This is a genomic window from Maridesulfovibrio sp. (genome assembly GCF_965230075.1).
GTDB lineage: Bacteria > Desulfobacterota > Desulfovibrionia > Desulfovibrionales > Desulfovibrionaceae > Maridesulfovibrio.
Map to the genome: position 1 here is coordinate 1495981 of NZ_OZ245945.1, position 57671 is coordinate 1553651.

Sequence of the window (57671 nt, forward strand, 5' to 3'; positions counted from 1 at the left end):
GGTTATGTTTCCCTGTGGGATGAAGCCTACACCTAGCCTGCATACTCTTTCAAGTTAAAAAAATGGCCGGCCGGTGTATGAAACACCGACCGGCCCGATATGGATTCCCGTGGTTTAGCCGATTGTGTCCTTCACAATCCTGATCAGCTCTTCAGCATCGAAGGGCTTGGTCAGAGTGGCTACAGCCTTGGGAATTGCGTACTTATTAGCATTCAGACCGCTGATTACGATAACCGGAGTTCTTTTGAACTCATCGTTCTGAGAAAGCTTGCGGTAAAAACGGGGACCCCACTCACCGGGCATTTCCAGATCGAGAGTGATAAGGTCGGGTTTCTCAGCTTCCACGGCTTCCATAGCAACGGAGCCGTCTTCAGCCATGGCGGTTTCGTAACCGTTATCGGTGAACAGTTCGCTCAAGTAAGAACGGATATCCTGATCGTCATCTATAATTAAGATCTTCTTAGACATAATAACTCCTCCTGTTGAATCTTTCCCCTTCGTTATTCCCGGCAGCTTGAAGGTGTTCGGCTGCCGGGAGTATCGATTAATCAGATTCAGTTATGCTTACAGCCTAAACTTTATCGGGTTTGCTGACGCTGACCACGGGGCAGTTTGCCCTCAAGATGACCTGCTCAACAGTTGAACCGATACGTGCTCTTTCCGGATCAAGCTCATTGGTGTGGTGGGCGAGGCAGATAAGGTCCACGCTCTTTTCACGGGCAAGCTTGACGATTTCGACGTAGGGAGTTCCTTCCCATACTTCGATGTCGTAGTTTTTGAAATCGCCCATGAGCGGGACATAGGTTTCTCTGATGCGCTTGCGGGCGGTGATCAGGTTTTCCTCGATTTCGTTCTGGTCCAGAACCTTGCCGCTGATATCCAGGGCATGGAAGATAGTCAGGTCGCAGTCGAGTTCGCGGGCAGTGGACAGAGCGAATTTGAATGCGCTCTCAGCCTGCTTGGAGAAGTCGGTACCAAAAAGGATATTGGAGAACCCGCCCCAGTAGGATGCGGATTCACGGTGTATGGAAAGTACCGGGCAGCGGGCGGCTTTAGCCACTTTCTGCAGGGTAGATCCGGGATAACCCTTGTGGAAGGATGCATTTTCGCCGGAGCTAGCAGCCATAACCACGAGATCGCTGTCAGCCTTGCGGGCTTCGCGCAGGATTTCACGGGCAGGTACACCGGTTGTCAGAACGATCTTGGCGTTGTCAGCTCCTTCGAACTGTTTGGCGAAGGTGGTCTTGAGTTCTTCTTCAACCCAAGAGAGGTATTCTTCGTCAACCTCAACTTCTTCACCGGTTCGAACGTCGTTGACAACGTGGGAAAATGCCTTGGTAGGCACACCCACAACATGGAAGATCGTTACTTCAGAACCGTAGCGTTTCGCCATGTCGAAGGCTACGCGGGCGGCTCCGAAGCTCGCAGGGGAGCCGGTAGTCGCCAAAAGGATTTTCTTAAACATGTGACACCTCGTTCGTTGCGGACAATATCAGATAATCATCGGCCCCGAAGGGCCGATGGCTACTACCATTCGACACGCATGCCTTCGGGAACGTCCAGCATACCAATGATCAGGGGCTTAAGGAAAGACCAGCGGATACCGATCTCATATTCTTCCTCAAGGTCTCGGATTGCATCCCAGCAGTTGTGGCAGGGGGCAATAACCAGCTTACAGCCGGTGTCGAGGATCTGATCCATTTTCTTACGCAGGGCTACGTTACGCTGTTCGCGGTAAAGGCCGATTCCGTTGAATCCGCCACCACCACCGCAGCAGTAGTTGTGTTCCTTGTTGGGTGCCATTTCCACGAAGTATCCGGGCTCAACAATGTAGCTCAGAATTTCGCGGGTTACGTCTTTAAGACCCTGGTTACGAACGTAGTTACAAGAATCCTGAAGTGTTACAGGCTCTTTGATACGTTTTGCGGGGTCGATTTTGAGTTTGCCTTCGCGCAGTGCCTCGGCCAGCCATTCAACATAGTGAATGTAGGGCTTGGGAGGCAGACCGTCTTCACGACCGGCCCAGTAGGGGCCTTCGATTACGGTTGCGCGGTGAGCGTGACCGCACTCGGTACCGGTTACGCGTGCAGGGTTCAGACGTTCAATCGCGTCGTAGACGTGGTTGACGTTGTCCTTGCAGCATTCCCAGTCACCGGCAAACATGGACAGGGAGGTCTGTTCCCAGCCTTCTGAAGGCACGGTCCAGTTGGTTCCCGCCACGTGGAAGAGAATCGCAGCTTCAGCGAGATCTTCCGGGTAGTGCTTGGGCTCACGGGCGTTACAGGTGTACATGATGTCGGCATCCTGCTTGTCCACAGGGATGGTCAGACCGGGCCATTCTTCCTCGGTCTCTTCAGCCATCCACTCACAGGTTTCAACCCAGTCTTCAGTGGTGACGTCCATCTGTGCGCGGTAAACGCGGTGCATGCCGGAACCGATTTTCAGTTCCCAGGGAACAAAGCCCTGAGAGTAAAGAAGTCCGCGCAGGTAGGAGAACATAACACCCATGTCGATGCCGTGGGGGCAGTACATACCGCAGCGGTTGCAGCAGGTGCACTGGGACCAGGCAACTTTCATGCAGTGGCGCATGAACTCGTTGTCCACCTGTCCTTTTTTCTTGACGATGTGGCCAAGAGTGGACTGGATTTTATATGAGGGTACCTGCTCGGGTACGCTGTCGTTAACCTGATAGAGGAAACAACTGTCAGCGCACATGCCGCAGTGGGCACAGATTTCGAGCCAGGTTTTGATTCTGGACTTCATGGTTTTCTGGATAGTGGCCCACAGAGCGTTGGTATCCACATCCAGTTTTTCCATTTCAGCGTAGTATTGCTTACCGCTCTTATCTGAAAGAGTCAGCTTGAGCTGCTCATCAGTTTTGATCGGCTGTCTGTTACAAAGTTTACCTTGAGGCATTTTCTTACTCCTGTTTGGCTGTATTTTATCCTGTTACCAGGAGAAGGTGGAGCCTTTCAGGCCGCCGCGCTTGATGCCGTAGTCCATTCCGAGCTGTGCACGGGAACAGAAGAAGAGCACGCAGTGGCTGAGTTTGGTGAAAGGCAGGCACAGCAACCAGATTTGTCCGGTAATAATATGTGCCAGCAGCCAGAACTGGTAGTCACCCATCTGGTAACGGGCGATGAGGCCGGTTACGAAGGGAGCTACGGTTATGAGCAGCATCAGATAGTCGTATGCTGTGGTCAGAATTCTTACTTCCGGGAGTGCGATGCGGCGCAGGATGATTGCGACACAAGCTACGATTACGGTCCAGGAAAGCAGGTCCGCAAAGAAAGCGGGCATCTGCGGCAGGCCGAATCCCAGATTTTCCTGCAGCATGATGTTATGTGCTGCGAGGAAGATGGGGGTAGCGAGCAGTCCGATGTGGAATGCAAAGAATATAAGGGTGAAGCCGGGTTTTTTTCTCCATGCGCGAGCGCCCACGGGGTTCAGCCAGCTGAATATTGAATTAAAGGCGCCTTTCAGTCCGTAGGACAGATGGGCTTTATATGCCACGCGGTCGAGCTGCTGGCTCAGGCCCTTGAAGTAGAGCACTACGCGCACCAGCAGGCCGCCGAAGCTGATTGCGAAAACCAGCCACATCAATGGCCCTGTCAGAAGTTCATACATGATATTATCTCCTCACATCCGGCTTAGTGGTGGTCGCCGTAGTTCTTTTTGTTTTCATCACGGTAGGCTTTCCCGCCCATGAGGAACTGCCAGAACAGGGTTACGCCGACCAGTGCTCCACCCATCAGAAGGTACATGATACCTTTTGTGAATGTGTAGTATTCCTGAAGGTTATGTGCTTCCATTTTACTATCTCCTGTACAGACGGCCTAGTGGTCGCCTTTGTAGTCGGGGTGCTCAAAGAAGATGGGCATCCGGGTAGTGATGAAACGGAAGATCACAACACCGAGAGTAACGATGAATACTGAGATTCCGATTTCAGTCATGCTGGGGAAGTATCTGTCAGCAGCGGGCAGATGGTAGTTGAACGCAATCATGGAAACGTTGAACCTGTTGAAGACGATACCGAGCACGGTGATGATCGATGCCTTCTTGATCAGGCTGAGGTTTCTGTCGCGAACCCCCACAGCATAGAGGAAGCAGGGCAGGGCTACGAAGCCGAGCATTTCGGTCAGGAACAGCAGGCCGTAACCTGAAGCCAGGTAGTGCCAGTTGTTGTCGTAAGCTACGCCCATTGTTTTAATGAAGAAGTAGCCGAAGAGGACCAGAGATGCAGCTTTACCGAAGCCGAATACCACGCCGTCATGATGCTTGAGGTACTCTTCGTCCATCATGCGGTGCAGCTTCTTGTGGGACATGGAGCCCTCGAAGATGACCATGGACATACCTGCTGCAATACTTGAAACAAAGAAGTAGAGCGGCATGTAGGGTGAATACCAGAGCGGATGCAGCTTGGACGGTGCGATGGTGTACAGCGCGCCGAGAGAAGACTGGTGCAGAGTGGAGAGCACTACGCCGAAGATGGTCAGCACCAGGGTCAGTTTAACGACCACTTTGCGGATCTTCTTCCAGCCCAGCCATTCGAACATGGCCGGAGTGAACTCGATAAAGAGCACAGTCAGGTAGAGCATAACGCACAGACCAACTTCGAAGAGCAGGGAGGTGGTACCCTGAGAAACGAAGATGGGGTAAGGCAGTCTCCAAGGACGTCCGAGATCGTACTGCAGTGCGAATACAACCAGAGCGTAGCCGAGGAAAGCCGTCAGGATTGCCGGACGTACAGCGGAGTGAAAGCGCTTGAGTCCGAAGATATAGCAGGCTGCGGAAGTGGTGTATCCACCGGCTGCAAGGGCAACACCGCAGAGCAGGTCGAATCCGATCCAGATTCCCCACGGGTTGTTGTCATCAAGGTTGGTAACGGGACCGATCCCCTGAGTGAATCTGAGTACGGAGAGCACCAGACCCATTACGAGGATGGCGCCGGCCACCAGATTGAAGGTATTGAAGGCCGATTTAGGGCCGTTGTTCGCGGGAGTGGACATTTATGATTCCTCCTTCTCGCTGTTTTCAGCCTCTTCAACCTCTTCTTCAGCAGGTTTCAGGGCCTCTTCCACGGCTTTCTTGACCTCGACCTCGATCTTGCGCTTGTTGGCTACATCAGCCTTTTCAAGTGCATCAGAGAGGGTCTTTTCAGCTTCGGAGCTTGCCTTGGCAAGTGCGTTCTTTACTGCTTCTTCACGCTCTTCATCGGCGATCTTGCTGTTGCGTTTGCTTACAGCGTAGATGCCGCCAAGGAGTACGGGCCAGAGGCCTGCAACCATGGGAACTGCTGCCAGTGCGCCGGCGGTCAGTTCGGGTGCGGATTTGGTGCCGAGGTCTTCACGCATGCCGATTTCGTTGAAAGGCACGCCGGAAAGGTACATCCAGCTGGTTCCGCCCATTTCTTTTTCACCGTAGATGTGGTGAACGTAACGGTCGGGGGTGCGGCGGATGCGCTCGCGGGCGATGGTGATAAGTTCTTCCCTTTCACCGAAAACAAGTGCTTCCTTGGGGCAGTCCTCAACACAGCCGGGCAGTTTGCCTTCGGCCAGACGGGGTGCGCACATGGTGCACTTCATGACTCTGGGAGTCAGGGGCTCATCATATTCGTAAGTCGGGATTTCAAAGGGGCAGGCCACCATGCAGTAGCGGCAACCTACACAAACCGACTCATCGTAAACAACTGCGCCATTGGGCAGTTTCTTGAATGCTTTAACAAAGCATGCGGATGCGCAGGCGGGCTCAAGACAGTGGTTGCACTGGGACTTGCGGAACACGGGGTTCTTAGGTCCGGCGTACTTGTTGACCACAGTAAGGGTCTTGGCGTCGGTTCTGCGTTTGCTATCCAGCACGGACAGGTCGTCGAATTTTTTCTCGGGCTCGGGAAGCTTGTTGACCTTGTTACAGGCCGCTTCACATTTGCGGCAGCCGATGCAGCGGGTTGCGTCGAAGAGTACACCCTTGCTTCCGGGATATCCCTTGAACTCTTTGCCTGCGGCCTCGGCTCCTGCGGGGAGGCTTGCTCCCACGCAGGCTGCGCCAAGCATTCCGAGGAATGTTCTGCGTTGCATTTATCTGTTCTCCTTCAGGCTATCCGTTACTATTTCTTCGCGTGACATGCGGTGCAGTCAGTTGAAGCAGGCTTCTTGATGTTCATAGCGTCATGACAGGTCATGCACTGAACATGGTAAGCAGCCTTGAGGGCCGGACGTCCGTCCTGAACTTTACCGCCGTGACAGCTTGCGCAGCTCGGCGGAGTAGCGCTAGCAGGGCTGTTGTGGTGGCAGCTTCCGCACACACTAAGGGGGGTGCTGTGGAAAGCATTAGCCATTTTGTCACCCTTCATACCGTCGACCATAGTCATGATGATCTTACGGTGGGGCAGCTTGCTGGCCTTGTATTCATTTTCGAGGACGTTGATGGTCACGAATTCGGGAATGTCCTTTTCAGCAACCAGTACCGGGGAGGTAGGACGCTCCATAATCAGCTTGGACGCAATGGCTGCCTTGGCGGAGGCATCCATTTTGACGGGCTCGCTGGAGGTGGAAGCGGGGCCGTTATGACAAACAGCACAGGTTTCCTTGGACTGGATTACATTCTTGGGCATGAGTTCATGACAGCCTGCACATTTCGGGTCTTTCTGTTTAACGGCGTGACAGCCCACACAGGATCTGGTGCTGTCGGCCTTGTGCATGGCCTTGTCGAGAGTAACGAATCCGCCATCCTTGGAACCACGAACGGTGTGACATGAGGAGCATGACTTGTTCATGGTATCGTGGTGGCAGGAGCTACAGGAGTCAGTGTAGCCTTCGTGAGCTTTATGGTTAAAAGCAACACCAGCCATGGTAGCTTTTACTGCAACGTTGTCCTGTACCGGAGCGGTAAGCAGAACAGCGTCAGGCTGGTTTCTGGGCAGGCGAGGAAGGGTGCCGCCCATTTTTTGCAGAACTGCAGCGTTGTCTTCCTTGATGTCCGCAACCTGATTCAGGCCGTGACAACCGGCACAGTCGACAGGGCCGGTCTTTTCAGCCTTGGCAGCTTTCATTTCAAGGTGACAGGATACACACTGACCGTGAAAAGCTTCAGAAGTGTTGAGCTTAACATTGCCGGTGGGCTTGGCGGTATGACATACGCCACAATTTTCTTCCTGTCCTTTTACGTATTCAAGCTTCTTATCAAGATTGTTGTATACGTGGTGACAGGCTCCACAGTTGGTGTCCTGACCTTCATCTTTTGCGATGAGCTTGGAGTCCCAGTGGCGGTAGTGGAGGATGTTCTCCATGCCTGCGGGAGCGCGCTCAGCTTTGATTTCAGGGTCAGCAACGTGACAGCTGCGACATTCACCAACCTGAGGTCCGGTTTTCTTTCCGGCCTTGGCGTCGGCAGCGTGACAGCTGATACAACCGTTGTGGTAAATTTCTTTGAGCTGTTCAGGGGTTCCGTCCTCAAGTCTATTGAACTTGTAGGATACAGTTCCCTCGTTTTTCTGGTGGCAGGCAGTACAGTCTTTGCCTTGCTCGGCCACCGCCTTTGCGTGTGTTTCATGGAGAAACGCAACGGCAGGCAGTTCCAGTTCTTCCTGAGCGGCAATAGTGTCGATCATGATCAGATCAGGACGCTTGTTGCCGTTTTCCTGCGGGGTTCCGACCATGCTCAGTGCTTCCATATGGAAGCCGAGCACCCCGGCCAGGACGATCAGGATACCGGACAATCGCAATAGTTTCTTTCCGTTTGCCATGATATGGATCCCCTCTCAATGCAATTAGCCATGGAGCCTCTTACTCCAGACCTTTGTTGCTCCGGTCGGTTTTTTATAATTATTCCCGACTTTTATTCCTCCGTGGAAAGCCGTTTTTGCAGAATAACTTTTCTAAACGTTCCGGTGCGCCTCATTTCCCATCCATCGGGTTGGTATTAATACCTCCTCAACAGATAGGTTTTTATACCTGCCCGATAGGTATGTTATTAATCTACATTCCGTCAAGGGGTGTTTTTAAAAAGTTGAGCTAGATAATTCCGGATTTTTTAGGTCTGAAATTGGGTGAATTTTCGGGTATGTTGCGGCGTGTAAAACTACGTAAAATTGTCGTGAATTCTGCTGGCAGTTTTTTTTAAAATCCTTGACACAAATTGAATTTGACCTGAATAAGCAGCGGAGAAAAACGGCCTATATGCCGGGGAGCGATAGAAGATAAATGAAATATTATGTTGAAATATTGAAGAAATTTAATGATTTTCACGGTAATGCCAGCCGTAGGGAGTTCGTGCATTTTCTCCTTTTTCATTGTGGCATTATCGCTGTGCTGTTCTTTCTGGGCTTTGCCATCGAGCACGCTTTTTTTCACAAAGTGATTAATACTGTGAGCGGTCTTTTCGTGATCGGGACTTCGTTGTCCTGTATTGCGCTTTTCGTGCGCAGGTTGAATACGCTGGGACGCAATCCCAAGTTACTTATGGCGGCATTGATTCCGGTGGTCGGGCTGCTTTATCTGCTGTTTATCTGTCTGAAAAAGGACTGAGCGGTATTGATGTCTTCGCAAGTATAAGCTGCTGGTAAATTTGCGCAGAAAAAGGGCCTGAAGTTCTAAACTTCAGGCCCTTTTTCTTATTGATCTGATTGTCTACTGAAAAGGGTAGGGTGAAATTTTGAATTTTTACCCTCGCTATGTTTTCTGCAAATTTGCATAACATAACCAAAAGCAGAACAGAACCACATGTCATCACTCCCTTGATGAGAATGCCCCATGGAAAGGGCGGCTACCCTCCTAGCCGTCCTTTTCTCCTTTTTCCAGCATTTGAAATTCGTTGCCGTTCAAGGCTTCTTCGGCCAATTCTTTCTTGATGGAACGTTTGGGTTTAACGCCCAATTCCTTCAGCATTTCAGCCTGACGAATGAGGTTGCCGGAGCCGTTGCAGAGCTTTATCCGGGCTTTGTCATATGAATCCTGAGTTTGACGGATTCGTTCACCCACTTTTTCCAGATCATTCACGAAATTTCTGAATTTATCGTAAAGGATTGCACCCCGGTTGGCGATTTCCTGCGCATTCTGGTTTTGCCGTTCCTGCCGCCAGATGTGGGCAACGGTCCTGATTACAAAGAGCAGGGTGCTGGGACTGACAATGAGTACGTTTTTATTCCAAGCTTCCTGCCAGAGGCCAACATCATTAGAGATTGCCAGTGCAAAGGCTGGTTCAATAGGCACGAACATGATCACGAAGTCCGGTGATTTAATGCCGTACAAATCCTGATAATTTTTGGCTGACAGATCCTTGAGATGGGCCTTGATGGAGTTGATATGTCCCTTTAAGGCAAGGTCGCGCTGGGTTTCGTCTTCTGCCTCTGTGTATTTTAGGTAGCCGGTCAGTGAAACCTTGGAGTCCACCACCAGATGCTTCTCTTCCGGGAGATGGATGACCACGTCTGGCTGAACTCTGGTTCCATCCTGACGGGTATGGCTGACCTGCACCGTATATTCGTGGCCCTTGCGAAGCCCAGATGCTTCAAGGACCCGTTCAAGGATCAGTTCCCCCCAGTCTCCACGGGTCTTGGATTGGCCTTTCAAAGCCTTAGTCAGGTTGTGGGCATCATCGGAAAGCTGGCGGTTGAGGTTCATCAGTTGTTTGACCTGAGCAGCCAGTTCGGACCTGTCCTTGCCTTCCTGAAAATAGGCTTTTTCAACCTGTTCTTGAAACTCGTGGATTTTTACTCCAAGTGGGGCAAGAATCTGTTTAATATTTGTGGCGTTCTGGTCTGTGAACCTTTTAGACTTTTCTTCGAGGATTTCCCCAGCAAGATTTTTAAATCTATTGGAAAGTTCTTCCTTGGCTTCTTCAAGCAGAGCCAGTTTTTCCCGGCCCTGATTCTTCTCATTTTCAAGGTTGGATTCGGCGACTTTGTATTTGCTGTGCAGGTTTGAGTATGCAGTGGTCAGTTTATGCTTTTGCGCTCGCTCCTGCGCCAGTTCCTTTTTAAGTTCAGGTAATTGTGAGGCCTGCTCCTCAAGTCTGGCACCGAGCTGGAGTTGTTCCTGAAGATGATCCTGAAGTTCGGCACTCTTCTCCTTTTCTTCAGCAAGACGTCTTTTGCCGAAAATGGCAGCAATGCTTAAACCAAGCAGTAGCCCGCCAAGAGCACTGCCCAGCAGAACCGTTTCATTTCCAATCATTTCAAGGGGTGGCAGGGAGAACACAGGAACCTCACATTTCAGAATTAGTAGTCGAGTTTAAGTCCGTGTGCTCGATAGCATATGTCTTTTTATTAATATAGGGGCGGAGTAGGGGGATAAAAAAGGCCAGCTTTGAAAAGCTGACCCTTCTATGGAGTGAATTGGCTTTCTAGAGCCAGAATGAGTCAAAAGAAATGGTTAACCCGTTTTTGAAACCCTTTCCTTCTAGCTTTTACACCATTAACACCTCCTCATTTTCTATAGCATGTCTTCCCAGAGCGGGGATGAAAATATTCCGTCCTCTGCTGCGTCTTCATATTCTAGGAAAAGATTCCAAGGCATGGATAAAGTCAGGTATTCAGGGGGGATTGTCTTGCGTGTGTGTTTGCGGGCTGCAAGATCGGTGAGTCCGAGGACAGGACGTGGCTGGGGAGATTCCGCCTGTTGGAATACATATGCTCCCATCATCTGGCAGGCCGCTCCTTGCGGGGCCATAATATCCAGCAGACCATCGCGGATTGATCCGGCAAGAGTTATGAGGGCTGAGAGCTGGAGTGGGTTTACAACGAAAATTACCGATTCAGGTGTCTCTGCTTCAGTCACTTCGGAAAGAGGTTTTAAAATACGGTATTTTTCTTTGAAATTGTACAAAGGGAGTTCTTCGGTCATCCAGCGGCGGGCTTTTTCCGGGGTAGCGTGGAATTTTTCGCCTACTGTAAGTTTGTTGACCATGTGCTTGGGAGCATTGTCGATTATTTGCTGGTATGTTTCCGGGGTCTTTGCAGAGTAGATACCTTTGGAGAAAAATGCTTCAAACGTATCAAGACCGCCCATTGCTGATGGATATACAGACCCGAACCCCAGTCCGGCCGAAGCTCCGGGACATCCATATGTCTTGCGATCAAAAACTGCTGTTTTGCCATGCGCGGTTACTTGCGCGAACATGGTCATGATACAGACATATTTTCCTTCTTTGGGCTGCAGGGCTTCGTCTGGACGTTCATCTGACCGGAGCAGGGCAACAGGATGGAGTTCAGGTTTCAAGTGTGCCGCAATAATGCTTTTCATATTATTCTCCTGTTTGAGATTGTGGTGTGGTCATCGCTTAACACATTGATTGGCCCGATATTGCAGGATTTAACTTTCGTGTGGATTGCGTGAAAATTACACGGGTGTAATGATGCGGAAAAGTGATTCTGGGATAGGTGGCTTCTGTCTTTTATTAAAATCGATTAGGTAAGGCTTTCAAAATTAAGTTCAATCCCACCTACCTGTATGATGTCACCTGATTCTAGGATATGGGTTTTGTTGATTCTTGCGCTATTAACATATGTACCGTTTTTGGGTGAAAGTTCTTGTATCAACATATTGCCGTTTCTTTGATAGATAATACAGTGGTCTCTGGAAACATGGGGATCAGTTAATATTATGTCGTTGTCATCGTGACGCCCAATTGATGTTTTGCATTGGTAGGGTATGAAGTGCTTGCTGATTGTCTCTTTGTCAGAATCTTTGATGATAATCAGCCCTACAGCAAATTGCCTTGCGAGAAGTTTAGCTGCTTCAGGGTCTGTTACAAGCAGTTTTGAATAATTAACTGCGAATTCATTCTCCCAAAGTTTAGCTTCCTGTTTAATTTTTATTTTGGCTATTAGGTATGATGAGAGTAAAGTTATCAGTGCCCCTGCCAAGCCTCCAAGTAAACTGCATAATATTGCTACTAATGTGTTTGATGACATAGGATTTATATTATTGTTTAAGATTAGTGTTGCATCGTTTTAGCTTTATTTTTTAGGCAACCGCCCTCCGGCATTCAAGCACGCTTTTAGTGATTTAAATGGAGTGTAATGCTTTGTACGAGAGTAGTATCTAGAAGATGAAGTATGGCAAATCCCAGATTTTGACATCTTTACAATGGTTGATGAGCTTTTCGTATAATTTGGGCTGGTTTTATGGTTTGCTGCCAGAGATAAAGCTGGGGCAAAAGAGATGAAGAGGATAAGGCAAATCGTAACCAAACGTTTAATCATAGCGACCTCTTGAATTTTAATAAAAAGACTAGTGCTAGGAAAAACCGATTAAATTTTGCGTTAAATAAGTACCTTTTACTATATGTTGGAATGATAATAAAGGTTGGACTAGTTTTTTGCCGATACTTTCCTTCCTAAACAAGAAAAGGGCTGGCTCCCAAGAAGAGCCAGCCCTTTTAAATTACCAAAAGTTTTAATCAACTATACAAATTTATCCCTTATGGACATCAACTCCATACTTGGACATGCGCTTGCCGGAATCGGTGTAGTGCTTGCGGATGGTTTTTTCGAGTCTGGAAGGGCGTCCTGATTTGAGGGCTTCCAGAATAACGAGGTGGCGTTCGTAGACCTGCTTGGGAGTGTAGAGGTTGATCCAGCGCTTGTAGAGCAGAAACTTGGAGATGCCCTGACAGGAGCGGCGGCAGAGTTCTATGAGCAATTCATTGTCTATGCGGGAAAAGAGAATGTTGTGGAATGTGGTATCCAGTTGGGTCAAGGATTCGTGATCCTCCCCGGACTCGGCTACCTCGTGCATCTGCTCCACGATCTGTTCGAGATTGGAAATATCTTCATCTGTGTAGAGGGGCATGGCCTGCGTTACTGCAGCGGCTTCGAGTACTCCGCCGGTGAAGTAACTATCCACTATCTGCTTGGCAGTGAGGGCTGATACATGCTTGCCTTTTTGCGGCTCGGATTTAATGAGTCCTTCCCGGGCCAGAATCTGCAAAGCTTCGCGAATGGGTGCACGGCTGATGCCGAGTTTTTCGGCCAGCATTACTTCTTTGACCTGGTCGCCGGGGGACAACTCCCCCTCAAGGATGGATTGCTTAATATATTCAGCGACTTGTTCGCTGTAAGTTAGTTTTTTGATGCCGTCCATGGAATCTCCAGTACTGAAAGGGTCGCGTATGTCTGCTAGTATTTTTTTAAATATTTGTGTCATTGAGATATCGTGAACTTTATGGGTTGTCGAGTCTTACCAGCAGGAATGCTTGCGGAATAATATTTCCAAGCACGCGTAATTCTCTGGATAAATATTAATACAATCCCGAATGTTAGTTGTTTAAAAAGCAGAAACAGACCTCCCGGCGGGAGGCCTGCCTCTTTGGGTTGCACAATCTACTAGAATAAAAAATCGTGTTCAGCTTTGTTGAATGAAAAGCGTTCTTCCAGTTGTGTTTGTGCTTTTTCGGCATTTTCAGCCAGTGAGGGCAGGGCCCTGAAAATGACGTCCATATATTTGGCTGCGTCCTCGGTAGTGAATGCCGGAATTTTCCATTCTTTGATGTAGTCTTCGGATACCGTCATGGATAGGACTGCGCTGGTTCCGGGCATAATGCCTCCGCCGCCGACCTGATCATGCATGTGTGCGCTCATGAAAGTTACGCCGCCAGCATCCTGGCTTACGATTAGTGCCAGTTCGCTGATGAGCTTTACCTTTTCTGCTGAGGTTGCCGCATTGGTAAAACTGTTGCCGATCTCGGAGATGCGTTTGCCAAGGGCCTGCACGGCTTCCTTGAGCTCTCCTGTATGACGGGGGTAGGCTGTGTCTGCACTGAGATACGGCAGTTTTGCTGCTTCAATACCGGAAAGCAGGGCCTCGTATACGTATTGGTTGTCAGCTTCAGCGTTGATGCGCACCCACATGCGGTCATGATCAACTCCTTCACATATGGAAGGCACATAGGCTTTACTCTCAAGGATGATGGTTGGCAAGCGGTCAAGACCGAGGTCTTTCATGGTTCGGCCTTTATCACCTAGGGCGATGTTGCCTTCAAGGTCTTCGTCAGGGCCGAGGCCTCCGTCATTGGCATTTACCAGTGCCATTACGGAGACCGGAATTTCATCAATGAGCAGGCGGGTGCCGATGCAGCCGCCGATTTTATTGGGCATGTCTTCATTGCCGCGAATGAAGCTGCCGGGAAATTTCTTATCAAAGGTGTCCATCACAGCCAGACAGCAGGCGGCTTGAAACGCTACCGGACTTTCGAGTACTCCCTGACCGTAAATACGTCCGAAGGCCTGAAATGCAGCGGACTGGCTGTAGGTTGCATCCAGATTTATTGCGGATGCGACAAGTGTTGCTTCGTGCGGGGTGAAGCTTCGGCGTGCGGTTGCTTTGCCTATTCCGCCGTCTTTAGTGGTAACGGTCACTTCGCCGGAAAGAAGGTCTACTTTTGCTTCTGCAATGGTGGTGTCGGCGGGGTATGCTTTTTTTATGATTTCAATGGCTGCGGCGAATCCGGCGGAATCATCCTGAACGAAACCGCAATGGCTGTGCACGTGTCCGACGCCTGCATGGCCGGAAATCCCGAGGATGCTTTTCCCTTCTGGATTAGGAGTGATCTGCATGTGTGTTGCTCCGAAAAAAGTTGCCCGCCGTCTGGAGGGTGACGGCGGGCAGAGTATTATTACAGCCCGGGCAGCCAGAGTGCCATGGGCGGAAAGAAGACAATGGCGAGGAGTGCCAGAATCATAGTGAACAGGAAGGGCATAACTGCGGCACTGAGTTTCTCAATGCTGATGTTACCGATGCTGCAACCTACGAAGAGGTTTACACCAACCGGAGGAGTCAGGAAGCCCATGGAAGCGCAGACGATCATGACAATACCGAAGTGGATCGGGTTCATGCCCAGTACCTTAACCACAGGCAGGAGCAGCGGGGTCAGGATCAGGATGTTTGCCAATGCGTCCATGAAAGTGCCCATGATCAGCAGGAATACCAGGATGATGGGGATAAGAACGTACTTGTTGTCGGATACTCCCACGAGGAAGTTAACGAGCATATCGGGTACATTGTAGAAGAGCAGGATCTGACCAAGTGCTGTCGCAGTGGCAACCACGAGGAAAATGGATGCGGTGGTCAGGGCTGTGCCCTTGAAGATTTCAGTTACCTTTTTCCAGCTCAGGGTGCGCAGTACGAGACCTTCAGCAACAAAGGCATAGAGAACTGCGATAACACCTGCTTCGGTGGGAGTGGTCAGACCACCGTAGATCCCTCCGAGAACAATGAGCGGAACCATCAGTGCAACAATGGAATCTTTGAGTGCAGTCAGGATTTCCTTGAAAGTGGCGCGTTCACCGGAACCGGTGTAGCCGTGTTTCTTGGAAAGGATGTAGCTGCAGATCATGAGGCAGACACCAACGAAGATACCGGGAATGACACCTGCGATGAACAGGTCACCTACAGAAACACCGGCGGTGGTACCGTAGATGATCAGCGGTACACTGGGCGGAATCATAACGCCCAGACAACCCGCTGCGGTGTTGACGGCAGTAGAGAAGGAGGTGCTATAGCCTTCTTTTTTCATGGAGGGGACCATGATTCCGCCAACAGCCGCAACGGTTGCAGGTGCTGAACCGGACAATGCTCCGTAGAACATGCTGGTTAGGATGGAAATATGCGCCATACCGCCGGTGATGTGGCCGACAAGGCTTTTAGAAACGGTCAGCAGACGTTGAGCCATACTCCCTTTCTGCATGATTTCACCCGCCATAATGAAGAACGGGACAGCCATGAGCGGGAATACATCAAGAGATGTGACCATTTTCTGAATCAGGAATTCGTAGGGCAGCATGTCGCCTGCCCAGATACCCACGATTACGCTCATTCCGATGGCGACGCCGATGGGCACGCTCAGGAAGAGAAATGATGCGAGTGAAAGAAATGTAAGGACGATTGCGGTATCCATTTATATAAACCTTCTATTTTTCCACCGGGGAGGCGAATTTAATATCTCCACGGATAATGGCGAGCACGCGCTGCGCGGTGCGGATGCCCATGAGGCCCATGCCGACGGGAACACTGAGGAATACCCAGTACATCTGGATTTCAAGGGCCGGAGTCTTCTGTCCGGTACCGGCGAGGAAATCAACCATCTGGAAGCCCCATACAGCAGTGCACGCACAGAATCCGATGGTGCAGATATAGGCCGCCAGAGTCACGTATTTCGCAATGTTCGGGCCGAAGCTGCGCAGAATGGTTACTTCAAGATGGCGGTCTTTCTGGGTCGCATAGCTGCAACCTACATAGACGGACCAGATGAAGAGGTAGCGGGCCAGTTCTTCAGACCAGTCCAGCGAACTTTGCAGGACGTAGCGCATGAAGACCTGAACTGCGATGATCAGGGCCATGCCTGCGAGACAGGTGGATGATACGACCCCTTCGACTTTATCGAATAAATTTTTACTCATGGCGCTCACGCTTTTTTGAACAGCGGCCACCGGGAAAGGTTGTTCCGGTGACCGCTGTATGTTTTATTTACCAGCTGCAATAGTAGCTTTAGCTCTTTCAATCAGGTCCTTACCGATGCGCTTTTCAAACTGGGAGTATACGCCTTTGGTGGCTTCAGCCCAGCGAGCACGTTCTTCAGGAGTGAGGGTGTAAACAGTCACACCTTTGTCGGCCAGTTTAGCCATGATTTCTTTTTCGCCGTCACGGATAAGCTTGCGCTCGTACAGCTTAGCTTCTTCGAAAGCTTCGAGGATGATAACTTTGTCAGCATCGTCGAGGGAATCGAGGAAACGCTTGGACATCATTACGAGGTGGGGGGAGTACAGGGAGTTAACGATGGTCAGGTTGTTGTTAACTTCGGGGAAGTTGTTGTGCCATGCGAGGTTGAGGTCGATATCGATGCCGTCAACGGTCTTCTGCTGCAGGGCAGTGTATACTTCACCCCAGGAAATAGGAGTGGGGTTGATGCCGAGGCCTTTAAGGGTAGCGATGTGAGCTTTAGAAGGAGTAGAGCGGATTTTGAGGCCCTTGGCGTCTTCGAGGGTCTTAACGGTACGCTGGTTGTTCCAAAGGTTACGGAAGCCGATTTCAATGTAGCCGAGGCCGATGATGCCGGTTTTTTCCAGAGCTTTAGCAGCGGTCATACCGATAGGACCGTCAGTGATCAGGTCAGCAGACTCGTAAGTGGGGAACAGGAAAGGCAGGTCGAAGATCAGGAAATCATCGGAGAAAGGAGCAAGGTTCGGGGTAGAAGCGGAACCCATCTGCAACATGTTGAACTGCAGGCCCTGAACAACTGCGTCGAAGTTACCGAACTTGGAGCTGTCGTAGATGTCGACACGGAATTTACCGTCGGTGCGGGTTTCAACGAGTTCTTTGAATTTTTCAAAAGCCTGACCCATGGGGTGCTGGGGAACGTTGGGGTGGGCCAGTTTAATTACAGTGGGACCTGCGAACGCGGCGGTGGACATAACCAGAACAGCCACGATAGCGATCAGCATTGCGGAAATACGAGACATTGATTTCTCCTCATTTACGGAAGCGATTCAACAAGAGTCGTGCCGCTTCTCATTTCAGAACCTTATACCTAATAACCTTAAGCCATTATCTAAAGGCCCGCACTGAAAAAAGCGCGGGCCTTATTTATTTTTTAGTCGCGGAAGGTATCCAGATATGCATAGAGAGCGGGGGAGCCGCCGGTATGCAGGAAGAGTACGTTGGAACCTTCGGGGAAGTGTCCTTTGCGGACGAGGTCTACGAGACCGGCCATTGCTTTACCGGAGTATACGGGGTCAAGCAGGATACCTTCGGTGGAAGCGAGAAGTTTAACAGCTTCAACCATGGAATCGGTGGGCAGGGAGTAGCCGGGGCCTACGTAAGAATCGAAGCATTCAACTGCTTCAGCGGGGATGCCACCGTTAACGCCTACGCGCTCAGCAGTTTCGACTGCCAGCTTGTGAACGATACCTTCCTGAACGTCTTTAGGACGGCTAACGTTAACACCGGATACGGGGATGTTTGCGTTGCAGCCGTGCATACCAACAACGATACCAGCGTGGGTGCCAGCGGAACCGGAAGGTACAACCATGTGGTCGATGTTCAGGCCCATTTCGAAGAGCTGCTGCAGGGTTTCTTCTGCGCATGCTACGTAACCGGTAGCACCGATGGTGTTGGATGCGCCGCCGGGGATGATGTAAGGCTTTTTGCCTTCAGCTTCGAGCTTTGCTTTCAGCTTTTCCATTTCGCCCATCATGTCGGAACCACCGGGAACTACGTCGATGGATTTAACGCCCATGATCTGGAACAGGAAGTTGTTACCGGAAGCTTCGGGGCTGTAGCTGCCTTTTACGCGCTCTTCAAGAACGAGGTGGCAGTCCATGCCTTCTTTAACTGCCCAGGAAAGGGTCAGGCGGCAGTGGTTGGACTGAACAGCACCGCAGGTGATGATGGTGTCAGCACCGTTTTCGATTGCGTCAGCGATGCAGAAGTCGAGCTTACGGGTTTTGTTACCGCCGGAGCAACCGGGCAGCAGGTCGTCGCGCTTGATGAAGATGTTTACTTTTCCGCCGAGAGCTTCGGAGAAAGCCGGAACTGCTTCGATGGGGGTTGCGGATTCGACATAGCCACGACGGGGAAATTTAGCGAGGTTCATAATATTTTCCTCTATTTAATTATTTAAGGTTGATGATGCATTCAACTTCGATGTCCGCGCCGAGGGGCAGCTTTGCTACCTGAAAGGCACTGCGGGCAGGGAAAGGCTCTTTGAAATATTCGCCGTACACGCCGTTTACTGCCTGAAAGTCAGCAATATCAGCGAGGTAAACGGTAACTTTAACAGCATTGTCCAGAGAGGTGCCTGCCTCTTCTGCTACTGCGCTAAGGTTTTTGAAAACCTGAGCAGCGCGGTCTTCGATGCTGCCTTCAACCATTTTTCCGGTTGCCGGATCGATGGGCAGAGCGCCGGAAGTAAAGAGAAAGTCGCCAGCGGCCACAGCCTGGGAGTAGGGGCCGATTGCGGCGGGAGCATTAGGGGTGTCGATGATAGTTTTGCTCATCTTGAATTTTCTCCATTTGAAATTCAATTGATTTGTTTAAATGACGACTGTCTAATGTCGACATTTTGAAAACGTGAGTACTTTCTATATGTCGACATCTTTGCTGTCAATAGAAATGTGCTCAATTTCACAAATGTTTTATGGTTAGTGCTGTTAACTGTCTGTTATGTTTGAATGTCTTTATGTTAGAATATCTGTTTTTTGGGATCTCTCAGTTAGGGAAAAAAGTATCTATCTGAGAAATAAACGCAAATTCTTAGTTGAGAAAAGTTATAGATGTTTTAAGAAAAAGTGATAAAACAACAAATGATCACAAATGTATTTTAGGGATGAAGCAATTAAAAACCCCATAGAAGCTTAATGTCGACTTCTATGGGGTTTGAATTGGTAAGGGGGTAAGTCTTTAGTTTACTTATGCGTTTCGACTTCTTCAAGCTGATCAAGGCTTGTAGCGGCAACTTCACGGTCAAGTTCTCCGCCGAGCGAAGCAACTACAACACCGGCAGAGTTGTCGCCGAAAATGTTGGTGGTTGTTCTAAACATATCAAGGATTCTGTCAATGCCGGCTACGATGGCAATCCCTTCCAGCGGAAGTCCAACGGATTCAAGTACCATTGTCAGCATGATCAGTCCGCCGCCGGGAATGCTGGCAGTACCGATTGAAGCCAGTACTGCGGTAAGGACAATGGTTGCCTGCTGGGTTAGGGTCAGTTCAATGCCAAATGCATTGGCAACGAACATGGCTGCTACGGACTGGTACAATGCTGTGCCGTCCATGTTGATGGTCAGGGCCATGGGCATGGTGAAGCCGAAGACTTTTTTAGGGACACCGAGTTGCTTCTGAGCACGCATGGAAAAGGGGAATGCTGCAGCTGCGCTGCATGTGGAAAGACCAACCAGAGCGGGTTCCATGACTTTTTTGAGAAAGTCCATGGGAGAGACTCGGCCGATCAGGGCAATCAGGCCTGTGTATGTGCATAAGATATGAGCAGTACAGGCAAGGAAGGTTGCCACGATCAGTTTGGCCATTGGCATAAGGATATCAAGTCCGAATTTGCCGGTTGTCCATGCGATCAGGGCAAAAACGCCATAAGGGGCAAAGCTGATTACAATGTCCGACACTTTGAACATAACTTCTGCGATGCCTTCAAAGAATTTTTTGACAGGCTCTCCGGCCTCTCCGGTCATTGACAGGCCAGCTCCGAAGAGAAGTGCAAAAACAATGATTTGCAGCACGCGTCCTTTGGCAAGTGCTTCCATTGGGTTGATTGGGAACATGCTGACGATCATTTCCATCGGTCCTACGGTTTCAGGGCGCTGGATTGCCGCAATTTCACCAAGGGAGAGTCCTGTGCCGGGTTGTACAAAGTTGGCAACAATGAGCCCGATAACAACTGCTACTGTTGTTGTTCCCATAAAGTAAGCGACAGTTCTGAATCCCAGTTTTCCTAAATTTCGAACATCTCCGGTGCTAACAACCCCTGTTATCAATGTGGAAAGGATCAGGGGGACAACGATAACTCTCAGGCAGCGAATGAATATATCTCCTATCGGTTTTAAGTATGCAGCTTTATCACCCAGGACCAAACCAGCAATAATTCCGAGTATCAGTCCTAATAGGATTTTGTGGTAAAGTTTCATTGTAATCTCCTGAAAAAGTTAGAGTGTCTACATTCCTGTGACCGTCAGTTTTGATTTTGGCGGTAAAGTAGTAATGTGCTGTTTTAATTGCCGGATAAATGAATTTGGCGACCCGGAATAAAACCGCTGCCTATATTTAAAGCTCGCACTTAGTGGTGCGTTCTTTGCGTTAGCGTTGAGCGGCAGAAGGATTGTCCTTTTTGAATAATTTTTTTTCTTGTCTAAATGGCGACTGTATAATGTCGACATTTTTAGAAAAGATGAGCCTTTTTTAATATTTGGATTTGTGTTTTGTCAATCCAAATGTGCCATATTTCACAAGAGGGGGCGTTGTGTAGTCTTTAAGGTTTTGAAATTATAGTCTTTATGTCAGTACAGAAAATGAGGATTGCCATGCGAATTTGAGAATATTGTGTCTTGAGTGTTAGTTTTTGATGTTTTGGGAAGGCAGGATCAGAATTTTAATAGTGTCGATGTTGTTAATTTGGATTGTTTTTTTAGCTAATGTAATTAAGTCGACAGCATGTAAATTTAGCGCCTTGGAAGGATGGTGAACAAGTTAAGATGTGAGAGCGGGCGTATTTATAGTTTGCGTGATCTTTCCTGGTAGTTGCGGTCCGGTTGTATGGGGATTGTTTTTTAAGGGCATTCCTTGGTCGGAAGCCCTTTTTTGTTGCCTTGGATTGCTCCAGTGTACAAATATGTAAAATTCATTTGAAATCGTTTCTGTTTTTGAGGGTAAAAAACGTATAAAATTTAAAAAATGAGTAAATTTTTAGAATTAAATTTAACAAATAACGTTTTTGTTGAACGTAAGCTCTGGTAAAACTCCTTCCTAGACAATTTTATGCATTTGCGGGTGTCTGATGCCTGCGTTTTTTAGAGGGATTTGGTTTTGTGATTTATAAATTGTCATCATTCTGAGGTGTTATCTGGTTTTAAGCAGGATGTGGCATGCAATTTGATTAATAGCAGAGCCAAATAAAAAACATAAGATAAAGGGGTAGTAACCATGTTTGAAGCACCATATTTACTTTTTCTCGGAGATGCTCCCGATGCTCTGGCTGCAAAAATGGCTCAGGGTATTTATGACTGGAGACCTGAAGCTGTTGCCGGACAGTTTCGTATGGAAGAGTGTGGCGCAGACCTCGGAATTAAGGATCTTTCTATTAAGGAAGCTGCTGAAGCCGGAGTAAAAACTCTTGTAATCGGTGTTGTTAACCGTGGCGGTATCATCTCTGAAGGCTGGAAATCCATTCTTGTGGAAGCCCTTGAAGCCGGAATGGATATCGCTTCCGGGCTGCATACCCTGCTGCGTGATCAGCCGGAGCTTGTTGAAGCTGCTGAGAAGAACGGATGTTCTCTGCACGATGTACGTATTCCCACTGTTAAGTATCCTATTGCAAATGGTAAGAAACGCAGTGGTAAGCGTTGCCTTGCTGTTGGTACTGACTGTTCTGTTGGTAAAATGTACACCACACTTGCTATGGATCGCGAAATGAAAAAGCAGGGCCGTAAATCCACTTTCCGTCCCACCGGACAGACCGGTATCCTCATTGAAGGTAACGGTGTGCCTCTTGATGCGGTAATTGCCGACTTTATGGCTGGCTCCGTGGAATACATCACTCCTGAAAACGATGCAGACCACTGGGATTTCATTGAAGGTCAGGGCAGCCTTTTTCATGCTTCATATTCCGGAGTAACTATGGCCCTGATTCATGGCGGTCAGCCTGATGTCTTGATTCTCTGCCACGAGCCCACCCGTGAAACCATGCGCGGCCTGCCTGATTACACCCTGCCTTCTCTTGAAGAGCTTCGTGAAATGGTTCTGCCTATTGCCAAGGTTGTTAACCCTGACTGTAAGGCTGTTGCCTGCTCTATTAATACCCAGCATATGTCTGAAGATGAAGCTCTTACTTATCTTGCTGAAGTTGAAAAACAGATGGGAATTCCCGCTGTTGATCCTTTCCGTCAGGGTGCTGAGCGTCTTGTTGAGGCTCTGGGCTAATGAAAATCTCGGTAAGAAAAGACGTTTTCCCGCTGGCGCAGGTATTTACCATTGCGCGTGGTTCTCGTACTGAAGCTGTTGTGCTGCGGATCGAGATTGAAGAAGACGGTTTTACCGGGCGTGGGGAATGCGTTCCCTACGCCCGCTACAACGAGACCGTTGATTCAGTAACCGCAGAGATTGAGGGGCTGAAGACTCCCTTGACCCGTGAAGAATTGCAATCCGCACTGCCTGCCGGGGCGGCTCGTAATGCCGTGGATTGCGCCCTTTGGGATCTGGAAGCCAAGAAGGCCGGGGTTTCGGCATGGAAACTGGCTGGAATCAGCGAGCCTACCCCGGAAGTGACAGCTTATACTCTTTCCCTTGATGCGCCTGAGAAGATGGAAAAGCAGGCAGCGGAAAATGCAAACCGTCCGTTGCTTAAAACCAAGCTTGGCGGCGGGATTGAAGATATTGCCCGTATTGAGGCTGTGCGCCGCGGAGCTCCTGAAGCCCGTATAATCGTGGATGCCAACGAAGGCTGGACTGCTGAAATTTATCGTGAAATGGCTCCCGTGCTGGTTCGGCTTGGTGTGGAAATGGTGGAACAGCCTCTTCCTGCCTCAGATGATGATGCCCTGCTGGATATTGAAAGGGTTCTGCCTGTCTGCGCTGATGAATCCTGCCATGATCGTGAATCCCTTCCTGCTCTTAAGGGAAAGTATGATATGATCAATATCAAGCTGGACAAGACCGGAGGTTTGACCGAGGCTATTAAGTTGCGTGAAGCTGCTTTAGCTGAAGGGTATAAGGTGATGGTCGGCTGTATGGTCGGCTCTTCTCTGGCAATGGCTCCTGCTGTGCTGGTGGCGAGCGGTGCCGCTGTAGTAGACCTTGACGGACCTTTACTTTTGGCAGAAGACAGGGAGTCACCTTTAAAATACGATGACAAATTTGTCTTTCCCCCGCAGAGTGCTTTGTGGGGCTAATAGTTAATCTCTCATATTGGAATAAGTGAATAAAATGAGTCGTATTGTATACGTAAATGGTGCTTACGTGCCTGAAGAAGAGGCAATGGTTTCTGTTTTTGACCGCGGTTTTCTGTTTGCAGACGGTATCTACGAAGTGACCGCTGTTGTGGATGGAAAAATCTGTGAATGGGAAGGTCATATTGGCCGTCTTGAGCGTTCTCTCGGTGAAATCGGTATGGTGATGCCCATGAGCGCAGACGAGCTTCTTGAAGTTCATCGCGAAATGGTCAAGCGCAACAATCTTGAAGAGGGTGCAATTTACCTGCAGGTTACACGCGGGGCTACTGACCGTGATTTTTTTATGCCCGAAGGTCTTGAGCAGACTGTGGTTCTCTTTACTCAGGCCAAGAAGCTTACCGGTGAAAAATCCGGTCTGCGTGTAATTTCCGTTCCTGATATCCGTTGGGGCCGTCGTGACATCAAGACCGTACAGCTTCTGGCTGCTTCTCTGGTTAAGACTGAAGCCAAGAAGAAAGGTAAGGATGATGCATGGATGGTAGAAGATGGTTTTGTTACCGAAGGTTCTTCCAACAATACTTACATTGTTACCAAGGAAGGAAAGATTATCACCCGTAACCTTTCCAATTCCATTCTGCCCGGTATTACCCGTAAGTCCGTACTCCGTCTTGTTGAGGAACTGGATGTTGAAATTGAAGAACGTCCATTCACCATTGAAGAAGCCCAGAATGCAGCTGAAGCTTTTATGACCGCTGCTACTTCTTTTGTTACTCCGGTTATTGAAGTTGACGGAGTGGAACTTAACGGTGGTACACCCGGCCCTGTAACTAAGCGTCTCAGCGAAGTTTATATTGAGGAAAGCCGTAAAGCTTCCATCTAATATATTTGCGTAACTTGGGGAAGTTAACGCTCCTGAACAGACAGCAGTCTGTGTTTACTGACTGAAAGGCGGTCCGTTTTAAAAGAAACGGACCGCCTGTTTTTTAAGGTGTGATTGGAATAGTTGTAATAGCTGCACCTGTAAGAGCGGTGGGTTGTAATGATGGTTAAAGCTATGTTACATCTGCCGTGATGTCTGTGCGAAATATATATAATATGTTTTTGGAGATTAAGTCGGGGCTTAAGTTTTTAGTCTTTGCTCTTTTGTTGTTATTTCTTGCTCTTCCGTATGATTCAGCAATTGCCGGCAATAAGGCCGTTGTCGTGGTCAACAGTTATAATCGTGATTTTAAATGGGTGGAAGAACACAATGGTATTTTAAAGAGAGGCCTTTCAGGCAAGGCAGACGTTTTTTTTCATTATCTCGATTTCAAAAGACTTAGCAAAGAACAGGCTGAGCGGAATGTTGAGGCGGTCAAAATTATTCTGGCTGAACAAAAGCCTGAAGTTGTGGTGCTCACAGATGATTACGCATTGAAATCTTTAGGACAATTTCTTGTAGATCGTGATATCCCGGTGGTCTTTTTGGGTATTAACGGTAATGCCCGGGGATATGTGGATAATGTTCGAAAGATTACCGGGGTATTGGAGCGGCCATTAGTTAAGCGGTCGATTTTGTATCTTAAGGAAATTATTGGGCCGGAAATGGATAAGTGTCTGGTTCTCATGGATGACAGCCTTAGCTCGCGGGTCTTTGTGGAAGAGAATATGCGAGGTAAACTGTCATTTGATGTTTCTGGGGTGCATACAGATATTAAATTAATTAAATCTTTTGAAGACTGGAAAGATGCAGTAAAGGCTGTTCCGTCAGAGGGGTACCCCTGTATTGTTCTCGGCCTTTATCATATTTTCAGAGATGAGCACGGGCGTCATATCCCCAGTGATGAAGTCCTTGCTTGGACGTCAAAATTTTCATCTGTTCCAGTCTTTGGACTCTGGTCTTTTTCTGTCGGAAAAGGCAAGGCCGTTGGCGGTTATGTCCTTTCCGGTGTTGATCAGGGTCGTGAAGCTTTAAAAATTGTTAAAACGATTCTTGCCGGGGAAAAGACTGAGAACATTCCTCCAGTAATTGGAAGAAATGGACGATTGCTTTTCAGTGCTCCGGAAATGAAACGCTGGAAAATAAAATTACCCGACACAATTACTTCCAAGGGATATTTGGTCAGGGTGATTCGTTGATTTAGTAATACTTTTTAGCCAAGCAGCCGTGCGGCAGCCTGTGCGCACTTTTCTCCATCCATTGCAGCGGAAATGATTCCCCCTGCGTACCCTGCTCCTTCACCGCAGGGAAAAAGTCCCTTAATCTGCACATGCTCCAATGTTTCACGGTCACGCGGGATGCGCACTGGAGAACTTGTGCGAGATTCGACCGCTAGTACTTTGGCTTCATTTGAATCGAATCCTTTGAATTTTTTGCCCAACGCTTTAAGTCCGTTACGCAATGCCTCTGACTGGATGAAGGGCAGTAGTTCGTGTACCGGGGCGGAATATACTCCGGGAATATATGATGTTTTGGGGATTGATTCAGATACGCGTCCGGCAATGAAGTCATTGACCCGCTGCGCTGGTGCTTGCTGGGTTCTGCCATCCCCGGCAGAGAACATTCTTTTTTCTGCAGCGGCCTGATATTCCAGTGCACAGAAGGGATTTCCGGGATTTTCAAGATCTTCGATTCTAACTTCGGCTACCAGTCCGGCGTTGGCAAAAGGAGCATTGCGCGCGGCAAGGCTCATACCGTTTAATACCAGTTCTCCCGGAGCAGTAGAGGCCGGGACAATGTAGCCGCCCGGACACATGCAGAAGGAGAAAACTCCACGCCCCATGGCCTGTGTTGATATGCGGTAGCTGGCAGCTGGCAGGTTCTCATGGCGCGGGGACTGATGGTAGAAAATTTTATCAATCAGTGGCTGGGGGTGTTCAATGCGAACGCCCAGTGCAAAAGGCTTTGCTTCGATTCTAATGTCCTGATCCGCAAGTGCATGGAAGATATCCCGCGCTGAATGCCCGGTAGCGAGGATTACAGCGTCAGCCTTGATTTCATTACCTCCGGCAATGACTCCGGCCATACGGTCACCTTCAAGAATGAAAGAGTCCACACGGGTGTTGAAGTGAATTTCACCGCCGCATGAAATAATGTCTTCACGCATTTTACTTACAATGCGCGGCAGGACGTTTGAGCCGAGGTGCGGGTGAGCGTCGATGCGAATGTCTCCGGGGGCTCCGTTTGCAATGAGCAGATCAAGGATGCGGCCCACATTACCACGCTTGGTTGCCCGGGTGTAGAGCTTGCCGTCGGAATAGGTTCCGGCCCCGCCTTCGCCGAAGCAGTAGTTGGAGTCCGGATTGACCAGTCCTTCGGTGTAAATCTTTTTCAGGTCCTTGCGGCGGTCATTTACGGTGCGTCCGCGTTCAATAATGATGGGCTTGATACCGTGCTCCAGCAGGGTCAGGGCTGCAAAGTATCCAGCTGGCCCGGCCCCGGCAATAACGACCTGTTTGTCGTTCAGGGGCAGGGGAGTAAATACAGATTCATGCGGTTCCACTGTTTCAGGGTCGCCGATGGCAACTTGAAGTACAAAGTGCGGTTTTCGGGAGCGCGCATCAATTGATCGGCGCAGCACGCGAGTAGAAATATTTTTATCATCCGGCAGTCCGGCAGCTTTTAATGCTTCCTTGCGAATGGCATCGGGAAGATTGATCTGGCCGGGATTAATTTTGATCTGTACTTTTACCTGTTTCATGGCAGCAGCCCTCTTTAATTATTGAAGTCAGCAAAGCTCTACTGACTGGACTGATAAAGTCAACGTAAAATTGCTTCGGAAAATTGTGTGATGTCATTTCATACTTTTGGTTGATTCCAGCTTCAAGTGGTTAAGTTAGGACTATTTTCACAGGTTCGGTAGAAAAGTAACTTTTAATTTGTATATACACATATAAGAGCAAAACTTAGGAGAGATGCAATGAAAGTGACGGTAATCAATGGAAGTGCCAGGAAGAAAGGGAACTCCCACGCCATAGTTAATGCATTGTGTGATGGATTCGCAGAAGGGGCAGAAGTCAAAACTTACGAATTGGCTAAAATGAAAAACAGCGGTTGTATCGGCTGTATGTCATGTAAGGGTATAACAGAGCGCTGCGTCATTAAAGATGACCTCGCCCCGGTTTATGAAGAGATACACGATAGTGATGTGCTTGTTTTGGCTAGTCCAGTCTATTTTGGAGATGTGAGTGGTCAGGCTAAAATTTTTATTGACCGTCTCTATCATTTATTTGCGCCTGACTTTCACGAGGGCTTTGATCCTGAAGGCGGAGTAATTGAAGAGAAGATGAGGAATTATAGTCGTCTTAAGAGAGGGGTAAAGTTTGTCTTTATTACTTCGCAGGGAGCTGTGATGGAAGATATGTATGCGGATATTCAGGACCGCTATCCATTGTTTTTTAAGTATCTTGGATTTTCGGAAGTTTATTCAATTCGCGGGCTCGGTGATCCTATTGCTTTCCCTGAAGCAAATCGTATGGAAGAGGCTCTTGAGCAGGCCCGTGAACTCGGTAAACGCTTGAACAGCTAGAGGTCGGCTATGAATATTAGAATATTTTTAGCGTCTATATTTGTTTTCGCTCTGTGTTGTGCAGCTGTCTTTTATCCGTTTCCCGCTCAAAGTGGGGATGCTATTCATAAAGCTGCATATAAGGGAAAGATTGAAAGGGTACAAATTTTGCTCAAAAATGGAGTAGATTTTGATGAGCGTGATTCCTTCGGTGGAACAGCCCTGCATGCAGCCATGTTCCAGGATGATATCGAAGTCATCAGGCTGTTGATCGAAGCTGGTTATGATGTTGATGCCCAAGGAACTTCAAATGGCTTTACCCCTCTGCATGACGCTGTCTGGGCTAATAACTATGAGGGTGCCAAGCTGTTGCTCGAAAGTGGGGCTCGTCTGGGTATTAGGAGCAATCGAGGATTTACGCCTTATGAGAAGGCTGTGAATGAAGGCCGGACTAGAATTGCTTCTTTGTTAAAAAAAGAACAATAGCAGGTTGTTTTTATTGAAATATGAAGCCGTCACCTATTAGGTGGCGGCTTTTTGTGTTTAAAGATTACGGAATTATTATTTCAAAATGTAAAATAAATAGAGATTGTGAAAATAGGCGTAAATGAAATTTAAATGTGAAAAAAAGAATTAATAAAAAAGTGTTGACGAGGGTACTTTTAGGCGTATGGTTCTCTCAACGTCTTTTGAAAAGGAGCTAAGAAATGGCACTTGAATTGTATTTCGCACTAACTTTATTGTTTTTCGTCTCTGTGAACGCAATAGCTGAAGCAGAACAGTATGTTGAGGATAATGTTTTAGTTAAATCAAAAAGATTTAATGGTGTTTTTAAGTTTTTAAAGGATAAGATAGCGAAATTCTATCGTAATGATGATGAGTTTTACTGTTTTTTTAAAAAAGATGCATTTGATTTGAACTAGTCTAATCAAGAATTAATTCAAACCAAATTCAAAAACCCCGTTCTGGCAACAGAGCGGGGTTTTTGTGTTTATGGCGTACTCCGGCAGAAAACACGTGTTTAATCGTGATGATTAAGGTAGGATAACAGTAGGGATTTATATTCTTTGATCACGATTTAAGCCGGAAGGTCACATATGCGTATCGTTTTGATTTCTTTTTTGATCTTAGGCGTTATGTCAGGAAATGTTTTGGCTAAAGATCTATGCCTTGGGGCTAGGACATTGGCTGATGTTGCTGTGAAAACTTTTCAGAAGGATATGAAAAAAGGACTTTCCAGCATGATCAGGGCTTCCAAGATGTGCCCGGATGATAAGGCCATTAGCTATAACTTGGGAGTCATGTATTACAAGTACAAACGTCCGGACAAAGCCTATGAAATCCTTGCTCCGTTGGCAGAAAAGTCCGGAACTGCAAAGGATGCAGCCACAGTTGGCTGGCTGGCCTTCAAACTTGGGCGTTATGATCTTGCTGAAAAATGGGCCCTTAAGGCGGGGGGCAAGGATAAAAGTTCAGCCCGTCTCAGATTGGAATGTTATTATCGCAAAGGGAAATATCGCGAAGCCATGAAGTATGTCTCCGCACGCCAGAGCTTGTTGTCCGGTGAGAAGAAGAAAGCAGCCGGGTATATGGTTGAGCAGCAGTGGCAATTGTTCCGTCGTGGTGACAAGGAATTGGCTTTGCAGGGGATGGCTGAACTTTCTCATGAATTTTCTGGAGTACCGTTGTTCAGCGAAGAGGTTTCCAAAATGGCCGTTGCCCTTGGTGATGATTCGCTGATTCCGTTGCCGGAACCGCTTCCCGATCAGGTTGCCAGTGCGCAAGGGGCCGGAGTTTCTGCCGTAGCCGGTACTTATTCAGAGGCTTTGAAGATTCGGGGAACAAAGCAGACTGCAAAAACAACAGACAAAGCCTATGCCGTGATCGTAGGAATCCGTAAATACCGGAATATAAAGGGGCCTCGTTACGCAGATAATGATGCGAAGCAGATGTATAATCTGCTGACCCGTAAGGCCGGGTTCAAGAATGACAGTGCGCACGTGAAATTGCTTTTAAATGGTGAAGCTACCTACGGCAATATTATAAATGCTGTGGATTGGCTGGATAAAAAGGCAAGGCTAAATCCCGGTGCAAAGATCGTTTTTTATTTTTCAGGACACGGTTCACCTGTACTGACTGCGGACAGGAAAGGTTTTGCAGATGGGCTGTTAGTACCCAGTGAAGCTATTCTCTCGGGTATTAGTTCCCGTACCGCCATATCTATGAAGGAGCTGGATCAACAGTTCGGCCGCATCAAGAACCGGAATGTGGTCATGATTATCGATGCCTGTTTCTCGGGGCCTAAGTCGGCAACAGGCATGAAGTTAATTGTACCAAAGGTAAAGAAGTCTTTTCTCTCTTCAAAGAAGCAGGTCATTACGGCATCCGCAGCGGACCGTCCTGCTGAAGAGTATCCGTCCGGCAGACAGGGGGCATTCAGCTATTTTTTCATGAAGGCAATGCTTGGCGAGGGGGATAGTGACGGTAGCGGCTGGGTGGATACGCTGGAAGCTTTTAATTACGCCAAGGCTAAGTTGCAAGCCCTTGATCTGGACCAGAATCCGCAGGTCAGCACAAAGACCAAGGTCAAGCTTTGTAAGGTGAAGTGATATGCTGCGTACCCTGTTTTTGCTTGTATTGATGCTTTTCATGGCTGTTCCGGGTCATGCGGTTGAGCCGGATGTGTTTATTGATCTTAAGTTCCGATTGGACGGTCAAGGGCGGGAGAAGGAGAAATTGTCGACATCCGGTCAAGCTAAACCATCGACGATATCTTTACCGAAAGGTTTTCGGCTCGCATCCCAGCGAAATGAACCTAAGCCCGGAACCAGTTGGAGTGATCCGGTAACGGGTATGACGTTTGTCTGGATACCGTCCGGCTGTTTCATGATGGGCGATAAGAAAGAGGCAGGCTGGGAAACATCTAGGCATCAGGTCTGCTTGGACGGTTTCTGGATGGGTAAATATGAAGTTACTCAGGCTGAATGGAAGAAAGTCATGGGGAATAATCCGGCATATTTTAAAGGGGATAGGAATCCTGTGGAGCAGGTTTCATGGAATGACGCCAAAAAATTTATTCAAAAATTTAATGTAATGGGGCGGGGTGGATTTAGCCTACCCAGTGAAGCCCAGTGGGAATATGCGGCTCGTGCCGGGATGACCGGGAAATGGTATTGGGGGGATTCCAATGAGTCTATCTGTATTTACGCCAATGTAATTGACGAATCTTCATTACGCAGCAATTTGGGTGTTTGTAATGATTTATATAAATTTGTGGCCCCTGTTGGACAATTCAAACCCAACGGTTATGGCCTGTACGACATGATAGGTAATGTTTGGGAATGGTGCGAAGATACATACGATCGCAAAGCTTATTCAGGACATTCGCGGATTAATCCGCTGCATTCAGGTAAGGGCAAGCAACGCGTTGTGCGTGGCGGCAGTTGGAGCGATGTATATGATAATTCAAAATGTTCAACGCGTTATGCCAGTGACCGCGATGATGCACGTAATTATCACTTTGGCTTTCGATTGGTGAGGGCGAAGTAAAATGCTGCGTAATTTTTTTCTTCTTATCATTTTATTTTCTCTGGCAACTCCTGTCCTCGCGGCTAATCCCGACGAATACATTAATCTTGAGTTTCGGAAGCAAACGCAGAAGAAAAAGCATGCCGAGTCTCCGGCTAAGCCATCTAAATACGGCATGATTCCCAAAGCAGGGCAGGTCTGGACCGAACCGACAACGGGTATGCAGTTTGTCTGGGTGCCGGATGGGTGTTTTATGATGGGAAGAGAAAGGGCAGGAAGTAAGCCTGTTCACAAGGTTTGTTTAGACGGATTTTGGATGGGTAAATATGAAGTCACCAATGCTCAGTTCAGGAAATATCGTTCGGGTCATTTCAGTGCTGCTTTTAAAGGGCAAAACTTAAATGGAGCCAAGCAGCCGGTTAATGTCTCATGGAACAGTGCTGCTGCTTTTGCAAAATGGCTGTCAGGTAAAGGGAAGGGGAAGTTCCGCCTGCCTACCGAGGCTGAGTGGGAGTATGCGGCCCGGAGTGGACATAATTACTGGTATGCTGGGGGAAATAAGCCGGATTTGGTGTCATGGCACCACCTTAATAGCAGAGGGCGTAGCCATGATGTGGGAAGCTTATCGCCAAACGGGTTTGGACTTTATGATATGAGCGGCAATGTCTGGGAGTGGTGTGCGGATTGGTATGATAAGGATGCCTATTCTAAGCATGCAAAAAAGAATCCTTTGGCTGCAAACAGTGCCAGCAGGAAACGCGTGCTCCGTGGAGGGAGTTGGGATGACGGTCCAAAGAGCGGTTTCGTTTTTACTCGCTATTACGGACATCCCAATTATTCTCATGAGTATTTTTACGGCTTTCGTTTGGTCAGGACGGAGTAATTGATTTTGCATTAATAGATCGCAATAGTTTTGGTTTCAAACACAAATCCCCGCCCTGTATTCTGGGTGGGGATTTGTGTTGTCAGCTGAGAATTTGTTTGCGGAGCAATGATAAGAGGTGTAATTAATGTGCGTATTTGATGATAGCACCTCTGCCGGGAAGGAAACTCTGATGAAAACTCTTCTTAAGATACAACTTGCGGTTTTTGCTCTCGTTTCAGCGTCTTTTACCAATATCTATCTTCCGCAACCTGTGTTGCCGATTCTGCAGTCAGAATTTCAAATAAGTCCTGTGCAAGCTTCTTTTGCTGTTTCTTTTGTCATTCTGGGAATTGTGCTTTCCAACCTGTTTTTCGGTTATCTTTCGGATAGATATCCGGTCAAGCCTATAATTGTTGTTGGCGGTATTTTTGTTGCTGCTGGCGGTTTCATCTGTTCATTGACTCATAACTATACTGTGTTGGTAGGCTCAAGGCTGGTGCAGGGACTTTTCATTCCTGCCTTGACTACCAGTATCGCCGCATGGCTGGCTCGAACTCTTCCGGCCAAGCGATTAAGCGTGGTTATGGGATCATATGTATCGGCCACCATTCTGGGGGGATTGGGAGGCAGGCTTCTTGGAGGTTGGATTCATCCTCCTCTGCATTGGAGATATGCGTTTACCACAGCTTCTGTGCTAATTTTGGTCACGACTGTAATGGCTGTGCTTATCCTGCCAGCGAGCGGAGAGAAAGAGATTGCCGATGTGCGCTCCAGCAATGGCAAGGAAACGTATTTTTCACTGTTTAAGCGTAAAGAATTGTTGTTGATCTATGCATGCGGGGCCGGAAGTCTGCTCATCTTTTCGCCTGTTTTTAACTATCTGCCATACAGGCTTTCACAATCTCCGTTCGACCTTTCCACTGAGACAATTACTCTTGTTTATCTAGTCTATGTCCTCGGTATCTTTTTGGGCCCCCTTGCCGGCAGACTCAGCAGCCGTTTTGGGGGAGGAGTGATGCTGCTTTCCAGCTCAGTACTTCTGGGAGCTTCGCTTATGTTGCTTTTGTTACCGTCAATTACAGCTGTTGTTGTCGGTCTGCTGGGAGTTTGTGCGGGATTTTTTACTATCCATACCGTGGCGGTTGTGCTTTTGAACCGCAAGCTGACCTGCAGTCACGGCAAAGCTAATGCCTTGTATGTTTTGTTTTACTACACCGGAGGCTGGCTGGGTATTACCGGAGCTGGCTTTGCATATGAATATGCGGGCTGGAAAGGGGTGATCATCTTTCTGGCAGGTTTTCTGATCATTCCATTGAGTGCTGGATTGCTTGAGCGTCGAATAGAGAATAGGGCAATTTGATGTTTTTTGTATAATGAATATAATTCACTAGGCTTGGGGGAATGACGCACATCTTATTTTGTTGATAGGTCTTTTTTATACGTGATTGAATTAGTATTCAGTTTTGTTTTGCTTTTAATTTTAATGTCTTGCAGTTGTTTAATGAATGTGAATATAAAATGTGAAAAAAAGAATTAATTGAATCTCATTGACGAGGTGTTTTTTCTGCGTACACTGAAAGTAAGTTCTTAAAAAGAAATCTAAAAAATGATTTTTGACTGTACTTTTAGTTGTAGGAGCGTTTTTATGTTTATGTGCTGGTTGTGTGGAATTGCAAGATTTGTTGAAGATGTCTTTTTTGCTAATGCTGAAAAGGCTTGTGTTGTTGTGGAAAAAACCAGCCGTGAAAATAAACTATCCAATCGTTACAACGATAAGTATTAACATATTTCGATAGTCATTCCTCCTGAGAGATGCAGGCCGTGGTTCGTTGTTGAGCCACGGCCTGTCTTTTTTAGTGCTATTTAATCGCAGCCGTGCGCTAACCGGATTACTTCAGCACGCATACGTGCCTTGGAATATAAGGCTATTGCCGCTACAGCGCGGTCGCAGACCGGAAAGACCGGAATACCGTTTTCAAGCAGCTTGTCTCTTAATGGATCGTAAAGTCTACCTCCATCCACCACAGCAAGTACCGGCTTGTCGCTTTTTTTGACAATTTGGATGAGCAGGTTGCCGAGGGAATTTTCATCCTCCATTGAAAAAGCGGGAATTGTCGGCTCGGCCAAGGTGTGCATGGACGGGGAGAGCGGGTCCAGCCCGATAACAATGGAATCCACAGCCGAATCTTTGGCGAGTATTTCGGCCATACTTGCATGGATCATGTCGTTTGACCCCGGGGTCAGGTCCAGCGGATTTTGGATGGTAACCAGTGATTTTAACTTCTTAGCTTCCAGAATTTCGTTGATAGTTTTGACCGATTCTTCGCTGAACCGGGCCAATTCAATATCATAGTCATCCGACTGGATGGAATCGGCCATGCCCACAGCTTCGAATCCGGCTCCACTGACTGCTGCAAGCCTGTCGCCGCAAATGGTTTTACCGCTCAGTTTTTCTGCCAGCATGAACAGGTCCTGAAATTCCTGAAAAGTACGAGCCACGATTGCTCCGGCCTGACGTACGCAGCTTTCGCAGACCATGTAGTCTCCGGCCAGTGATGCGGTATGTCCGCTGGTGGCAGTTTTGCCTTCCGGGGTCCTTCCCGCCTTGTAAAAGACTACTTCCTTGCCGTTCATTACTGCCTGACGTACGGCCGTGCAGAATTCCAAACCGTCAAGGTCATTGAAGCCTTCAGCGTATACCGCAATGACATCCACTTCTTCTGAATCCTTAAAGTAATGAACCATGTCTCCAAGGGTCAGGTCAGTCTGGTTACCCATGGAAACCATATATGCAGGATTCAGTTCCGGGCATTGGCTGGACCGGAAGACCATGAAGGCCCCGCTCTGACTGATCAGGGCTGCGCGCTGGTATGGAGCGTTGCGGTCTTTGGGCAGTTTCTCGTCAGGAATGAACCATGTATCGTAACCGCCGGGGCGGGAAACCACTCCCATGCAGTTCGCTCCGATGAATACCGGTCCTCCGTCTTCTTCAGCATGTTTTTCATTGATGCTGGTTATTACTTGTTCCGCACGTTCTTTGCTGTCCTCAGTTTCACCCATGCCTCCGGGGATGAGCATGACGCTCTTGGCGCAGTCCAGTTCAATTACCTTATCCACGAGGTCTGGGACATACTGGGCAGCAATGGCAACCACGAACAGGTCAAGTTGGTAGTCCAGTGCGTCAAGGCTTGGAACACAGAGCACGCCGTCTACCTCCTCGCATCCTTCACGAATTACGACCACATCTTCTTTGGCATATCCTTCTGCCAGAACATTATCGAGGATGATTCGCCCGAAGTTCCGGCGGGTAGAGGAAACTCCGATGATGCCGATTTTCTTCGGGTGGAGCAGGTTATGGATTTTCTTGACCGGACGGGCCAATGGCATCTTGTCCGGTCTTGAAAAGCGGCACAATCCATCCAGTGGAACCATGAGGTATTCAGTGAAGGCAAAGGGGTTGATTTCCAGTTCATCAATGACGAATTCTGCCTTGGGATTGGAAGGTGAAAAATATTTACCCATCTCAATGAAGGAATCAAAGCATTCAATGAGCTGTTCATCCGTAACTATCCGGCGTTGTCCGCGAGTTAGTCCGGCCAGTTTTTTATATGAGATGGTATTTTTAAAGAGCTGAAAAAAGGATTGCCCATCGACCATTTGTACGGATGCGGCAACAATAGCCTGTCCTTTACGAAACCGTTCGGCATAAAGTTCGGTGTCTGTTCCGCCAAGCCCAGCACTGATGATGGTGCCGAATTCACGGGTCCGGCGGAGTCCTACAATCAGTTCATTCCCGAAGGAATCGGAATCCGGTGGCATGAATTGTACTTGCAGCACTCCCTTGAGGTCCCGGCTGATGGCTTTGATCAGGGATTCACCGTGTAATCCTTTGTATTCTTCCGGGGCGTGGTCTGGATCTCTTTCAATATATGCGGCGAAGTTTTCGGGTACTTCGTACATCATGCCGCGAACGGCGGAGCGGATCTTGGACGGTTCTTTTTTTACAATGCGTACTCCTCCAACTTCCGTTTTGTGGACGATAGTCGGGGAAACTATTTTCAGTACTGCTTTTTCTCCCGGAATAGAGGTCAGTTCCTCATCTGAAAACCGTGCACCACGCGGGAGCAGATTAGCGGCCGGGGGTGTCTCCGCACCGGAGTTGGCCAGCAGGTTGTATACTTCATATTCAAAAAGATAATCGCGGCCTTCATTGTCGGCATTGCCGAAGAGGTTGCTGATAGCTTCAAAGCTAATTTCATTTTCAATAAACATGTGTGCTCACTTTGCATGTAATTAATGTCGTAATAGACATATGCCACATCTTTATTGGAAGGTACAAGACGGAGTTCTGCGTAAACAACCGCAGCTATCGCATATGGAGTTAGACTTAAATTTTCATGGTTTCGTTACGGGTCTGTGTATAGCAGCAGTTGCGGCCCATATGCTTGGCCTTATACAGGGCTGCATCAGATCGGAGCATAATCTCTTTCGGCTGGTTGTCTCCATTCTCATAACAGCTGACGCCGATGCTAACCGTGACGTTGAGCTGTAAGCCATCAGCGTTAATCTGTAATTGCTCAATGGAGTTTCGGATTTTTTCCGCTGTGCTGGCAGCTCCTTTGTAATCAGTCTCGCTCAGCAGCATTGCAAATTCTTCACCGCCCAGCCGGCAGCAGATATCTGTTTGGCGGCAGAGCTGCTGCATTGTTTCGGCTACGTTGACCAGTACGATGTCACCGCGGTCATGACCATGTTTGTCGTTGATCAGTTTAAAATGATCGATGTCTACGATCAGCAGGGCCAGTGGACGTGAGTGCCTGCGGGCAAGGCTGAATTCACGCTCCAAGATGGGAGTAAATTTACGCCGATTAGGTAGTTTGGTGAGCGGGTCCAGCATAGCCTGTTCCTGCAGTAGATCCTGATAGAGAATTGACTGTTTTTGGTGCTTAGCGAAAAGGGTAAAGGCTACATTTGAGAAGATTATCAGAATAGCCAGACCGGCTAACATGATCCAGAAATAGAGCCACCATTCTGCAAGGATTATTTCTTCGCTGGTAGAGGCAAAAGCAATAAATGGGTAGTCCCCTACACGTGTGAAAACTATTTCCCGTTGTTTTTTATCGAAGGGAGATTTTATTGAGTTGGTTCCATTGTCCTTGCAGCTGGCCCAGAGTTCTTTAAGAGGTTCGTAGTTCTTCAGAGCAATGCCGGTATCCGGCAGGCGCATTAGAATATTGCCGTCGCAGGTCCCCAGTGCGATGGTGGTCCCTTCTGGTATTCCGAGCTGGGCAAAGTCTTTTTTAAAGTGATTGTAATCAATGAGTGCTGTGTAGATCAGTCCAAGTTTTCCCTGTTTGTTTTTAAATCCAACGCTTACTTCAAAGTAAGGGCTCTCTTCTTGTCTATTCTTGTGGAAAATTCCGCTGACATAGAAGTTGTTCTCCTGCAGGTCAGGTATATGGGTTTTGATCTTTATCTCTTCGATGATTTCGGATGGAGTGGGTTTACCTGCCCTGTGCAGTATGTTTCCATTAATGTCCGAAATAATCAGGTTTAATACGAAAGGATTGAATTTACGGCTTCTTTGGAGCAGATCTTCAACAATATAGTCGTGAGAGTGATGGTCGTCGATATCTCCAGCGTGGTCATCAAGGGCAATGTTTATAGCGTTGTGAATAGTGTGCAGCATCTGATTGATGCCTTCCAGAGTATCAATGGTGTGGTAGGCGACAAGCTTGGCAATGAACATATTCTGCTGGCGCACTTTTTCAAATTCAGCTCGGTATTGCTTGATCATGAAAAAGGAAGATATACAGACGATTGTAATCAGTAGGACTCCGCCAGTGATCAGACCGATTTTTAAGGATTTGTGGGGGTGTTTAGTTGGACTCACTGTTTCTCCGGATGGATTGTTTGGAAGTCATTATTTATTATTTTACGGGAAATTAAATTATAAAACCATATTAATAGAGAAAATCCTACCAATATGGTTGGTTGTTTTGAGGGGGGGGAAATTTTGGAAAATACACAGGGCGGACCTGAGTCATCTGACTCAGGTCCGCCCTGATGCATATTATGTATTTCGAAGGGGCGGATGAGGTTGTTTCACGAACCGCATCACCTTAGAAATATAGTCTATTTTGAATAAGGAGGCAGGATTTAATGACAACGGACTCCGGTTTTCTGGAGGATGAGCAGCGCGCGGCTGAAAAGGTCTGTGATGAGCAGCGCAGGATCAACGAACAGTTTCTCTCCGATGTGCGGAGCACATTCAACACTCCGCACGGCAAGAGGGTCTTCACCTTTTTGCTGGAACAGGGGGGAGTGAATGCTATCTTGTTCGCCAGTGAGAAAGATATCTACCGTAATGTGGCTGTTCATGATTTTGTGATTGAAAATGTTCTTGGTCCGGTGATCACTGCTGATGAGGAAATCTACCTTTCCATCATTCGTGAGCGGGCTGAGCAAATGAGAAATGAAGAGGAGGAAATAAAATGATGGATTTTCCGGTTGGTGATGATCCGCAGCCGGATCATTATTCTCCAAAGGCAAAGATGAAAGATGAGGTGGCAGAACCTGTTCTCGGCGGAGATTTTTTACAGGATGATGAGACCCTTGAAGAACAGGAGGGGGCTGTCATTGAAGAAGCCGAGCAGCTGATTGAAAGTCCGGTCCCCGGTGCGCCTGAAGCGTATGAGTTGGATTACGGAATGCCGGATGGGATTGATCCGTATGTGGATCATCAGTTCCGGCAGTTTGCCCACGAGAACGGGGTCAGCGGTGAGATGGCCCAGAAACTGGTGGATTTTCATAATTCCCTTGAAGCAGCCCGGTCTCATGATTACCAGACCCAGACGGGTGAATGGGAGCGCCAGACCCGCGCACTACCCGGCTGGCACGGCAACAATTACCGCAAGAATATGGGGGTAGCCAATAAAGCCCTGCAGGCTTTTGCTTCCCCGGCCCTTGCGAAGATGATCAGGGAATCCGGATTTTCCTGTCACCCTGAAGTGGTTAAGGCATTTTACAATGTCGGCAGGCGGCTCACCGAAGACTCCTATGTGGACAGCAACAGGAACACTCCCCGCAAGAAAACTATCGGGGAAATCCTGTATCCCAACCAACCCATTTAACCAAAACGCTTAGCGTATTATATTTCTGAACGCTCAAAGCGTCCATTACATCAAGAGCTCCCAAGAGGGCCGAATCTCGTAAGGAGAATTAATTATGGCAACTCTTGGTATGAACGCACTTACCCTTTCCGACTGGGGCGGACGTCTTGATCCTAACGGCAAGGTCTCCGAGATCACCGAAGTTCTGGCCCATACTAATGAAATTCTTGATGATGCAGCATGGGTCGAGGGCAACCTGCCTACCGGTCACCGTACTACTGTGCGTACCGACCTTCCTACCGTAAGCTGGCGTAAGCTTAACTACGGCATCAAGCCCAGTAAGTCGCGCACCAAACAGATCGATGACACCTGCGGCATGCTTGAATCCTATGCGGAAATGGACAAGGCTCTTTCCGATCTTAATGGTCATTCCTCCAATTTTCGAACTTCCGAAGAGCGTGCTTTCCTTGAAGCAATGAACAAGGAATTTGCCGATACCTTTGTGTATGGTGATACCGCGCTGGAGCCTGAAAAATTTCTTGGTCTTGCGCCCCGTTTCAATTCCCTTGAGGACAAGAATGTCATCAACTTTGGCGGCACAGGTAACAACTGCACATCCATTTGGATTGTGTGCTGGTCGGATCAGACTGTGCATTTTACTTTCCCTAAAGGCAGCTCCAATGGCTTGAGCCACAAGGATCTCGGTGAAGTTACCCTCGAAGATGCCAACGGAGGCAAGTATCAGGGGCTGCGTACCCATTACAAGTGGACACCCGGCCTTGTAGTCCGTGACTGGCGTTATGTGGTGCGTATTGCCTCCATTGACCCCAAGAACCTTGGTTCCAATTCCCTGCGCCATGCGTTGATCGAAGGTCTGAACATGATCCCCAATACCAACATGGGCCGGACTGCCATCTACTGCAACCAGACTGTGAAAACCCAGCTCGATATTGAAGCGTCCGACAAAAACAACGTCATGCTTAAGACCGAGAACTGGGAAGGCAAGCCCGTAACCACTTTCTGGGGCTGCCCTGTGCGCCGCGTGGATTCCATTCTCAACACTGAAGCAGCTATTAGTGCATAACCAAAAGGAGTAAATAATATGTACCTTGATAAAGAACTTTGTTTTTGTGAGGAGCAGGCCGTTTCTGCAAGCGCGGTGTCCCAGAATGTAATCAATGTAGGTGAGGATTGCGGCTCCGGCGGTAATGTCAGGCTCAAGGTTATGGTTGACGGTGAGGATTTTGCTAGCCTGACCAGTCTGCGCGTGGGTGTGCAGGCTTCCGGTGCTGAGGATTTTTCCCTTTTTGATACCCTGTTTGAATCCGGCTCCATTCCTGTGGCAGAGCTTAAGCAGGGCTATAGTTTTCCTCTGCCTTCCCTCCCTGTATCGCACAAGGGATTTCTGAGACTTTCCTTTACTGTGAGCGGAAGCAACGCCACTGCCGGAAAGGTTAGCGGCTACCTGATTATGGATGATCAGACCAACATTTAAGGCTGGTGGGTAATTGAAGTACGTTTGTAAGAAAGATTGTTATGTGAAGAATCCGCAGGGTAAATTGCAGCATTTCAAGGTCGGGATGTGTGTTGATTATGCTGATGGAGCAGAAGTTGCGGAGCATTTTGAACCGATGGGCGGTGTAAAATCCAAGCCTGTTGTGAAAAGGACTGTTTGTGGCAAGAAGATGAATGACAAGTAGTTCTTGATTTCGACAATAAAACCCCCGGTTCTTACGAATCGGGGGGTGATTTTTGTTGGGGTAGAATCATTTTACAGGAGAGACGAAACCGGCCGGTTTGATGGCCAGCAATGATTCCGTGAGAGAAATGGCTACCTTTTCCGCGGTATTGCCGATGAGTAGTCCGGCTATGCCGGAGCGGGCCACGCTACCCATGACAACTATATCCATTTTCTTTTCCAGTGCGTATTCAGGAATCAGTGTTCCGGGGTCACCGTGCATGATTACTTTACGTGGTTTTTCCTGAAAATTAGCAGCGTCAAAGATATTTTTGAAAGCTTCTTCGCTGCTGTTTTTTTCATAGTCCAGATATTTTTCCACTTCTGATTCAGAAAAATACGGGTTGGCCGTGACACTTTCGAGATAGCCTTTCCAGCAGTGCATGACATGAAGTTTACCGCCGAGAACACGATTCAGTTCTGCTGCATGTGCGAGGATGTTGCGGTTTAGGGCCTCGTTGCCCGGTGAATTGTCAAATGGTCCGACTGCGGCGAGAATTCTCACCGCTCCACGCCAGAGGTGACCATGGTGGACCCAGACCGGGCAGGGGCATTTTCGCAATAAGTGCATAACCGTGCTGTCCGGGGCCTTGTCCTGCTTAGCCGGGGGGCAGATGACCAGATCGTATTTTTCTTCGTTGACCGCTTTGATACATTCAATAAACCCTTTGCCCCAACGGGTTGAGAATCCTATCCGGTTTTGTTCGATATTTTCTTTTTCCAGAGCAGCCCTTAGATTGGCATTGTGTCCGTCGAGGATATAATTTTTTAGGTCTTTTCCCTGAGTGTTGAAGTAGTCCAGCACTGATGTTTTGGGATTTTCAAAAACATGAAGAACGGTAAGTTCTGCTCCACTTTTGTCTGCAAAATCAAGGGTGTGTTTAATAAGGGGAGTGTCTATATCCGTACCAAGATGAAGTAGTATCTTTTTTATCATGCTATCCTCTTTTATTTTAAAAAAACTGTGCAGACCTCAGCCAGAATGGAGGAGGACATTTTATTGCACTTTAGCAGGTAACATATATAAAAAACAGGGGGGTGAATTATAATTTTGCAGAAAGTAACGCTACACTGGATTGGTCGCTATCATTATGCCTTGCGTAGATTTAGCCTCTGAACTGTGCTAGGTAATATATATGGCAAAAGTGTTATGCAAATATGTATGCGCTGGTTTTATGCGGCTATGCGGACTTGTATGTATTTTTCTTTTTTTTTCTTTACCTGTCCGTGCTGACGAGGTGCGTCATGTGCTGGTGCTGCATTCTTATCATTCAGGTATGTCGTGGATCGCTAATATTGAACAAGGAATTCGCGATACCCTTTTAGTCCCTCCCTACAAAGACCTTGTTCTCCATATCGAATATATGGATACCAAACGGTACCATTCCTCTGAGCACTACGCACGAATTAAAGATATGTTCAGGGCGAAGTTTGCAAATATAAATTTATCGCTGATCATGTCTTCGGATAACAATGCCTATGATTTTTTGCGTGAGAACCGGGACGAACTTTTTCCAGCAACACCGGTGGTTTTTTGTGGAGTGAATAATTTTGCGGACGAGCAAATCAAGGGGCTGAAAAAGTTTACCGGAGTAGCGGAAATAATGTCTTCGCGGGAAACCGTTGAGGTCATACTCAAACAGCTGCCGGAGACAAAATCCATTTATGTAATCAATGATTACCTCAAAACAGGGCGGGCTTGGGAGGCTACCCTTAAACGGAACCTTACATCCTTTAAAGGTAGTGTCCGTATTGAATACAATGAGAATCTTACCATTGGCGGTTTGAGGGATAAGATTCAATCCATGAAGGCGGGCAGTGTTGTCCTGCTGGGGGTTTATTATTCAGATCGGGACGGTAAATATGTAACATACGAGAAGCTGGGTAGTATGCTTACAAAAGACAGCCCGGTTCCGGTATATTGCCTGCTGCGCTTTAATCTTCGTGATGATGTCATAGGTGGTAAAGTCATCAGTGGATATCATCAGGGCGTTATGATGAGTGAAGTGGCCCGTAAGGTGCTTGCGGGTGAAAATGCCGATGATATCCCAGTTATGAAGATCGGTGCCAATGCATTTATTTTTGATTGGCAGTCACTTGATAAATACGGGATTCCTATTGAGTTACTCCCGGAAGAAAGTGTTATCCTCAATGAGCCTTTTTCGTTCTATGAAGAATATTTTTATCTTGTCTGGAGCACTGTTTTTGTCTTTTGCGCAATGACTCTTCTAGTGATTGTCCTGATCAAAAATGTTTTGGCCTTGCGAAAAGCCCGTAGAGATCTTGGACATTCAGAGCTTAAGTACCGCTCCATATTTGATAATGCTCAGGAGGGGATTTTTCAGACCAGTGTTAAAGGTAGAGTGTTAGCGGCAAATGCGGCTTTTGCTGAAATCTTTGGATATGATTCTCCGGAAGAAGCTCTCCATGTATTGGATAGTGTCGGGAAGAAATTATATTTTGAAGAAGCAGATCGTAATATTCTGCTTACAGCAATGCGGGAGAAAGGAACACTTACAGGCTTTGAAGTGAAAATGAAGCGCAGGGACGGTGAGATAGTCTGGATTACTATGAATGCCCGCAAGACTACTGATCAGGATGGGAAGGTCATTTTTGAAGGCTCTGTGGTGGACACGACTGAAAGGAAGCTGAATGAGCAACGTATAATTCAGTCCGAGAAAATGATGTCTGTCGGTGGCCTTGCAGCCGGAATGGCACATGAAATTAATAATCCTTTGGCCGCCATAGTAGGTTCTGTCCAGAACCTGCAAAGGCGGTTGGGCCGGGAGAGCAAAAAGAATTCTAAGATTGCAGAAGAATGCGGAATATCGTTTTCAGCAATAACAGAATATCTTGAACGAAGAGATTGTTTGAAATTTCTGGATGGCATTTACGAATCAGGAATCAGGGCAGCGACGATTGTCCGTGGAATGCTCAGCTTTAGCCGTAAAAGCGGCAGTGAATTTGCGCCCCATAATTTAAGTTCAATCGTGGATAATACTCTGAGCTTGGTTATGAAGGGGTTTGATTACAGTAAAAATTATGATTTTAGGAAAATAAAAATAATTAAGAAGTTTAGCTCACAGAACATGCTGGTAAAATGTGATGAAACCGAAATTCAGCAGGTCGTATTAAATTTGTTGAAGAATGGCGCTGAGGCCATGGGTGAGAAGTCCTATGAAGAAGGTGGGCCAAGTTTTGTTCTGCGTATCTATAAGGATGAATCCTCAGCTGTGTTGGAGATAGAGGATAATGGTCCCGGTATGGACGAAGAGGTACGCAAGCGGATACTCGAACCGTTTTATACTACCAAGTCGGTTGGCAAGGGCACCGGGCTGGGGCTTTCTATTTCGTATTTTATCGTAACAAGACGTCATAGTGGTGCCATGGAGGTTTTCTCCGAACCGTATGAGGGAACTCGTTTTGTTATCCGTCTTCCTATTCATGATGGATGATCAGACGTAAAGAAATCACAACTAAATCGCTATCGGGGCGGACTTGAGTCGGGTTACTCAGGTCCGCCCTCAATTTTATCCTGACTATGCAAAGGAGATCGAAATAAATCGTATTTCCTAAACATATCAGGAGAAAATATGGCTGTTTCAGAGGTTAAAATCTGCAATCTTGCCTTACGAAAACTTGGGGCGAGGCTTATCGAATCATTGAGCGACAGTTCGCAGGAAGCTGTTACCTGTTATCTTTTTTATGATCAGGTCCGTGATGCGGTGCTTCGAGAGCATCCATGGAATTTTGCGGCCTCGCGTACACGGCTGGCTAGGCTTGCAGATAATCCGGCTTTCGGCTTTGCCCATCAGTATCAGCTTCCTTCAGACTGCCTGCACCTCAGGCAACTTAATTCCCCGGATGATGATTTTGTGGTTGAAGGAGACAAAATTCTTACCGACCGTGACGGGGCTTCGGCTGTTTACACCATGAAAGTGACCAATCCGGTCCTTTTTGATCCCTCGTTTGTGATGGCTTTTGCGGCTCGTCTTGCTGCGGAAATGGCTGACGACATTACGGGTTCCACAACCAAGGCCCGGGAAATGTGGACCCTATATCTTAATGCCATGCAGTCTGCGCGCTTGGCCGATTCAGCTGAAGGAAGGGAGGATAACATCCCCAATGATCCGTGGTTGGAAGCAAGGGGAATTCACGGCATGGATTCCCCGGTCTGGAGGGCGTAACCATGTCAGTTTCCCTTATCATGACTAATTTTAGTGCCGGGGAACTTTCACCCCGGCTGGGCGGCAGGGTAGATCTTGCCAAGTATGCCAACGGGCTTGCCGAGCTTGAGAATATGTTCACCCATCCTCACGGCGGAGCCTCCCGGAGGACCGGATTTCGCTTTATCCGTGAGGTCATGGGCCGTAACCTGCTTCCCTCTACAACTCTTAATTCCGCGACAGGCTGGATCGTGGGTAGTGGGTGGACTGTGGCTTCCGCCAAAGCTACTTGTGACGGAACCCAGACTGCTAAATCAATACTCAGCAGGGACTTGAAGCTTGTTGCGGACCGCATTTATGAGATCAGTTTTAAGGTTAGCGTATACCAGTCCGGTTCAATCAGTATCAGTGCTGGGAGCGGGAGTTTGAGTGAATTTGTGTCTGCAGGCGGAAATTATGCCTTTCGGTCCAAGGCAGATGCAGACGGATTACTTTCCATTATCGCTGATGCGGATTTTTCGGGTGTTCTTGAGGCTGTGCAGGTCCGGGAAATCAACCCTAAGACTCGGTTGATCCCTTTTGAATTTTCTACTGAGCAGGCTTATGTACTAGAATTTACCGACCACAATATTCGTATTTTCAAGAATGGTGGAATCGTCGTGGACGAGCAGGGCGATCCTGTAGAGGTAGGAAGCCCATACACTGAAAGCGATTTGCCGGGAATCCGTTTCACCCAGTCTGCCGATGTGATGTATCTGGTCCATCCCGAAGTGCAGCCTTACAAGCTTTCACGCACATCCCATGTTGATTGGAAGATGGAGCTTGTCGCATTCAGTTCCCCGCCGGGAGATTGGAACAGCGATAAGGGGTTTCCGTCTTGCGTGACATTTTTTGAAGAACGCCTTTGTTTTGCCGCCAGTCCGTCCAGTCCCCAGACCATCTGGATGAGTAAAGCCGGATCGTATGAGGATTTCGGGGTTTCTGCTCCTGTGGTGGATGATGATGCCTGTACCTACACCCTTTCAGCAGATCAGGTGAATGCTATCCGCTGGATGGTCAGTTCCAAGAAGCTGATTATGGGTACTTCCGGCGGGGAATGGTGGCTTTCCGGGGGGAGCAGTGCGGACGCGGTTACGCCTAACTCGGTTATGGTCCGTCGCGAAACGACCCACGGGTCGGCGTCAATTCCCCCGGTAGTTGTGGGCGGAGTGATGATTTTCTTGCAGCGCGAAGGACGTACTATTCGGGAACTTTCCTATTCCTTTGAGGCTGACGGCTACACAGCCCCGGATCTGACTATTCTTGCTGAACACCTGACCCGCTCTAATTCTATAACTGAATGGGCTTACCAGCAGTCGCCTGATTCAGTAATCTGGATGATTCGTGATGACGGTACCATGGTTGGCCTGACTTATCAGCGCGAACATGAAGTAGTCGGCTTTCACCGTCATTCCACAGATGGAAAATTCCGTTCCGTATGCACCATCCCCGGCCCAACGCAGGAGGAAGTCTGGACTGTTGTTGAACGGGAGGTCGGCGGTATTGCCCGTAAATATGTTGAGCGCATGGAGAACCAGTTTATCGGTGAAGGTTCGGTTGATGCCTTCTTTGTTGATTCTGGGCTGACTTATGATCAAGGAGTAGCAGATACGGTTTTCAGCGGCCTTGAACATCTAGAGGGGAAAACCGTTTCCGTACTGGCTGACGGTGCCGTGCGTCCGGATGTTGTGGTTAAAGACGGTTCTATTACCCTTACTGCTCCTGCCAAGGTGGTCCATGCCGGGCTTCCCTATGTTTCAAATATGAAGACTCTGCGTCTTGAGGGTGGAGCAATGTCCGGCGGTACAGCTCAGGGGCGTAAGAAACGCATCTCCCATGTCATTGTGCGCTTGTTTCAATCCTTGGGTCTGCAGGTCGGGTATGACGGAGAGCATCTGGAGCGTGCCCCGTTCCGTACCTCGGCGGATAAGGTAGGCGGTGCTCCGGCTTTGTATACCGGAGACTATGAGGTCAAGTTCAACCGCGGCTATGACCGTGACGGGCAAATCTATATCCGGCAGGATCAGCCCTTGCCGCTCTCTGTTCTGGCCTTGATACCGGAAGTTTCAGTGTACTCATGAGTTCTTTGGATAATGGATCATCTTTAAAGCTGGGTATTCCCACTCTGGAAGATGTCGATTTTGTGGCTGCTAATATTCGTAAAAGCGATCGCCGGGATATGGCAGGTTTGCACCCCGGAAAATCAGTGCGCGAAATCATCATGGGTGATGTGGAGTATTCGAAGTTTGTTTACGGGCTGTTCCGTGATGGGGACATTCAGGCAATTTTCGGGGTCATACCCATGTCGTTCGGAGTCGGCACCCCGTGGGTTGTTGGTAGTACTGCTGTGGATAAGAGTCCGTTGCCGTTTGCAAGGGCATCCCGGAGGTTGTTGGATATGCTCCAGCGTTCATTCCCTCAGCTGGATACATGGTTTTGTGCACAAAACACAAAAAGTGTGCTCTGGCACAATTGGTGTGGTTTTGAATTTGAAAAGGAAAAAGTTCGGCTGGGCAGGGATGAGTATTTCCATGCCTTTCGTCGGGTAGCAAGACGCAAGATGGAGGTGAATTAAGATGGCAATGGGCGTTATTTATAATTATGGCTCGCAAATGCTTGCAGGTGCCGCAAGCAATATGGCCATGGGAGCAGCCACAAGAGGAATTTCAGGTCAGGGAACTTCTTGGAGTAATGTCGGTTCGGATGCTTTGAGTGGTGTTTTTGGTAACGGTGGAATGTCCGGTGGGAGTCTTAGCGGTTTAACGGGGCATGGGCTTTCCAATATGATTGGTACGGGGAGTACCTCCGGCGCCGGAGGTGCAACCTCTGGATCATCTGCCGGGGCAGGTGGAAGCCTGCTTGGCGGTGGGGGCGGATCAAGCTACTTGGGTATGATGACCCAGTTTGGACAATCTGTTCTTAGTGGAAGTCAGGTGCGTAACGAGGTGCAATACAATTCCCAGATGTCTGAGGTGAATAATTACCATCTGATGCAGCAGGGTATATATAATCGCAGTGTCAGTTACAAAGAAGCTCAGCTCATCAAGCAGGATGCTGAAATCAAGCTGGCGACTCTGCGACGCGAGCTTTACCGCCGCAACCATTCTATTGCCGGGCATAAGGGCGTGCGCCTGGATTCCGGTTCTGTTGTGGATGTGCGCGAAGATACTATTCGTCAGGCCGCTTATGATACTGAAATTGTGAAATATCAGGCGGAAATAAATTCCAACAGGATGATTGAGCGTGGCGACCTGTCGGTTTGGTCCGCACACAGCAGGTCGGTTTTAAACTCCAATGCTACACAGGATATTACAAATAAAAATGATTCATCAGTAAACAGTTCGCTTTTGAATCAGGGGATGAGCATGGCCGGGAGCATGTTGAGTTCATAGATAGGCGGATAATTTTTCCAGCATAGTTTTAGGGCGGACCTGAGTCAGGTTACTCAGGTCCGCCTTTCTTTTTAAATTATAACTAGAAGGCAGGTTTTTGAGTAAGTTAGTAATGTTAACAGGAGTAATTTATGACTGTGGTTTCAAGCAGGAACACTATCACTTTTGCAGGAGACGGTGTTCAGAGTTTTTTTGACTTTAACTTTCGTATTTTCAGGGCTGAGGACCTTTGCGCTGTATTGCGTAATGGCGAAGGCAGGGAAGAGCGGCTGATGTTGGGCAGTGATTTCAAGATTGTTTCTGGTGTGGGGAGTTATTCGGGAGGTCGGGCGCAGTACCCGATTAGCGGAGAACCACTTCCCGTAGGGCAAAGTATCACTTTTTACCGGGAAATTGCCTACACGCAGGAATTGGAACTGGTGGATAATGATCCCTTTTCCGCACAGCTTTTAAATGAAGCTTTTGACCGGGGGGTGATGCGTGACCAGCAGTTGCAGGAGCAGGTTGACCGGGCCTTGAAATATGACATTTCAACCCCCGTAGAAGAGCGCTTTACCCCGCAGGAAATGGTACAGACCATTACCAATGCAAGGGATGAAGCTGTAGTCGCTCGTAGCGGTGCCCAAGAGGCTGAAGGTAATGCCTGGGGGATGCTTGTTGATGCGCAAGTGGCGCAAAACGGATCAGAAGCAGCCCGTGACACAGCTTTGCTGGCTCAGTCGGCAGCAGAAGATGCAAGGGATTCTGCCATCCAGATTGCCGTGGGTGATTTAAGCCCTTTACGGAGTTCCCCCCCTGTGCTGTCCGCTCCGGCTGAGGCCCCGGAAGGCACGACTGTTTTAATTGTAATTACCGACCATACCGACGATGGGATCACTTCGTATGAAATTAATACCTTCGGATTCGGTTCTATTTCAATTTCAGGGAACACCATTAGCTGGGTTCTTGAATCCATAGCTGCTGATGTTACTAAAAGCATTGAAGTCATCAGGAGACGACGGGGAGAACTCTATTCCGATACAGCTACGCATAAGATGTTGGTTAAGGATATTCCTGTGCAGGACGGTGCGACCATGGTTTTTACCGATTCAACTGCTGGCTATCCCGGTGCAACTGTTGATTCTGCCAGTATCCATGCCCCGGCCCATTCTGCCGTTGGTGACAACCCGCACCAGATTGTTTCCGCCAAACCGGAAATCCTCCAAACCAGCGGCAAGCTGGTTATACTGGACGGCACAACCGAATCCGTTCTCAGGTTGGCAACACTAGTTGCCTCTGGTGATGTAATTATCACCGACAAAGGCGAGGCTGTCGTAGCTAGTGTTGAAGCCTCCGGCGATCCCTCAACTTTATTGCTTGATACATTTGAGGGTGCGAGAGACGACGGATTACGTCTTCATGGCTCATACAGCCCCGGCGGGACCCAGTTTACCCCTACGAAAAATTACACGGTGGATACAGTTACGTTAAAAGCTGGGGCCTCTGTTAATACTGATGCCCAGTGCTCAGTAGCTATTTTTTCAGACAATAACGGTGTTCCCGGTGTGAATCTGTCCGGGTATGGTCCAGTAGTGCTCCCTGTAGCCAATCAATTATGTGAAATGTCTGTACCTGCTGTGGAGTTGACTGCCGGAACAAAATACTGGGCAATGGTGCAGAATACTGGAACGAATTACACCGCATTCTGGAGCAACCCCGATGCAACCTCACCGCCTAGTTATCGGGCCACTGGAATGTCCGGCGTGTGGGCCATGAAAGTGATGTCTTCACCAACGGTTGAATACGCCGCCACACTAGTTCAGCCCTTGACCGGGGTCCCGACAAAGGCAGTGAAGAAGCAGCCTATGCAGATCAGGGTAGGTGCAGGCGCAGTAGGTGAGTATCTGGGACCGAAGAAAGCCTTGTCGCTAAAAAGTGGAGCAAGCTCAGATGCGAAGATTGTTGTTGAAAGTCACGAATCCATCAAAGATAAATATTTTGGAGGTCTTCATAAGCACCTTTTGATTGGCGGTCAGTTGGTCGAAGTTGAGTTCGTGGAGGAAGCCCAGACTCCCATAACTGAATCCACCGCAGCGCGGGGATGGGGCGGTGTAGCCTTTGGCCCGTTAACTGACGCTGACGGCGTAGAGTGCGCCATTGTAGTCGCGTTGGGCGATGCGCGTGTGCAGCGTGCATGGGGGGCTACTGGTACCGATGTGTCGCAATTGGATAATGTTGTTGCCTCTGGCGGTGTTGATTCCCATACGGGCGTATATAATACCGGAATCCAAGCGGGGCTTGAGTGCGCAGCTGCATCATATTGTGAAGCCTTCACCCTTGAAGGAAAAGCCGACTGGTTCCTACCTAATAGGCAGGAGCTTGCAGATATTGTGTCCAACCATGCTTTGATAGATGCGGAGGACGATTCCACCAGCAATAAGTTTTCCAGTCTGGTCGGGGAATATATTTGGTCCTCCTCCGAGCAGGGCGCAGATACTGCCTACAGATACAGGCCGGATGGCTACAATGATGGACAGACCAAAACCGTTAGTCATTGGGTCATCCCCTGTCGGAGAATTCCGATAGCTGAGTTTACTAAAACTGTTGTCACCATCACCCTGAAAACCGCATTGGCGCAGGCTCCGACTGATGCCACAGAGATTGCTATTCCCAACCGCTGCACCCTGACCCCGGACAGCTATACTCATGCCTTTGACGGCGACGACCTCAAAATTACCGGAACAGAAATTGCGCTGGAGGATAATCCTAATATCAAGCGGCTGGCAATGGCTGTGAGCGGGGACGGGGTCACTTTCAAGGGTGGTAAAATTTATATCAAGGAGAAATTGTAATGAGCGAAATGATTCATAAAGTAGAAGAACAGTCCGGAGTCTCTATTCATCGCGAAATTCCGGCAAAGAGAAGTCATGAAGATTTTGATATCGGGCAGATGAGTTTGCAAACCCGGGCTGCATTCAGCCGGGTTTGCAGGGATGGTTCAGCTTCACCGGATGATTACAGACATGTGTTTGAATCCGTGCTGGGCCGGAGCGTAGTCAGTGAAATTTTGCAATAATAAATAAGCTAGGGGTTGGTGATAATGGTCACCAACCCCTAGCTTATTTGTGTCTTTTTAAATAGGCTTCGCAACGTTGCTTCACGTTTTTTTGCACATTGTAGAAAAAGAAATCGTAATCGTATCGATGGTAGACCTCTTTTCCCAGTGACATGTTTAATTGTTTTGCCACTTCTCCTTTGGGAGTTGGTATTTCAAGCGCCCCTGCTTCATTTATGCGCGCAGCGGTGAAATTTTTGATGAGTAATTTCTTGCCGGGACTGAGGAATATTTTAGCTTTTATATTCATGGATGCCGGGAATTCATCTGTGGCAGTATTCCACGAAAGCGGATTCACGCAGCGCGCTCCATTTTTTATTGTGGGAGAGATTCCATCGGGGCCGATTGTATTCCAAGTGATTAAGCATCCGGTCTGTTCCGGTTTTTCACTCAGCTTAAGACCGAGGTCGTGGAGGTCTTGATTTGTGAAGGTCCATCCCGGCATGTAGGCAGCAACAAGTTTGTTCTTATCCAATAGCTTCGGTTTATTGCGCAGCAGTGTTTGCAGAACAAAAGAGCCTTGGCTGTGGCTGGCCAGAATGAACGGGCGCCCGTTATTTAAATTGTTGAGATAGTATTTGAAAGCGGCTTCAATATCTGCAACCGGGGTCTTCAAGTATTCCTGCAGATGCTGATCGTCCATTTGAAGCACTTCAATATTCATCTGGCGGTAGCGGGGGGCGAAAACATTGCAGGAGCCGGCATAGGCGGCTGTTATCCATTGAACCGTATCACGGTCAGTTACGTGATTGAGCTTCTGATCGTTTAAGTCAGCGATCAGGCGACCGTTTGCAGGCGGACCGTATGTTGTGGGGTGTACAAAGAAAACATCAACCTTATGCTTAATGTTCTCGTCTTTTATGGACCAGAATTTATCTTTAGAGTAGTCGGGCTCGGCCGGTAATTGTGCTGTGTTTTTGATGTTGCAGGCACAGAGGGCAACGGCCATGGTTAGCAGAATAAAATAGGTAGCAAGCCTTTTGATCGACATGTCTTTTCTCCTTCTAAGATGATGTATAACAGTTATAGTTTTAGTCCTCATGCTGTCAACGATGCGGGCCGGGTTGAAGGTTTTGCTGCGTTGGAATATATGGTTTGCACATTTGAGATCTTAAAATTTTTATTCACTTGAAAAACATGGTTGCTATTCTGGGCCATGAGTCTTATTTTTCCTGTTCAGCATTTAAAACTTCCTTTTATTTTTTACTGCCGGATTTAGTTTTTATGACTCCAAAGAGTTTTTATCGCCGTATTGAGGGCGAGTTGGCTGATCTTGAGAACAGCTCTCTGCTCAGAACAATTCCCGAAGTGGATTGCGGTGCAGATAAGGAACTTGTTTTCCAGGGCAGAAAACTGCTTAACCTTGCCTCCAATGATTATCTCGGACTTGCCAATGACGACCAGCTTACCAGCGCTGCAGTTAAGGCTGTGGAACAATACGGCTGCGGTTCTGCCGCCTCCCGGTTGGTGACCGGTAATTTCCGTATTTATGATGATTTGGAGCGTGAACTTGCTTCTTTCAAAGAGCAGGAAGATTCCATGCTTTTCACATCCGGCTATGCTGCCAATCTTGCTATCATGGATAGTTTTGCCGGGCGGCGCAGTGTTGTTTTTTCAGACAAGCTCAACCATGCCAGCATACTGGATGGCATCAGGATGTCCGGTGCGCGTCAGGTTCGCTATCGCCATAATGATATTGCTCATTTGAAGAAGCGGATGGAAGCCGCAAAAGACGCGGAAGACAGAATCCTTATTACGGATACGATTTTCAGCATGGACGGTGATCTGGCCTATCTTGAAGAGATTGCCGACCTTTGCGATTTTTATGACACCATGCTGGTTATTGATGAAGCCCATGCTGAAGGAATTTTCGGTTCGGGTAAAGGCATAGCCTATGAACGGGGGATTGCCCAACGCGTGGATTTACATATGGGGGCTTTTTCCAAGGGCTTCGGCTCTCTTGGCGGGGCTGTTTCCGGGCGTAAGGATCTGATTTCTTACCTGCGCAACAAAGGGCGTTCCTTTGTCTTCAGCACTGCTTTGCCGCCTGCTGTTATCGGCGCAAACCTTGCCGCTTTGCGCCTTGTCGTCGAGGACCCGTCTCGTGGGGATAAACTTTTGCGCATGAGCCGGGAGTTGAAAGGTCACCTTGAAGCCTGCGGTTTTGATTGTGGTCAGTCCGAAAGCCAGATAATCCCGGTGATCATTGGCGATAATGAAACTGTACTCATTGCCCGTGACAGGCTTATTGAAAAGGGAATTTACGCTGCTGCCATTCGTCCTCCAACCGTTCCCGAAGGGACTGCACGACTGCGTCTTTCCCTGCGCGCAGATTTAACTGAAGCAGATTTGCAGAAGATCAAGGATGCTTTTGCCGGGTTGAAGGTGGAGTTGGAAGAATGTGTATAGTTTTTGTCGGCGGGTGGGCTACTTCTAGGCAGCAATATCCTTTGTTGTCCGAGTCTGCCCGTTTTTTGGTGCCGTTCACGGGCTTTGAGCCGAATGAGTTGCCGGAATTGATTGGTCGCGGGGGCGATGTGCTGGTGGGATGGTCTACCGGAGCACATATGCTTTTGAAGGATTGCCGCCATTTATTCGGATTATATGGAAAGGTCCTCTTGATTGCTCCCTTTTTATCGTTTACCGACTCTTTTCCCACACGATTGATTAAAGGTATGATAGCCGGAATGGAGAGTGATCCTGCGGCGGTGGTCAGTTCGTTTCATGAAAATTGTGGTGAGACTAAGCCGCCAGCATATGATCCGGCAGACCATGACTTCCTGATTGCCGGACTTGAATATCTTATTACTTCAAAGATTGAACCGGACGAAGTTATGAATTTATCTCATTGCACTATTGCTCACGGTTCAAAGGACCGCATTGTCCGTCGTAAGGCTTTTGAAAAGCTTACGGCAGTAATTGAGGAGGCGGAAATCCTTAATTTTGAAGGCGGCCATAAAATTTCTGAAACACAATTAATGAGTATCATCAAGGGATAGAACTTACGTGAAACAAAGGATTCGCCAGTGTTTCGGCAAAGCTGCTTCCAGCTATAGCAAGGCCGCTTCCGTGCAGCGCATAGTTGCTCGAAATTGTGCTGCTCTTTGTCCGGAAAATGAATTTCGCACTGTATTGGATATAGGTTCTGGAGTCGGTTTTCTTCACGATGAACTAAAGGAGCGCATTTCCTACGGGAACTATATTTCACTTGATCTGGTCCGGCCTATGCTCATGGAGCAAAAGAATTCCGGAGCATCTCTTGTTGCTGCTGATGGTGAAGAGCTGCCTTTTGCCGGTGAGAGTTTTGATCTGCTGGTAAGTTCTTCTGCCATGCAATGGTATGCTGCCCCGGAAAAATCCATTCCGCGTAGCTTTGAGGTCTTGAAGTCCGGTGGAAGTTTCGCCATAGCCATCTTCACACACGGAACACTTGCGGAACTGGCCGATGTTAGTGCAAGGACCGGATTTGGTTCAGTTAAGGAACTTAAACCATACTCTTTTTATAAGGAACTTTTTGACAATATGTCAGGGCTGAAGGTGGATTACGCAAGTGAGGAGCATGAGGTGTTCTTCCCTTCCGTAAAACATTTCCTGAAGCAGCATAAAATGACCGGAGCTGTTGCTTCCAGTGAGAATATCTCATGGGGGCGTGAAAAGTATCGCCGGTTTGTTGAAGAGTACGAGAATTTATACAGGGGAGAATCAGGTATAAAAGCCAGTTACAGGGTCTTTCTTGCTTACGGGCGGAAATTGTAGCTGCCTCTGTGGAGGCAGGCAGTTAACCTTTGACTTTTTTGCTGATCAATACGAACTTCTTCGTAAGATTAATGATGAGATTCAGGAGTTAAAAATATGCTAGTAGGGGACTGGATGACAGAAGAGGTGCTGACCCTTATGCCGGGTGCACCAATAATCGACGCCATGGAAATGATGCGTGATGCCGGAATCAGGCAGATTCCGGTGACAGAGGCTTCAGGTCTTGTCGTAGGTATTGTTTCCGATAGGGACGTGCGTGACGCAATGCCTTCTAAGTTTTTGCCCGGAGACAATACCGCAGGAAAGGGTGACGGGTTGATGGGGCTCAAGATCAAAGACATTATGACTCATGATCCCTACATCGTTTCTCCGGACACCTGCATGGAGGTTGCTGCTGAGATTCTTTTGGAAAAGAAAATCGGAGGCCTGCCTGTTGTTGACGAATTCGGTCTGGTCGGGATTGTCACTGAAGTAGATATCTACCGCTTTTTAACTACTGTAACCGGTGTAAGCAAAGGTAGTTCTCAGTTTGCTTTTGTGCTTGAGGATACAGCGAGCGCTCTCGAAGATCTGCTGAGCGACATGTGGGCAAGGGGCGTAAGGCTTTCTACTGTTTTTACTTCCTATGAGGGGGTGAAGCAGGGATCTCGTCGTGTGTTTGTCTGGGTTCAGAAGCTTGATGATGATATTGTTGAGTCTTTGGTCAGACATCTGAAAAAAACGTATGACTTGAAGTATCATGTCCACCGGGGCGAGACTTATAAGAATGAATTTTAAATACTTGTGATGATGCAAAAGAAAAACCGCACTGGATTTCCAGTGCGGTTTTTTTTATATCAATTTTAATTTTTTTGCTTCTTCATAAATATCAACGGAGACCATATTCAAAGTCAAAAGGGCTCCTATTACATCAATATTTTTTTCAGTGGCATAAATTTCTGCAGATAGAAACTGTGCTTCGCTCAGTATGCCCCGATGTACAAGCCAGCCTCTTAAGTCTGTGGGTTCTTCCTTGGGCTTTGAAGCGGCTTCTGTCTTAATTCCGGCTTTTTGAAATGTTTTTAATTCTTCCAATCTGCGTGAAAGTTCTTTGCGCCTTCCTTGCAACTCTTGCTGAGCTTCAACAAGATTTTTCTCTTTTCTTGCCAAAGCATCATTCTTAAGCTCAAAATTGCCGCCAATGGTTTTGCAGGCAACTATTGTGGCTATGGTGCCGAATAAGACAAATATAATAGAAAATGTCATTGCTTTTGAAATCTTACAGTGCCGTGTGAGCAGTTAAGAGTCTTTTGAATTAACATCATCTTCGACTGAGTCGATATCCAACTCATCAATTTTTTCTTGAGTATCTGCTACTTCTTTTTCAATCAAGTTGATTTCAGAACGAATCTTTTCCATGGTTTTTTCCATGTGCTGTTCTTTCAACTCGAATGCCTTCTTCCTCTGGGCATATTTTGCATTTTGTGCAGAGTATGAGGAGTAAATAATGAAGGCAAAAATGATGAGTGCAATTGATGCGACAAGTAATTCCGTCATTCCAATTCGTCCCTGTGTGTATATATTATCGGAACCTTAGTTTATATGGACTTCATGTTCAAGTGAAAATAGCTATCTGTTTAAAATAATGTATAATGTACGTTACAGATTAAAGAAATAGCTGACTAAGTTCATAATACAGTTTGATTTTTTTTTTATCTGGGATAATCTATTGGTAAGATTGTTCAATTACTTTGGTTATTCCACGAGGACTTGCATGAATAGTGATGATCTGTTCGCAGATGATGAATTGCTCTTTTCCGGAGAGGAAACTGAAGAGTCTACGGAGCATGATCTTGAACCATGGATGGTGCTTATAGTTGACGATGAGCCGGATGTTCATTCCATGA

General features: G+C 47.9%; 56 protein-coding genes (1 of these 56 running past the window's edge). 30 read left to right on the forward strand and 26 right to left on the reverse strand.

Annotation, left to right across the window (positions count from 1 at the left end):
• Window positions 1-114: 114 nt before the first annotated feature.
• The 8 genes from divK to hmcA form a co-directional block, all read right to left on the reverse strand.
• Window positions 115-468, reverse strand: a complete 354-nt coding sequence (gene divK, locus ACO05Z_RS06745; RefSeq protein WP_421901392.1) for a DVU0259 family response regulator domain-containing protein — start codon at window positions 466-468, stop codon at window positions 115-117.
• A 103-nt stretch (window positions 469-571) separates the two neighbouring features.
• Entirely contained in the window at window positions 572-1465 is an 894-nt protein-coding gene (locus ACO05Z_RS06750; RefSeq protein WP_421901393.1) for a universal stress protein, read from the reverse strand.
• 62 nt (window positions 1466-1527) lie between these two features.
• Window positions 1528-2916 carry a sulfate respiration complex iron-sulfur protein HmcF gene (hmcF, locus tag ACO05Z_RS06755; protein ID WP_421901394.1) on the reverse strand — a complete coding sequence of 463 codons (1389 nt, stop codon included), beginning with the start codon at window positions 2914-2916 and terminating at the stop codon, window positions 1528-1530.
• A 33-nt stretch (window positions 2917-2949) separates the two neighbouring features.
• Entirely contained in the window at window positions 2950-3627 is a 678-nt protein-coding gene (gene hmcE, locus ACO05Z_RS06760; RefSeq protein WP_421901395.1) for a sulfate respiration complex protein HmcE, read from the reverse strand.
• A gap of 23 nt (window positions 3628-3650) precedes the next feature.
• Window positions 3651-3812 carry a sulfate respiration complex protein HmcD gene (hmcD, locus tag ACO05Z_RS06765; protein ID WP_136673849.1) on the reverse strand — a complete coding sequence of 54 codons (162 nt, stop codon included), beginning with the start codon at window positions 3810-3812 and terminating at the stop codon, window positions 3651-3653.
• A 24-nt stretch (window positions 3813-3836) separates the two neighbouring features.
• Window positions 3837-5009 carry a sulfate respiration complex protein HmcC gene (gene hmcC, locus ACO05Z_RS06770; protein ID WP_421901396.1) on the reverse strand — a complete coding sequence of 391 codons (1173 nt, stop codon included), beginning with the start codon at window positions 5007-5009 and terminating at the stop codon, window positions 3837-3839.
• A complete protein-coding gene (hmcB, locus tag ACO05Z_RS06775) occupies window positions 5010-6077 on the reverse strand; it encodes a sulfate respiration complex iron-sulfur protein HmcB (RefSeq protein WP_421901397.1) in 1068 nt (355 codons plus the stop codon).
• Between the two features lie 29 nt (window positions 6078-6106).
• Window positions 6107-7744, reverse strand: coding sequence for a sulfate respiration complex hexadecaheme cytochrome HmcA (gene hmcA / locus ACO05Z_RS06780; protein ID WP_421901398.1), 1638 nt, complete (start codon window positions 7742-7744; stop codon window positions 6107-6109).
• A gap of 457 nt (window positions 7745-8201) precedes the next feature.
• On the opposite strand from hmcA, the gene ACO05Z_RS06785 reads away from it, so the two are divergent.
• Window positions 8202-8525 carry a DUF805 domain-containing protein gene (locus ACO05Z_RS06785; protein WP_421901399.1) on the forward strand — a complete coding sequence of 108 codons (324 nt, stop codon included), beginning with the start codon at window positions 8202-8204 and terminating at the stop codon, window positions 8523-8525.
• A gap of 246 nt (window positions 8526-8771) precedes the next feature.
• On the opposite strand, the gene rmuC is transcribed toward ACO05Z_RS06785, so the two are convergent.
• The 11 genes from rmuC to ACO05Z_RS06840 all read right to left on the reverse strand — a co-directional run bounded on the left by rmuC (window position 8772) and on the right by ACO05Z_RS06840 (window position 20632).
• Window positions 8772-10196, reverse strand: coding sequence for a DNA recombination protein RmuC (gene rmuC, locus ACO05Z_RS06790; RefSeq protein WP_421901400.1), 1425 nt, complete (start codon window positions 10194-10196; stop codon window positions 8772-8774).
• A 234-nt stretch (window positions 10197-10430) separates the two neighbouring features.
• Complete coding sequence (locus ACO05Z_RS06795; protein WP_421901401.1) at window positions 10431-11240, reverse strand: DUF169 domain-containing protein; 810 nt, start codon at window positions 11238-11240, stop codon at window positions 10431-10433.
• Window positions 11241-11404: 164 nt separating this feature from the next.
• Complete coding sequence (locus ACO05Z_RS06800) at window positions 11405-11911, reverse strand: FHA domain-containing protein (RefSeq protein ID WP_421901402.1); 507 nt, start codon at window positions 11909-11911, stop codon at window positions 11405-11407.
• Between the two features lie 502 nt (window positions 11912-12413).
• Window positions 12414-13082: a GntR family transcriptional regulator gene (locus ACO05Z_RS06805; RefSeq protein ID WP_421901403.1), complete on the reverse strand. Its 669-nt coding sequence runs from the start codon at window positions 13080-13082 to the stop codon at window positions 12414-12416.
• Window positions 13083-13324: 242 nt separating this feature from the next.
• The gene (locus ACO05Z_RS06810) at window positions 13325-14554 is read right to left on the reverse strand and encodes a hypothetical protein (RefSeq protein WP_421901404.1); all 1230 of its coding nucleotides are present in this window, start codon (window positions 14552-14554) and stop codon (window positions 13325-13327) included.
• A gap of 59 nt (window positions 14555-14613) precedes the next feature.
• On the reverse strand, window positions 14614-15894 hold the full coding sequence (locus ACO05Z_RS06815) for a TRAP transporter large permease (RefSeq protein WP_421901405.1): 1281 nt from the start codon (window positions 15892-15894) through the stop codon (window positions 14614-14616).
• Between the two features lie 13 nt (window positions 15895-15907).
• A complete protein-coding gene (locus tag ACO05Z_RS06820; protein WP_421901406.1) occupies window positions 15908-16396 on the reverse strand; it encodes a TRAP transporter small permease in 489 nt (162 codons plus the stop codon).
• A gap of 63 nt (window positions 16397-16459) precedes the next feature.
• Window positions 16460-17455 (reverse strand): TRAP transporter substrate-binding protein, encoded by a 996-nt coding sequence (locus ACO05Z_RS06825; RefSeq protein ID WP_421901407.1) that lies wholly within the window; start codon window positions 17453-17455, stop codon window positions 16460-16462.
• Window positions 17456-17586: 131 nt separating this feature from the next.
• The gene (locus ACO05Z_RS06830) at window positions 17587-18588 is read right to left on the reverse strand and encodes a D-cysteine desulfhydrase (RefSeq protein ID WP_421901408.1); all 1002 of its coding nucleotides are present in this window, start codon (window positions 18586-18588) and stop codon (window positions 17587-17589) included.
• Window positions 18589-18607: 19 nt separating this feature from the next.
• Window positions 18608-18991, reverse strand: a complete 384-nt coding sequence (locus tag ACO05Z_RS06835; RefSeq protein ID WP_421901409.1) for a RidA family protein — start codon at window positions 18989-18991, stop codon at window positions 18608-18610.
• A gap of 408 nt (window positions 18992-19399) precedes the next feature.
• Window positions 19400-20632, reverse strand: a complete 1233-nt coding sequence (locus ACO05Z_RS06840; protein WP_421901410.1) for a dicarboxylate/amino acid:cation symporter — start codon at window positions 20630-20632, stop codon at window positions 19400-19402.
• Window positions 20633-21644: 1012 nt separating this feature from the next.
• On the opposite strand from ACO05Z_RS06840, the gene dgcN reads away from it, so the two are divergent.
• The 4 genes from dgcN to ACO05Z_RS06860 all read left to right on the forward strand — a co-directional run bounded on the left by dgcN (window position 21645) and on the right by ACO05Z_RS06860 (window position 25726).
• Window positions 21645-22640: an N-acetyltransferase DgcN gene (gene dgcN, locus ACO05Z_RS06845; protein ID WP_421901411.1), complete on the forward strand. Its 996-nt coding sequence runs from the start codon at window positions 21645-21647 to the stop codon at window positions 22638-22640.
• A complete protein-coding gene (gene dgcA, locus ACO05Z_RS06850; protein WP_421901412.1) occupies window positions 22640-23608 on the forward strand; it encodes an N-acetyl-D-Glu racemase DgcA in 969 nt (322 codons plus the stop codon). The genes dgcN and dgcA overlap by 1 nt, the downstream gene beginning before the upstream one ends.
• A 34-nt stretch (window positions 23609-23642) precedes the next feature.
• Complete coding sequence (locus ACO05Z_RS06855) at window positions 23643-24488, forward strand: D-amino-acid transaminase (protein ID WP_421901413.1); 846 nt, start codon at window positions 23643-23645, stop codon at window positions 24486-24488.
• A gap of 323 nt (window positions 24489-24811) precedes the next feature.
• Window positions 24812-25726, forward strand: a complete 915-nt coding sequence (locus ACO05Z_RS06860) for an ABC transporter substrate-binding protein (RefSeq protein ID WP_421901414.1) — start codon at window positions 24812-24814, stop codon at window positions 25724-25726.
• A 14-nt stretch (window positions 25727-25740) separates the two neighbouring features.
• Here the strand turns inward: ACO05Z_RS06860 and ACO05Z_RS06865 are convergent, their stop codons facing one another.
• Window positions 25741-27288, reverse strand: coding sequence for an NAD(P)/FAD-dependent oxidoreductase (locus tag ACO05Z_RS06865; RefSeq protein WP_421901415.1), 1548 nt, complete (start codon window positions 27286-27288; stop codon window positions 25741-25743).
• A 219-nt stretch (window positions 27289-27507) separates the two neighbouring features.
• Here ACO05Z_RS06865 and ACO05Z_RS06870 point away from each other — a divergent pair, with 219 nt between their 5' ends.
• The 8 genes from ACO05Z_RS06870 (at window position 27508) to ACO05Z_RS06905 (ending at window position 34271) form a co-directional block, all read left to right on the forward strand.
• On the forward strand, window positions 27508-28116 hold the full coding sequence (locus ACO05Z_RS06870) for a flavodoxin family protein (protein WP_421901416.1): 609 nt from the start codon (window positions 27508-27510) through the stop codon (window positions 28114-28116).
• Between the two features lie 9 nt (window positions 28117-28125).
• On the forward strand, window positions 28126-28581 hold the full coding sequence (locus tag ACO05Z_RS06875) for an ankyrin repeat domain-containing protein (RefSeq protein WP_421901417.1): 456 nt from the start codon (window positions 28126-28128) through the stop codon (window positions 28579-28581).
• A 221-nt stretch (window positions 28582-28802) separates the two neighbouring features.
• On the forward strand, window positions 28803-29018 hold the full coding sequence (locus ACO05Z_RS06880; protein WP_421901418.1) for a hypothetical protein: 216 nt from the start codon (window positions 28803-28805) through the stop codon (window positions 29016-29018).
• Window positions 29019-29246: 228 nt separating this feature from the next.
• Window positions 29247-30704, forward strand: coding sequence for a caspase family protein (locus ACO05Z_RS06885; RefSeq protein WP_421901419.1), 1458 nt, complete (start codon window positions 29247-29249; stop codon window positions 30702-30704).
• Window position 30705: 1 nt separating this feature from the next.
• On the forward strand, window positions 30706-31644 hold the full coding sequence (locus tag ACO05Z_RS06890) for a formylglycine-generating enzyme family protein (RefSeq protein WP_421901420.1): 939 nt from the start codon (window positions 30706-30708) through the stop codon (window positions 31642-31644).
• Window position 31645: 1 nt separating this feature from the next.
• Window positions 31646-32506 carry a formylglycine-generating enzyme family protein gene (locus tag ACO05Z_RS06895; protein ID WP_421901421.1) on the forward strand — a complete coding sequence of 287 codons (861 nt, stop codon included), beginning with the start codon at window positions 31646-31648 and terminating at the stop codon, window positions 32504-32506.
• A 172-nt stretch (window positions 32507-32678) separates the two neighbouring features.
• Complete coding sequence (locus ACO05Z_RS06900) at window positions 32679-33848, forward strand: MFS transporter (protein WP_421901422.1); 1170 nt, start codon at window positions 32679-32681, stop codon at window positions 33846-33848.
• A gap of 285 nt (window positions 33849-34133) precedes the next feature.
• Window positions 34134-34271: a hypothetical protein gene (locus tag ACO05Z_RS06905; RefSeq protein ID WP_421901423.1), complete on the forward strand. Its 138-nt coding sequence runs from the start codon at window positions 34134-34136 to the stop codon at window positions 34269-34271.
• Window positions 34272-34351: 80 nt separating this feature from the next.
• Here ACO05Z_RS06905 and ACO05Z_RS06910 read toward each other — a convergent pair whose 3' ends face one another.
• Together ACO05Z_RS06910 and ACO05Z_RS06915 are read right to left on the reverse strand one after the other, a co-directional pair.
• Complete coding sequence (locus tag ACO05Z_RS06910) at window positions 34352-36760, reverse strand: acetate--CoA ligase family protein (RefSeq protein ID WP_421901424.1); 2409 nt, start codon at window positions 36758-36760, stop codon at window positions 34352-34354.
• Between the two features lie 115 nt (window positions 36761-36875).
• Window positions 36876-38381 carry a sensor domain-containing diguanylate cyclase gene (locus ACO05Z_RS06915; protein ID WP_421901425.1) on the reverse strand — a complete coding sequence of 502 codons (1506 nt, stop codon included), beginning with the start codon at window positions 38379-38381 and terminating at the stop codon, window positions 36876-36878.
• Window positions 38382-38650: 269 nt separating this feature from the next.
• Between ACO05Z_RS06915 and ACO05Z_RS06920 the strand changes: the two genes are divergently transcribed.
• The 5 genes from ACO05Z_RS06920 (at window position 38651) to ACO05Z_RS06940 (ending at window position 41300) form a co-directional block, all read left to right on the forward strand.
• A complete protein-coding gene (locus tag ACO05Z_RS06920; protein ID WP_421901426.1) occupies window positions 38651-38986 on the forward strand; it encodes a hypothetical protein in 336 nt (111 codons plus the stop codon).
• Window positions 38983-39621: an endoprotease gene (locus ACO05Z_RS06925; protein WP_421901427.1), complete on the forward strand. Its 639-nt coding sequence runs from the start codon at window positions 38983-38985 to the stop codon at window positions 39619-39621. The genes ACO05Z_RS06920 and ACO05Z_RS06925 overlap by 4 nt, the downstream gene beginning before the upstream one ends.
• A gap of 94 nt (window positions 39622-39715) precedes the next feature.
• Window positions 39716-40684, forward strand: a complete 969-nt coding sequence (locus tag ACO05Z_RS06930) for a major capsid protein (RefSeq protein ID WP_421901428.1) — start codon at window positions 39716-39718, stop codon at window positions 40682-40684.
• An 18-nt stretch (window positions 40685-40702) separates the two neighbouring features.
• The gene (locus ACO05Z_RS06935) at window positions 40703-41095 is read left to right on the forward strand and encodes a Bbp16 family capsid cement protein (protein WP_421901429.1); all 393 of its coding nucleotides are present in this window, start codon (window positions 40703-40705) and stop codon (window positions 41093-41095) included.
• Window positions 41096-41108: 13 nt separating this feature from the next.
• Complete coding sequence (locus ACO05Z_RS06940) at window positions 41109-41300, forward strand: hypothetical protein (RefSeq protein ID WP_421901430.1); 192 nt, start codon at window positions 41109-41111, stop codon at window positions 41298-41300.
• A gap of 66 nt (window positions 41301-41366) precedes the next feature.
• Here ACO05Z_RS06940 and ACO05Z_RS06945 read toward each other — a convergent pair whose 3' ends face one another.
• A complete protein-coding gene (locus ACO05Z_RS06945; RefSeq protein WP_421901432.1) occupies window positions 41367-42275 on the reverse strand; it encodes a universal stress protein in 909 nt (302 codons plus the stop codon).
• 199 nt (window positions 42276-42474) lie between these two features.
• On the opposite strand from ACO05Z_RS06945, the gene ACO05Z_RS06950 reads away from it, so the two are divergent.
• The 7 genes from ACO05Z_RS06950 to ACO05Z_RS06980 all read left to right on the forward strand — a co-directional run bounded on the left by ACO05Z_RS06950 (window position 42475) and on the right by ACO05Z_RS06980 (window position 51990).
• Window positions 42475-44793, forward strand: a complete 2319-nt coding sequence (locus ACO05Z_RS06950; RefSeq protein ID WP_421901433.1) for an ATP-binding protein — start codon at window positions 42475-42477, stop codon at window positions 44791-44793.
• A gap of 138 nt (window positions 44794-44931) precedes the next feature.
• Window positions 44932-45525, forward strand: coding sequence for a hypothetical protein (locus ACO05Z_RS06955; RefSeq protein WP_421901434.1), 594 nt, complete (start codon window positions 44932-44934; stop codon window positions 45523-45525).
• A gap of 2 nt (window positions 45526-45527) precedes the next feature.
• Window positions 45528-47624 (forward strand): hypothetical protein, encoded by a 2097-nt coding sequence (locus tag ACO05Z_RS06960; protein ID WP_421901435.1) that lies wholly within the window; start codon window positions 45528-45530, stop codon window positions 47622-47624.
• On the forward strand, window positions 47621-48118 hold the full coding sequence (locus ACO05Z_RS06965) for a hypothetical protein (RefSeq protein WP_421901436.1): 498 nt from the start codon (window positions 47621-47623) through the stop codon (window positions 48116-48118). The genes ACO05Z_RS06960 and ACO05Z_RS06965 overlap by 4 nt, the downstream gene beginning before the upstream one ends.
• A gap of 1 nt (window position 48119) precedes the next feature.
• Entirely contained in the window at window positions 48120-48935 is an 816-nt protein-coding gene (locus ACO05Z_RS06970) for a hypothetical protein (RefSeq protein ID WP_421901437.1), read from the forward strand.
• Window positions 48936-49066: 131 nt separating this feature from the next.
• Window positions 49067-51766 (forward strand): choice-of-anchor R domain-containing protein, encoded by a 2700-nt coding sequence (locus tag ACO05Z_RS06975; RefSeq protein WP_421901438.1) that lies wholly within the window; start codon window positions 49067-49069, stop codon window positions 51764-51766.
• Window positions 51766-51990, forward strand: a complete 225-nt coding sequence (locus ACO05Z_RS06980; RefSeq protein ID WP_421901439.1) for a hypothetical protein — start codon at window positions 51766-51768, stop codon at window positions 51988-51990. Before ACO05Z_RS06975 ends, ACO05Z_RS06980 begins: the two co-directional genes overlap by 1 nt.
• Window positions 51991-52033: 43 nt before the next feature.
• Here the strand turns inward: ACO05Z_RS06980 and ACO05Z_RS06985 are convergent, their stop codons facing one another.
• Complete coding sequence (locus ACO05Z_RS06985) at window positions 52034-53020, reverse strand: DUF3089 domain-containing protein (protein WP_421901440.1); 987 nt, start codon at window positions 53018-53020, stop codon at window positions 52034-52036.
• Between the two features lie 233 nt (window positions 53021-53253).
• On the opposite strand from ACO05Z_RS06985, the gene ACO05Z_RS06990 reads away from it, so the two are divergent.
• The 4 genes from ACO05Z_RS06990 to ACO05Z_RS07005 all read left to right on the forward strand — a co-directional run bounded on the left by ACO05Z_RS06990 (window position 53254) and on the right by ACO05Z_RS07005 (window position 56562).
• Window positions 53254-54438 (forward strand): aminotransferase class I/II-fold pyridoxal phosphate-dependent enzyme, encoded by a 1185-nt coding sequence (locus tag ACO05Z_RS06990; RefSeq protein WP_421901441.1) that lies wholly within the window; start codon window positions 53254-53256, stop codon window positions 54436-54438.
• Complete coding sequence (locus tag ACO05Z_RS06995) at window positions 54429-55028, forward strand: alpha/beta hydrolase (protein WP_421901442.1); 600 nt, start codon at window positions 54429-54431, stop codon at window positions 55026-55028. Before ACO05Z_RS06990 ends, ACO05Z_RS06995 begins: the two co-directional genes overlap by 10 nt.
• A gap of 7 nt (window positions 55029-55035) precedes the next feature.
• Complete coding sequence (locus ACO05Z_RS07000; protein ID WP_421901443.1) at window positions 55036-55785, forward strand: methyltransferase domain-containing protein; 750 nt, start codon at window positions 55036-55038, stop codon at window positions 55783-55785.
• Between the two features lie 96 nt (window positions 55786-55881).
• Entirely contained in the window at window positions 55882-56562 is a 681-nt protein-coding gene (locus tag ACO05Z_RS07005) for a CBS and ACT domain-containing protein (RefSeq protein WP_421901444.1), read from the forward strand.
• Window positions 56563-56616: 54 nt separating this feature from the next.
• Here ACO05Z_RS07005 and ACO05Z_RS07010 read toward each other — a convergent pair whose 3' ends face one another.
• Window positions 56617-57030, reverse strand: coding sequence for a hypothetical protein (locus ACO05Z_RS07010; RefSeq protein ID WP_421901445.1), 414 nt, complete (start codon window positions 57028-57030; stop codon window positions 56617-56619).
• A gap of 33 nt (window positions 57031-57063) precedes the next feature.
• A complete protein-coding gene (locus ACO05Z_RS07015) occupies window positions 57064-57321 on the reverse strand; it encodes a hypothetical protein (protein ID WP_421901446.1) in 258 nt (85 codons plus the stop codon).
• Window positions 57322-57538: 217 nt separating this feature from the next.
• Here ACO05Z_RS07015 and ACO05Z_RS07020 point away from each other — a divergent pair, with 217 nt between their 5' ends.
• A protein-coding gene (locus tag ACO05Z_RS07020; protein WP_421901448.1) for a hybrid sensor histidine kinase/response regulator crosses the window boundary here: on the forward strand, window positions 57539-57671 show its 5' end (the start). Its footprint extends 1022 nt past the window's final position; the window shows 133 of its 1155 coding nt (coding positions 1-133); it begins with the start codon at window positions 57539-57541; its stop codon lies beyond the right edge, outside the window.

Coding starts and splice junctions, on each gene's coding strand:
- divK (WP_421901392.1), bottom strand. CDS start 468: ATGTCTAAGAAGATCTTAATTATAGATGACGATCAGGATATCCGTTCT.
- ACO05Z_RS06750 (WP_421901393.1), bottom strand. CDS start 1,465: ATGTTTAAGAAAATCCTTTTGGCGACTACCGGCTCCCCTGCGAGCTTC.
- hmcF (WP_421901394.1), bottom strand. CDS start 2,916: ATGCCTCAAGGTAAACTTTGTAACAGACAGCCGATCAAAACTGATGAG.
- hmcE (WP_421901395.1), bottom strand. CDS start 3,627: ATGTATGAACTTCTGACAGGGCCATTGATGTGGCTGGTTTTCGCAATC.
- hmcD (WP_136673849.1), bottom strand. CDS start 3,812: ATGGAAGCACATAACCTTCAGGAATACTACACATTCACAAAAGGTATC.
- hmcC (WP_421901396.1), bottom strand. CDS start 5,009: ATGTCCACTCCCGCGAACAACGGCCCTAAATCGGCCTTCAATACCTTC.
- hmcB (WP_421901397.1), bottom strand. CDS start 6,077: ATGCAACGCAGAACATTCCTCGGAATGCTTGGCGCAGCCTGCGTGGGA.
- hmcA (WP_421901398.1), bottom strand. CDS start 7,744: ATGGCAAACGGAAAGAAACTATTGCGATTGTCCGGTATCCTGATCGTC.
- ACO05Z_RS06785 (WP_421901399.1), top strand. CDS start 8,202: ATGAAATATTATGTTGAAATATTGAAGAAATTTAATGATTTTCACGGT.
- ACO05Z_RS06795 (WP_421901401.1), bottom strand. CDS start 11,240: ATGAAAAGCATTATTGCGGCACACTTGAAACCTGAACTCCATCCTGTT.
- ACO05Z_RS06800 (WP_421901402.1), bottom strand. CDS start 11,911: ATGTCATCAAACACATTAGTAGCAATATTATGCAGTTTACTTGGAGGC.
- ACO05Z_RS06805 (WP_421901403.1), bottom strand. CDS start 13,082: ATGGACGGCATCAAAAAACTAACTTACAGCGAACAAGTCGCTGAATAT.
- ACO05Z_RS06810 (WP_421901404.1), bottom strand. CDS start 14,554: ATGCAGATCACTCCTAATCCAGAAGGGAAAAGCATCCTCGGGATTTCC.
- ACO05Z_RS06815 (WP_421901405.1), bottom strand. CDS start 15,894: ATGGATACCGCAATCGTCCTTACATTTCTTTCACTCGCATCATTTCTC.
- ACO05Z_RS06820 (WP_421901406.1), bottom strand. CDS start 16,396: ATGAGTAAAAATTTATTCGATAAAGTCGAAGGGGTCGTATCATCCACC.
- ACO05Z_RS06825 (WP_421901407.1), bottom strand. CDS start 17,455: ATGTCTCGTATTTCCGCAATGCTGATCGCTATCGTGGCTGTTCTGGTT.
- ACO05Z_RS06830 (WP_421901408.1), bottom strand. CDS start 18,588: ATGAACCTCGCTAAATTTCCCCGTCGTGGCTATGTCGAATCCGCAACC.
- ACO05Z_RS06835 (WP_421901409.1), bottom strand. CDS start 18,991: ATGAGCAAAACTATCATCGACACCCCTAATGCTCCCGCCGCAATCGGC.
- ACO05Z_RS06840 (WP_421901410.1), bottom strand. CDS start 20,632: ATGAAACTTTACCACAAAATCCTATTAGGACTGATACTCGGAATTATT.
- dgcN (WP_421901411.1), top strand. CDS start 21,645: ATGTTTGAAGCACCATATTTACTTTTTCTCGGAGATGCTCCCGATGCT.
- dgcA (WP_421901412.1), top strand. CDS start 22,640: ATGAAAATCTCGGTAAGAAAAGACGTTTTCCCGCTGGCGCAGGTATTT.
- ACO05Z_RS06855 (WP_421901413.1), top strand. CDS start 23,643: ATGAGTCGTATTGTATACGTAAATGGTGCTTACGTGCCTGAAGAAGAG.
- ACO05Z_RS06865 (WP_421901415.1), bottom strand. CDS start 27,288: ATGAAACAGGTAAAAGTACAGATCAAAATTAATCCCGGCCAGATCAAT.
- ACO05Z_RS06870 (WP_421901416.1), top strand. CDS start 27,508: ATGAAAGTGACGGTAATCAATGGAAGTGCCAGGAAGAAAGGGAACTCC.
- ACO05Z_RS06875 (WP_421901417.1), top strand. CDS start 28,126: ATGAATATTAGAATATTTTTAGCGTCTATATTTGTTTTCGCTCTGTGT.
- ACO05Z_RS06880 (WP_421901418.1), top strand. CDS start 28,803: ATGGCACTTGAATTGTATTTCGCACTAACTTTATTGTTTTTCGTCTCT.
- ACO05Z_RS06890 (WP_421901420.1), top strand. CDS start 30,706: ATGCTGCGTACCCTGTTTTTGCTTGTATTGATGCTTTTCATGGCTGTT.
- ACO05Z_RS06895 (WP_421901421.1), top strand. CDS start 31,646: ATGCTGCGTAATTTTTTTCTTCTTATCATTTTATTTTCTCTGGCAACT.
- ACO05Z_RS06900 (WP_421901422.1), top strand. CDS start 32,679: ATGAAAACTCTTCTTAAGATACAACTTGCGGTTTTTGCTCTCGTTTCA.
- ACO05Z_RS06905 (WP_421901423.1), top strand. CDS start 34,134: ATGTTTATGTGCTGGTTGTGTGGAATTGCAAGATTTGTTGAAGATGTC.
- ACO05Z_RS06910 (WP_421901424.1), bottom strand. CDS start 36,760: ATGTTTATTGAAAATGAAATTAGCTTTGAAGCTATCAGCAACCTCTTC.
- ACO05Z_RS06920 (WP_421901426.1), top strand. CDS start 38,651: ATGACAACGGACTCCGGTTTTCTGGAGGATGAGCAGCGCGCGGCTGAA.
- ACO05Z_RS06925 (WP_421901427.1), top strand. CDS start 38,983: ATGATGGATTTTCCGGTTGGTGATGATCCGCAGCCGGATCATTATTCT.
- ACO05Z_RS06930 (WP_421901428.1), top strand. CDS start 39,716: ATGGCAACTCTTGGTATGAACGCACTTACCCTTTCCGACTGGGGCGGA.
- ACO05Z_RS06935 (WP_421901429.1), top strand. CDS start 40,703: ATGTACCTTGATAAAGAACTTTGTTTTTGTGAGGAGCAGGCCGTTTCT.
- ACO05Z_RS06945 (WP_421901432.1), bottom strand. CDS start 42,275: ATGATAAAAAAGATACTACTTCATCTTGGTACGGATATAGACACTCCC.
- ACO05Z_RS06950 (WP_421901433.1), top strand. CDS start 42,475: ATGGCAAAAGTGTTATGCAAATATGTATGCGCTGGTTTTATGCGGCTA.
- ACO05Z_RS06955 (WP_421901434.1), top strand. CDS start 44,932: ATGGCTGTTTCAGAGGTTAAAATCTGCAATCTTGCCTTACGAAAACTT.
- ACO05Z_RS06960 (WP_421901435.1), top strand. CDS start 45,528: ATGTCAGTTTCCCTTATCATGACTAATTTTAGTGCCGGGGAACTTTCA.
- ACO05Z_RS06965 (WP_421901436.1), top strand. CDS start 47,621: ATGAGTTCTTTGGATAATGGATCATCTTTAAAGCTGGGTATTCCCACT.
- ACO05Z_RS06970 (WP_421901437.1), top strand. CDS start 48,120: ATGGCAATGGGCGTTATTTATAATTATGGCTCGCAAATGCTTGCAGGT.
- ACO05Z_RS06975 (WP_421901438.1), top strand. CDS start 49,067: ATGACTGTGGTTTCAAGCAGGAACACTATCACTTTTGCAGGAGACGGT.
- ACO05Z_RS06980 (WP_421901439.1), top strand. CDS start 51,766: ATGAGCGAAATGATTCATAAAGTAGAAGAACAGTCCGGAGTCTCTATT.
- ACO05Z_RS06985 (WP_421901440.1), bottom strand. CDS start 53,020: ATGTCGATCAAAAGGCTTGCTACCTATTTTATTCTGCTAACCATGGCC.
- ACO05Z_RS06990 (WP_421901441.1), top strand. CDS start 53,254: ATGACTCCAAAGAGTTTTTATCGCCGTATTGAGGGCGAGTTGGCTGAT.
- ACO05Z_RS06995 (WP_421901442.1), top strand. CDS start 54,429: ATGTGTATAGTTTTTGTCGGCGGGTGGGCTACTTCTAGGCAGCAATAT.
- ACO05Z_RS07005 (WP_421901444.1), top strand. CDS start 55,882: ATGCTAGTAGGGGACTGGATGACAGAAGAGGTGCTGACCCTTATGCCG.
- ACO05Z_RS07010 (WP_421901445.1), bottom strand. CDS start 57,030: ATGACATTTTCTATTATATTTGTCTTATTCGGCACCATAGCCACAATA.
- ACO05Z_RS07015 (WP_421901446.1), bottom strand. CDS start 57,321: ATGACGGAATTACTTGTCGCATCAATTGCACTCATCATTTTTGCCTTC.